Genomic DNA, 53,501 nt, shown 5'->3' with positions numbered 1-53,501 from the left:
GCGCCTATTTATACTCAACAGCAAGAGCAAACTGAAACCAGAGGATTCCACACGAGATATATGGCAGTGTCTAGTTAAGCCAGTTTGAGGAGTGAGCAGGTCGTAGAGTTAGTTTGAAACAATGCTTGTAGACCTGCTCAGCGAGAGCTACGACACAGATTTAGAAGATCCCTGGAAGAACTAGCGGACGGCGACGCCCTCTGTACAACTCTGATCAGTCATCGCAGATGAATTAAGCAACAGCAAGTAGGTGGATAGAAGTACTGGTGATCCCAGATTTCCGATCTGGGGAATCGCCTCGAGTCAAGCCCTAGGGCATTCACCTTGTCAGCCTATAAAGAAGGCAACGGACGGATATCGATAGTCAGCAGTCCAATCTGATTTGGTTCGAACTGAGATGTTTGTCACCCCCAAAGGGGTGAGGGGCGTTCGCTGAATGGAGTGTCCCTCGTCGAAAACAATGACTTCGAGCGACTGCTCAACGGTATCCTTCAATGAGTCGGATACCAGACGGGACGAGATGCACAGTACGATGGAAGCGTGGGCCGCAGACCTTGTCGAGGAGGTTGATGAGGCGGTCTCGAGCGATCAGTTCCAGGAATGGCTCAATGTCCAGACTCACTTCCACGACTACTCCTATCGCAACACACTCCTCATTACTCGCCAGTGTCCCGCGGCAACTCGCGTCGCGGGCTATCGGACGTGGCAGACGGAATTCGACCGGCATGTGAAAGAAGGCGAATCGGCGATCTGGATCTGGGCACCGATCATCGCCAAGCAGTGTCCCGAGTGTGAGAACTCGCCGTCGTACCACGATCGAACTGACTGTAAGTACGATGAGACACCACCGGAAGAATGGTCGAAAGGCTTGGTCGGCTTTCGGCCCGCTCCAGTCTTCGATATTTCCCAGACCGAAGGGGAGCCACTCCCCGAACTCGAGACTGACGCAACTGGCGATGCCGACAATCTGGTACCAGCGCTGCTCGAGGGATCTGTTGCACTGGAGGTCGATGTCGAAATTATCTCGAAACCAGCGTGGAGTCACGGCGACGCGGAGGGGATCTGCCAGTATCGCACTCCTGAAAAGCGGCCACTGATCGAAGTACGGAATCGTGTGAACAACGCAGCACTCGCGACGACGCTCGTTCACGAGTACGCCCATGCACTCTTGCACGGTGACGTTGATAGCGAAACCGAGCGCTCGAAACGCGAACTCGAGGCGGAAGCCGTCGCCTACATCGTCGGGCGATACTGTGGGCTTGATACAAGCGGCTCGGCGTTCTACCTCGCAGCGTGGGAAGGCGACGACCCAGAAGCGATTTTCGATCGTCTCGAGCGGATTAGCGCGACAGCGGCAGAGATTATCGACATCGTCGACGAGGTGCTCATGGATGAGTGAGCGAGAAATCCTCCTCGAAATCGTCGATGCACTCGAGGAACAGGGACTCAGCCGTGACGAGTATCAACTGCACCGGTGGATTGACGGTGAAGCGCTCGAACGACTCGTCGACTCAGCAAACGCCGAGCTCGAGATTCGGTTCTCGGTTGACGAGTTCCGTGTCCTCGTTACGCAGTCCGAGGTGCAGGTGCTCTCGAGTTCGTCGTAGGGGATGGAAGGATTGCTCGAGGACACTGCTATCATTGTGTGAACCGTCTGGGTCAAGTGGTTCGAGACGCGGAGAGTCTCGTTATCACGGAAATCTCCGATTTTCGTACGACCCCGAGGCACTCGGCCTGCCCCGCCTGTAGAGTTTGATCTGTTCGACAGAATTAGTGGACGTAGCCTGAGAAAACGGTTTTTCTTCCGCTATGATTACGCAAAGCGGCTTTGTTGAAATCCTTTGTGACTGATATTGAGCAGGAGGGCTCTCTGATTGGTTTCCGGCCGATCAGCTCGAAAAGCGACTCAAGACAAAACCGCCAGACGTGAAGAGGGTTTCAACAGGGCCCGCAAAGCGTGTGAACCCAGCTGTAGACCGACATGAGTAGTGATTCTTTTGGGTGTTGCACAGAATTGTGTAACCATAGGATGTACGAAGTATGTGGCGAGAAAGAACTCAAGGTACTCCTCGCGCTTGATTCAGGAGACTCCATCTCGGGCGTCGCACGGAAGATCGATGAGAACCGGGAGACAATCCGTCGCGTCGTGAACCGCATCGAAGCGGCGGGTTACGTCGTGTACGATGATGGTCTCCAGATTGTCGATCAGACGCTCCGAGATGCGGGACTCGAGTTTCTGGCCACAGCAGCAACGACTTCACCGCCGTCGATCTCAGAAACGTACGTCCTCCCGCAGTTTGCAGGGATGGATTACGTGTTCACCGCCATCGATGCGGTTTATGTGTGGACTCACGGTGGGTATCAAGTTGCCCGCGATCCAGAGGACTACCCACTGTTCATTGCCGTTCACGAATCTGAATTCGACGCTTGGACGGAATTCTTCGACCGGTTTGGAATCCCGACTGCAGAGGAGCGCCAGCCCGCTGAAGGCCTCGATGGTGTCATACAGGTCGTTCTGGAGCCGCGGTCTCAGATCGAGTCTGAGATGGTTGACGGACGTCCTGTCGTTCCACTCCAGGAAACCGTGGCGTTCGCAAACGAGTATTACGCGACGTTTGAGTCGGCACTCGATATGCTTGGACGAATGTACGACGACGTCGACACCGACGCAACGTACCGCATGGATCCCGCTGGAACATGAGCCAAGAAGACCGAAGCGAGGCACTCATCGAAGTGCTTGAGCAGCTGGAACAGTCAGACATTGGATTCGTCCTTGTGGGCGGGTATGCAGTCAGTCAGTTCGAACCGCGATTCTCGACCGATTTGGATCTCGTCATTACACCGGATGACTATGACGAAGTCGTAGCGTTCCTCGAATCACGCGACTTTGAACGGCAGGCAGGTTTTGAAGTCCCGCCAGAAGAGACAATCTACAATCGGGAAATCGAGCTTTTTGAACGAGCCGATGGATTACCTCACCCGGTCGGTGTAGACATCCTTGTGAATGGTCTTGGTTGTCGGCAAACCGAAGCAGAATGGTCGTTCGACTATCTTTGAACAGCGAAAGAATCCTGCCGTTTCACGGCGGGCGTGAATCGCATCACTCGACTGCGAAATCCACCGTTCGATGCCAAACCGGATATTCAACGTGAGTCCACACTATTAAGTTGGTTTATCTACATAGGCTATACATGGCGATTAAGGTCACACGTACCTACGTTGGTTCGATCCAGAACCAGCAACAGGTCTGCAATGGCCTCGACTCGCTCGGAGATTCCGCCTCGAAAATCTGGAATGTCGCACGCTGGACAGCAGACCGCATCTGGGACGCGACTGGCGAAATCCCAGACGAAGGAACGGTCAAAGCGTACATGAAGAACCAACCGTGCTGGAAGGACCTGAATGCACAATCCAGTCAGAAAGTCATTGAAGAACTTTCCGACGCTTTCCAGTCATGGTTCGAACTGCGACACAAGTTTGACGAGACGAATCCACCCGGCTACCGCAAACACGGCGACACACGCCCCAAGAGTACGGTCACGTTCAAAGCAGACGGCTTCAAACACGACCCCGAAAACAACCGCATCCGCCTCAGCAAAGGCTCGAACCTCAAGGAGTATTGGTCGGACTTTCTGCTCTGCGAGTACCAGACCCGCCCCGACGTTGACCTCTCAGAAGTCAACAAGGTACAAAACGTTCGCGCCGTCTGGAACGGCGACGAGTGGGAACTACACTTCGTCTGCAAAATCGAACTCGAAACCAACGACTCGACAGACGATGAAGTAGCAGGGATCGACCTCGGCATTAAGAACATCGCCACTGTCGCATTCCCCGACGAGTACGTTCTCTACCCCGGCAACTCACTCAAAGAAGACAAACACTACTTCACACAAGCCGAGTACGACACAGAAGGTGAGAACGGCCCCTCAGAGAGGTCAATGTGGGCACGCAGGAAACTCGCTGACCGCGAAACCCAGTTCTACCACGTTCTCACGGACACTATCATCACCGAGTGTGTTGAACGCGGTGTTGGGACGCTCGCGGTGAGTTGGCCTGAAGACGTGCGTGAGTCCGACTGGGGCAAGACGGGGAACAAGAAGTTGCACTCGTGGGCGTTTGACCGTATCTACCAGTACCTCGAATACAAAGGTGAGATACGTGGCGTTGAGGTGCTGAAAGAGAACGAGTGGGACACGTCGAAGACGTGTTCATGGTGTGGTGACAGCACGAAGTCGAACCGTGTTGAGCGTGGGTTGTACGTGTGTTCGTCGTGTGAGTTGGTCGGGAACGCAGATTGCAACGGAGCGGAGAATATGCGTCAGAAGATAACTCCGAGTCCTCACGGCGAGAATAGGAGTAACGGCTGTGTGGCACAGCCATCGGTACACCTGTTCGACCGCGAAAGCGGGATATTCCGCACGAGAGAACAAGTCGTATCGTAGACTGACAAATATCCCACCTGCAGTACGGGAAGCCTCGCCGTTTACGGCGAGGAGGATGTCACCTGCGCAAGCATAGTTCTCCGACGACGATTTCAGGCGGGACTCGCTCTACGACTGCACGAGCAGCTGATGGAGAAGTACTCGTTGCTGCAAAACTCCATAGTGGCCGGAAAACAGACCTCGCTGGTGTTCTCGCCGAAATTCCACCAATCGACCTGGACATGGTCGAGTCACATCTACATCGTGGAGATGCAGATGCTTTCCAAGAACAGCTCAGCGATGCACAGACATTCATTGATGATGGCGGACTGGATCGCCGTTTTAAGAGTATGTTTGGTCAATCGGCAGCATCGGCCGAGGACATTGAGACATTCCTTGAGTTCCTCAAGCGACAACAACACGCACCGTTCGATGTCCGGAAGACACTCCCTATAGGGTACTATCTATATAATGAAGATCGAAAGACGGTTTGATTGTCAGGTGACGGTGTCTGTCATAAAAATATTAGTTATGGTTCGGCACAACTTCCATTCAGCGATATCAATAGTACCATCCTTCGGGGAAGTGAACGAACAGAGGGAAGTTTAATTTTAGAACTGTACGATGGTTTTGAACCTGAAACCTAGTCCGTCTACTCAGTTGTATTCTACATCACCATATGATAAGTACTCTCGCTGAATTTGCTTCATCTATGCACAGTTACGCTTGTGACGGAGGAACTGCTCTTTCCTCTCTTGATTCCATATTTTCTCACGAGGAGGTTTCTATGGATCTCACGATGTGCGGCCTTCTCGTCGAAAAGGCTGCGGAGATGGCTAAGTTGTATGCCTCTCATCGGGACTGGACGACCGTAGAAGAGAAATGGTTTGATGAAAAGCGTGATGGACGTAGCACGCGCGGAAGTTCGCGGAAAGTATATCGAGTCTTGAGTTCGCGATTCAAAACAGCTGGTACTGCGCTCCCTTCTATCTCTGAACTCCCGTCCATCTTCGAGAAATGTGCGACCGACCGAGACAAAGCACAGGTTCTGTATTTCTACCTGATAGAAGATGATCCACTTGTACAATATTCCGTTCATGGATACGTACAGCGACTGCAGCGGATGGGTGTCGAAGGCCTTGACTTCGATCAGGAAACCGTAGAAAACCTCCTGACGGAGTTCCACTATGCAGACGGAAGTGAATTTGAGTATGCCGAGTCAACGACGCGTCGGTGGGGCGAGGGACTACGCACCGTGATGCGAGAAATCGATGTCCTTGAGACTCAGCAGGCGTTACAAGGTCAGATCCCCAATGTTGGTACCGTTCCGTTGCTCGTTGCTTCGGGGTACTCGTGGGAGATCCATAGGAACGATTGGCTCTCTCAGCCCACAGGCTGGCTCTATCTCTTCCAACCGGAGCAGTACTGGGACTCGTTGGCCGAACGCCTCAGCGAGCATCCGAGCTGGGAGGCGAGTGGTATCCACGGTGAACTGCGACTTCAACCAGCCGACGACACGTACAGCTGGGCTGAGTCGATGGAGGATACTGTATGACTGACGAGACCTGGTTCGCCGCCGATGTCGGAAGCGACTTCGAGGAGTCTGTACGAATTGATCGCGAAGATGACGGTCGCGATCACCGGTTAGAATCGATCGACACCTACCACGTGACGGAGGAGTCAGAGGACTTCATCTCGGACTTCTTCTCACGGCTGTTCGGTCGTTCCGAGGATATGCGGTCTGGTGCGAACTACTGGCTCTACGGCTACTACGGGAGCGGAAAGAGCCACCTCCTCAGCGTCCTTCGCGGTCTGATGGATAGTGAGTGGCTTCGACAGCGAAACGATGTCTGGGAACAGCTAACCGAGGGTCGTGACATGGAGACGCTCAAATCCACGTGGTCATCGATCCACGATGAATACGAGGTCATCCCGGTCTCGGTGAACCTCCTGAAGCACCAAGGCCAGAAGAAACTGAGCTTCAGCGAGATTGTCCTACAAAGTGCTCATACATCGGAACGGCTCACCGGCGCCGAGGGAGGGCTCTCATCGCAACTCGACGTCGCCTTCTTCGAGGACTGGTACCGGACGACCGACGCGTGGGACGACCGGACTGCCAACACCCAAACGGCACTACGGAGTACGGTTGACAACGCGGAGAAGTACGACTGGACGGACGTTCAGCAATACAACGCTCTTGCCGACGCCGTTCTCCCCACACTCTTCGAGCAGGAGACCGGCACGGCGGATGGTCTAGACGACCTAATGCCGTCCGATCTTGACCCCCAAGCGATGGTCGAACGCCTCGAACAGTTGCGGAGCGATCGCGAAGAGGAACTCGGTCACCCGGTCAAGCTCGTGCTGTTGCTCGACGAGGTCAGTCTCTTCATCGGGACGGATTTCGACCGACTCACCGAGTTGCAGACGCTCGCAGAGAGCGTTGACGAGACCGGCGACGGCGACATCCAACTGGTGGCAACAGCACAGGCCAAGATCGAGGACGTCCAACCGCAGTTCGCGGCTCGCGGGGCCGACTTCAGTATCGTCAAGGATCGATTCCCGCACCGGTTTGGCCTTCCGAGCCGACACGTCGGCGAAATATCGACGCAACGGCTACTCAAAAAGTCGGAAGCCGGAAGGGAGGACACGGAACGCGTCCTCGAACGAACCAGCAACGAGCCCGAGACACTGCTCGTGTACTCCGGCATCGAACAGAACACCGAACCACCGCTCAACACCATCGATCGCGAGCGTCTCATCGAGTTCTATCCGTTCCTCCCGTATCAGCCACCGCTGTTCCTCGAAATCCTCTCGAACCTCCGGGAGGAAGCTCACGATCCGGCGAAGTCGATTTTCTCGGGAACTGCGCGGGCGATTCTGGCCCTCGTTCACGGACTCCTCCAAGAGTGGATAGAGGCCGGTAACGAGTCCCACGTCATTTCGCTGGTCGACTTCTACGACCTCATCGAACCGGAACTCGATGACATTACGCCACAGGACGTAAGGGTTATCGAGGAGATCGAGGAACAACACGAGGTAGGCGAACTGGAGGAGATCGACGTGGACGTCGCGAAGGCCGTGTTGCTCCTCCAACACATCCCGGACACCATTCCGATGTCCGAGCGGAATCTCGCAGTCGCCGTGTTGAGCGATCTTGACGGCCCAACCCAGTTCCAGATGGAGAACCGCGTCGAGGACTCGCTCCAACGGCTTCGGAAATACATCCGTCCGACGCACGATGAAACCGGGCCGAAGTACGCGTTCACTCATCCGGAAGAGCGCGAGATAATCGAAGCCTCCGAGCAGAACCTCGACGACCCGGACTGGCAGTCCATCATCGAAGCCGTGGACGGGTATCGCTGGGACGACATCGTACGTGACCTCTCACTTCCGACGTCGGCCGAGTACGGAGATACCGGCGAGCAGTATCCCGTTCGCTACGAATTCAGTATTGACGGGATCGAACTCGATACGACGGTCGATACTGAGGAAGCACTCGATGTCCAAGTCGCCGTGAAGGGGATTTCTTCCACTGCAGCAGACATCGATTACGATGGTGACCCGCTCGAATGGACGATCGGACAGGACGGCCTCGACGATCTCCGCGATAGCCTCATCGAGTGGTGGTCGCTCAGAGATGCCGTCGGAGATCACACGCTCCCACAGTCCGTAGAGCGTGATCTTTCCAATCGGGCAGCTCGGGTTCAGAGCAAAGTCGTCGAGGCTCTCAAGAGCGGGACGTTCGATGTCAAGGATCGCGGCGATCAAATCGGGGGAATGGTCTCAGGGGTCGAGGAGTATCTCGACGTCAACTATCCCGACGACTTCCATCCCGTAATGCTGCAGGTCGGTGACGAGCACTTACAGGAACTCCGAGGACTCACCGCACAAGACCCACTACCTTCGTGGGCCCAACAGATCGATGTCGCGACAGAAGACCCGGAAACGCACGGTGGTTCGATCCAGAACAACGTTCGTGCCTTCACCGGCCGGCAGTTGAAGCAACGCGGCGGGAACCTCGCGATGACTACGATCCTCGACGGGATCGTCAAGAAGAAACCGATCTACGAGAACGCTCGCCCCGCGCTGTGTGCGATTATCTGGGGTCTCTGCCGGAAGGGAGACTTCTTGCCCGTCGACGAAACAGGCGACTCCCTCGAACTCGACGCCGTCATCGACCTGAACAAACTGACGACGACGCGTCTCAAGATTGCAGGGAATGGCGGTGTACGAGGCATTCTTCGTGATGGAGAATTCATCGACTCGACGGAGACCATTCCAGACGGAATCGTCAGGCTCCAGTCCGCGAACGAAACGCTCGCAGGTCGGCTCGGTAGTCTCGTGGAAGATGTCAGGCTGGTCGCCGAGAATGATATCCAAACGCGAACCGTTCGCAACCTCCTCGAGTCGTTCGTGGAGGCTCTCGAAGCCGAGCAGCAGAGCGCGATCGACCGAAAAGAGGCCGTTAAATCACGTGACACCGACTGGGAGAAAGTCGTCGAAGCAACCAACGATGCCCAAGAGTGGTACGACGACGCCGAGGAGGTGTGGAGCTTGCGACTTCCCGCGCTCACACGAATCGATGCGCAGCTAACTCTCGTCCAGCAGTCGTACGACTGGCTGACCGAGGAGTGCGAAACGGCCAGCCACACGCTCCGAGAGAGTATCGATGGCTACGAGGGCGAATGGTGGACACACGATGGGTGGGATCGATTCAATGACGCCCAAACCACCTCGCCGGCGCTCGATGATGCAATCGAGACCGCGTGGGACTCGTTCCGAGCGGGAACCGAGGTCGATGCGTTCGTCGACGAATTACAGGAGCATCCGTGGATCCAGCCCGCAAGCGAGTTTGGGTCGAACGTTCGGCCGGCCTTCGAGAGCGAATACATCACACCGCTCCGCCGGGTCGCATCGTGGTACGAGGATATCTCGAAAGCGATCTCGACGGTGACTGGCGGAACAACCAACGCCGAGGCTGATGACTTCATTCGCGCGGCGAACGCACACCTCGACAGCGAACCTCTCGCCGTGGTTGCCGGTAGCGACATCGAGAAATTACGAGAGACGTTCGAGGAGTTACAGACACTCGTCGGTGATCAGTCTCCGACAGACATCACGGCGATTGGGGTCCTCCCGTCGGATCGCGAATCGCTGGACTCCGAACTGGAACGGCTCGTCGAACACCATGACCTCAGTATCGAGCAGACTGAGACGGGGATGATCATCCGATGACGACCAAACGCCCATTCCACGACTTCACGGAACGACTTGCACAGTTCGCAGACGGACGACGCGGAATCCGAAACCCGTTCGTGATCGTTCCCGTCCAGCCGAAGTACGAGCGACGGGTCGCCGAACGTCTTACTGAGTGGGCGACAAACCCTCATCGTACCGAGGGTTTTCCGGATGGCGGAACCGTCCAAGTCCACCGGCTGGACGAGCTGCTCGTCGAAACCGATGTCTTCGAACTCGCGGTTGATCTCGGGGAGAACAGCCAACCAGCGACGATCAACGAAACGATGCAAGACCGATTAGCAGAGGAACTCATCGCGGTTATAGTCGAAAAAATCGAGGCGCCAGCCCAGCAGCGACACGTCGTTCTCCTCACGCACCTCGGGAGTCTCTACCCGTTCACGCGTGCTTCGGAACTCCTCGACGAACTCGATCGCCGCAACGTCCAGTCCACCATCGGTATTCCGTTCCCCGGAGACATCGTCGGTGGGAAACTGAGCTTCTTCGGCGAGGAATCGCGAAACTACTACCCAGCCCATCAGATCGAAGGGCGGGTTGAGGGGGTGCATCTCCAATGAATGACACATACATTCACGACATCTTCCAGCAGTCACCGACTCGCGAACTCGAGGAAGTCCAGAAGGTCAACGCCAGAGCGCAGGCCGAGAACGACGTCCGCGAGTTCTACGAGACCGACAGCGCTCGCGACGTGCTCACCACGCTCGGGAACCTCGTCGACAAGTATCCACACGAGGAACCGCGCTTTCTCTACATCTCCGCGACGTTCGGGTCGGGGAAGACACACCTCCTGAAACTCGTCGGGTTCGCTGCCGACACCGAATCGGAGTTCGACGACCTCGGCGAAGAGCTGGCGAACAGATGGCCGGGCTTCCAGTCGTTCCGACAGAGCGTCGCTAACTCTCACGTCGACCGGCTGAAACCCGTCTTCCTCAACCTCCTCAACCGGGACGCATCACAGGAACCGCCGCTCCCGTACCTCATTTACGAGGCGATCGGCCATGAACTCGGGTATCCGACCGACCCGAACTGGCTGCTCGAGTGGGCGTGGCAGCTCGATATGAACCACGGTAACTGCTGGGAACGACTACAGGAAGTCGAGCACGACGGACAGACGTTCGAGGATGTGTACGACGAGCGGGCTTCACTACGGAGTTGGCTCTACGATATCGTTCCGACACTCGAGGACTCACCATTCGCGTCTCGGCAGGAGGTCAAACAGTCGATCGACAACGCCATCGAAGAGGTCGATCCCGACGAGTTCGATCCCGACGAACTCATCGACCGTATCGAAGCGGCCCAAGAGTCGTTGAGTTCGCCGGAGACGAAGACGGAGTTGCTGATCGGACTCGATGAGGTGGCGCTGTTCATCGGCGATGGACGGCATCGCTACAGGGAGTTTCAAGAGACGATGGAAGCGCTGACGGAGCTGGGCGTCGGGCCTAATCCGCCAGTCATTGGGACTGGACAGTATCCGATCGAGCGTATTCACGGTGAGTTCGAAGATACCGAAGTCACGGATCAGCCGTGGTACGGTGCCCAAGAACCGTTGGAGGGTGCCGACACCGAGATCATCGTCCGGAAACGATGGCTGCAGAAGGATACTGAGGGAGGGCAGGCCGTTGAGTCTGCTCTCCGGGAGATGCCCAACCTGACGCTCGACGCGTATTCCGACATCGCCGGCGCCGATCCGGATGCGATCGAGTCGTACCCGTTTCGCGAGTACGATCTCGGGTTGCTCCGGACGGTGATTCAGCAACTGATGCCGCGGGGACGCGTGACCGAAGAAGAGTACGTGCAGGGTCGAGCGTTGCTCATCCTCGTTCGGTCGCTGTTCACGCGGTTCGAGTGGGGAGACAAGCAGGTCGGGACCCTCGTCACTTGGGACGAGCTGTACGACCTGCTGGTCAAAGAGACCACCTACATTCCGCTATGGGTGCAGGAGATGGTCGAGAACAAACTCATCCCCTCAGCCGGCGGCGATGAGGATTCGTTCTCCGTCCGCGTTGCGAAGGCGCTGTACTTGCTGAATCAGGTTCGTTCCGAGATGCCGTCGACACCGGCGAATCTCGCCCGGTTGATGGTCACGTCGACTGACGAGTCGTTCGAATCCGTCCGGGGCGATGTCGAATCGGCGCTGTCCGCCCTCCTCGAGGATCGAAAGGTGCTGACGGAGACGAACGACCGTGGCGACGAGGAGTACCTGCTGGTGTCCGAGGAACAGGAGGACATCCTGACGCGGGCGAAAACTCGCGCACAGCAGATTCCGTCGCATCGGCTTTCAGCCAAGTTGGAGGACTCCCTTCAGGAAGGAAGCGATCTCCTGCTCTCTGAGAGGAGTCGACACGAAATCGACCTCGAGGGAGAGCGCAGAGTCCCGCTCCGTTTCGGCTACTCCGTCCTCGACCCCATCGAGCGAGCACCGACGCCGGAGTTTGACGCTATTCGTGTCCGGCTGGTCGCAGGCCGCAACGGTACGGTGAGCGATCAGGTCGAGGCGTGGCAGTCGACCAACGAGGGACGGGACGGAGGTGAGCACATCCTCGTCGCCGTCAATCTACAACAATCGACGATCGATCGCCTGCGGGACGTAATGGGTATGCAGGAAGTCCTCTCAGAGGAGACGGAAACGTATCCGGACTTGGAGTCCGACCACCGCGACGAACAGCGGGCGCTCGAGTCGACGATTCGTGAGCAACTCGAGGAAGCGGACGTCTACGTCCGAACAGGTGGGACGAGAGGTCGATACGGGGACGCGTTCGAGCAAGTCGTGAAAAAGCAAGTGCAATCCGTGTTCAGCGAGACGCGATTCGTCCTGACCAACGGAATCACGGAAGTCGACGATGCCAAGCAGATGGCGCGGTTCTTCCGCGGCGTCGACGACTGGCCGCTCTCGAGCGAGGATGCCGTTAGACTCGGTGTGGATACCGCCCGAGCGGAACTCGCCGACGGCCGGTGTCAGGAATTCCTCGACGAGTACGAGCAGAACCAGTCGCTTCGTGCCGAAGACTTGCTTACCCAGACCGTCCAGCGCGGAGGCACGTATCGCGGGACACCACAGGAATCGATTTCGGCACTGCTGATCACGCTTGCAACGGCCAACAAAATCGCGCTGCGGCGAAACGACGACTACATTACCGAACCGGACGAGATCGGGCGAGCGGTTAGAAACAAGACGAACCTGACCGACGTACAAATTCGCTTTGAGTCCCTAGACGGTATCGATCCCGACCAAATTCGGGAGACTGTCGAGACGCTGATCGGCCAGGTGCCGGACGGAACCGATCCCGACGCGTGGCTCTCTGAGTTGGCGGACTGGATAGACGAGAACAGCGTGCTGGTGAAACGTGTCTTGCGAGGCGTCAGCCGAGAGTTCGGCGAAGGCGCTTCACTGGACGAACTGGAAACGGCTCTCGAACCCGCCCTCGAAGGCGAGACTCACGAAACCGACGACTTTGCGTCTGACGAAATCGAGCGGCAAGCCGAGCGCTTCGCTCGAGCCAGAGGGTTGTTCCAGGCGGGCGAGAATGGCAACTCCCTCTGGGAGCGTTTCAGCCAGCGGACGACGGAGATGCAACGGCTCTACGACGGTGCGGACATTACGGGGGAGATGCAAGCGATCGTCGGCGGAGACGAAGTGCCTGATGCCGACCGGCTTCGAGCAACGATCGACGAAGCCGACGCCCACAGACGAACCGTCGTCCGCGAGCAGTACGAACGTATCACGGGGGAGTCGCCGCCGGACGAGGTGCCCGAGAGCGTGGTTTCCAGTCTCGCGACGTGGCTCTACGCTCACGATGGGAGCAGCAAGGAAACTGCCGACCGCGTCGCCGTCGAATTCGACGGTGTAACCATCGACGACCTTTACGATCTCTTTGAGACGGCGTGGAACGGTGGCTCGTTCTCGGAGGAAAACCTCGTCGACCCGACGGTCGTCCAGCAGACCAAACGATACGAACGGGCACGACGGCTCCTCGAAGCATCCGGCAGCGAGGCCTCGCTCTGGTCGCAGCTTCGCGATGCGTCGAGACGCCTTGAGGAGGAATATCCGAACCATCCGGTCACAACCCGTGTGAGCGAGATGCTGAGTCGATCACAGCCGCCGAGCGTGGACGAGGTAGAGCAACTCCTCGATGAGGCAGAGAACCCCTTCGAGGTCAACGAGCGACTCGAGGAACTCGCCAGCGAACTGCAGTCGGAGTATCCTGATCATGATCTCACCGGGGAGGTCGTCGAGGCAGTAGCGGGAACCAGTCCGCCGAGTGAGGAACGCGTGGGTGAATTGATCGAAGATGCCGAGCAGTTGCTCGACGGTGTTGACGAGCAGCTGCGGCGGATTCGGGAAACGATAGATCAACTACCGGATGACTCCGTTGTGATGATCGAGTCACTCGACTGACGGTCTGCTGTTGCAAAACACCGAACTTATTTATATTCACTTCGTAAATACGCAACGTAGTGTTCACTGAGGCAGAGCTTCGGGCGCTGGAAGCCCTTCAGGGTGAGTCGACGGTTTCGGGACTCGCCGAGGAACTAGACCGGAGTCCCAGTTACGGGTCCGAACTCGTTGACCGGATGGAGTCGAAGGGGTTGATTCACACCAGCCGTGAGGGAAAGCAGAAGCAGATCAATCGGTCAGACGCCCGAGCCATCGAACTGTTCGACAGTTTCGTCCAACAGTACACCCACATTCCGTTTCCCGAATTGCTCGGCGGCGCAACGCTACGTATTCTGTACTACCTGCGGTCGCCGGCAACTGCCACCCAACTTGCGGAGCAAGTCGACGTCCATCGGAGCACGGTACATCGGTCGTTATCCCCGCTGGAGAACCGCGGGATGATCTACAAGTCGGACGGGAAGTACACGCTCAACGATGAATTCGAGGAGCTATCTACCGTGGCCCGTGAGTTTGCGCACTTGCGGCACAGACACCGCGTCGAAGACCACGCAGAGTCGTTCACAATCCTTTGGGAATCGCTCGACGAGTTTCTCGTCCAGACCCGCGCCGAGATTGAGGAAGACTCGTTCCACCTGACTGGGCCGGAACTGTTCCAAGCGTACGATCTCCCGTTGATGGCTCGTCAGCGTCGGTACTACCTGTACTCGGAGTCAGTTGATGAGGTATCGCCGGCGGAGCTGTGTTGTCATATGCTCGTGATCGATGACGGAACGCGCTCGCAGTCCTACTGCCTCCTCTTGATCAGCGAGACTGCAATCGACCGCGATGAGTTGCTCGAAGCCGCGCAAAAGTACGAGGTCGACGAACGGGTGTTGAACCTCCTCGAGTACCTCGATACCGAGGCCGAAAACCGGTCGGGACGCCTCCCGCGGTGGGAAGAGTTCCGTGAGCTCGCCGACGAATACGGGGTGGCAGTATGAGGCGGCGGTTCGACAGCGAGTACATCGAGTCTGAACTTCAACGGGTCGGCAGACAGCTCGAAGCTGAACTGACTGTCTATCTGACGAGGACGTAGATGAGGCCATCGAACACCTTGCGGAGAAGGATGCCATCGCGGTCGAAGACGACATTATCGTCCGGAAATCAACCAATCTATGAGAAGAAGCCGGCCTATCGTGTATCAACCACGTTTATCGAGGCTCTCGACATCGATACCGTTTCAGTCACACTCAAGGAAGATCTGTAAGGTAGCGATCGAAGTGGCGTGCGAATTACCTGTACCCCAGATCAGAATCTCGGCTTCGATGCGCTGGAATCAGAGGTTCGGAAGATTCTGGCCGACGACTCCACTTGAGTTTGATCTATAATCGCAAAAAACACATGGCAGAACTGGGGGCTCACTTCTTTTCGGCTGACCGCAGCTCAGAAGTCACATAATCTGGGAGATGGACATCACGGAAGTAGGATTGGAGTCCATCCTCGTATGCCGATCTATCAATTCCACAAGATTCGAATGTCTGTTTTAGAAATCTAGAGCCCCAGATTCGTTCAATTCCACGCCGCTCTGTTTCCTCGAGCAATCGCTTGTCGTTCGAAACGAGAACCGGATCATCGAGAGTCTCTGCGAGGCGGATCAATGTCCAGTCTGCTTCACCTAGTTCGACCGTTTTTGCAGCGAGTTTTGCGGTGTCGACTGTTTCTACGCGTAGCCACTCTGGGTTCGAGAAAGTATGATGCGGACCGAATTCGTGCGACCATATTTGCTCGGACGTGTACAACGCGTATCGCTGCGTCCAAAACGAGATATCGTGGAACCAGCCGCCTGCAGCAAACGCTGAAAGGACGGAATTATCCAGTATTAGTTGGCCTTTACTCATCCATCAGATCAGGGCCAGAGTAGAAGTCTTCGACGGAGTCTGGGCCATACTCCGGACGCATTCCACTACTCTCGAGCAGTTCGACGAACTCGTTTTGGGTCAGTTCAGCTAATTCTGCACCGCGAGCAGTCGAAATATCTAATTCATCGTAAGCTCTAAGCGCGCCACGGTTAATCGCACCGTGGATCCGATCTCGTTTACGCACCGACTCGATTTCGGGATATTCGAATTCGACATCGAGAACCTGTACTGTCGTTCGTTCACCGTAGAGAATGTCGGTAGCCAGCGCAGCAAAATCGGGAGCGCCACCGCGCTGATCGGTCTGTACTTCTCTGTAGATACGAGCGTATAGTGAAAATACGACTGAGCCGAGTCGATATAAGTCTCGATCACTCAGATCGGTCACTGCCTCCGGGTAGACCTCTTGTTCGCTTTCCTCGGACTCTTTTGCGGCTTTGAGTGCTTCTGCAGCGTCCTGTAACACATCGATGGTGGCGAGTAGAACGAGGAGTCCCCTCTTCTGGTTTCGTTCCTCTCGAAGGGCGTTTTCGGCGATTTCGTTGCCCCATTCGTCGAGAAACCGTTGCAGCAGTTCGAAGGCAATCGCCGGTGCGAGTGGGAACTTCGCTTCAAAAACGTCGATACCTCCAAACACCTCCTCGAGACGTTCCTCGACCAGTTTGACTGCCCGTTCGAATCGCTCTTCGGGCGGGAGTTCGAGGACATCCTGTACGAGATTGTCGACGAGGGCCTGTGGATCATCGATCGAAGCCGAGGTAACGGTCTCGAGTTGCTGAAGAAGGAGGAAAAGTGGCTGAGAGGGATCAACTGATTCGCTCCCACTTCCATTTCCTATATTTGGACTCCCGCCGCTCGGCATATAGTAATCCGTTGTCCGCGACAGTAGGAATATCTATCGCACTATTTTCGAGTGGAGGAGTAACAGGGCATCATCGTGATGACCCGATTGTCACGATGATAGATACAATCCAAATAGATTATGGGAGAGATCTCACATCAGTATAGGCATCTTTCAGGGTAAAACTCCACTGAATCTTACCGACGAGACCGTACTCAACGATCGCCTCCTCAGCTTGGATAGCGAAGTCGGCGAGAGATCGGATATTCTCGGTGGAGAACTTCGGATGACTTTGGAGGCCCTGGAGGAAGTCCGGGCTGGATACCACCTGCTGTACCAGAATATATAGTAACAGGGTCTGAGTCCCGGATGTACTTACGGGGACTTCCTGCTCCGTCTCACTGTAGTCCACCTGTAGGTTCTCGAGATGAACGTTGGCCTCGGAAATCACATATGATCCGTCGTAGAGGTACTGCCAGATGGCTGGATTTGCGAGATTCAGGCTCGACTTAATCTGACGAGCAAACTCGTGCCGTGGGTCTATCACCTCTCTTCCGGCCCGGTAGTCTAACTCGAGTACGAGAGAGGAGTGAATAAAGAGCGAGTTGAACACCGTCTCCCAGAGCGAGAGCTCGTCGACGGAGTCCACCTCGTCAGTGAGAAATTCCTTTCTGACGTCCGATTCTTGCTCGATTCGGTCGATTATGCCGTTTACCCTCCGAATGAGTTCGGGGAGTGAATTCATAAGTTCGGATAGTTCCGAGTGACACGTTTCGAAGAGCTTCTTAACGTCGGTGGATGTCGAGTCCAATTCGCCGAGGCAGTCCATCACCAAGCACAGTTCGACGGTCTCCCAGAACGTGTTCAGGTGGTCAACGAATTGCTCAATGGAATCTGGTGTCGGCTGGTCGTCTGCAGTCAGCACACCAACTGTTCGTTCACGTTGGTAAGACAGGTGATTCTCGATGAGCTCCGGAAGAGAGGGAGTTGACGACGAGGAACCTGCGAGCCGTGCCGGCGACCGCTCCGGAAACTGTGGGGCGCCCTTTCCGTCGGATGCTAGCGTCTCGCCCCCACCAGAGCCTTGCTGGGACATCTCTTGAAGCTCAGAGATTGCAATGTTGAATACGCCTGCCGCGCTCGCATCGGGATTTTCCAAGACCGTCCGGAGGAGGGCAGTAGAGCTTTGCGTACCCCCACTCCGAGTTATGTCGCGATACTCTCGATAGTATTCTTGGGACTCTTGGACGACTCGACGGGTATTACTCTGTATCCCGTCGTCAGGGACGGTAACAGTCACAACGGCATCCATCCACTTCTCCCGCTCCTCCCGGTTCAAAAGAATGGATAGTTCCGAGTCATCTTCAAGATCAGTCGTTACGCAATGCTCGTTCCCCTTTTCCGTGGTGATGAGAAAAGAGTGCTCACCGGAGATATTTCCGAGACGGAGGATAAGTTCGCTTTCTCCATCGGGACCAGCTTGCGTCAGTTGTGCATCAAGGAGACGGAAGTCTGAACGGTCACGTGACGCCTTGCTCTCCCACCCCTCGTAGCTCTGACTGCGAAGAGAAAGCGAGTCAAGATCGGCGACCGGATCGGAGAGATCGAACGGGAAGGATACGTTATGGAAGAGCGTTCCATCGAGCGGTTGTGGACGATCTGGTGAGAAGACCTGTAGGATACCGGCCTCAACGTTCCCCCTCGAAGCAGTATCATGGAGCGCGGTGCTGGTCATATTGGGACTCCCGTAGAGACAAGCGGTACCCCAATCCCCCTCCAGCGTCATATATTTCGCGTGAACCCATCGGGTCGAGGAGTGTTCCATCTCACGAACGTCGAAGTCACGCTCAAGCGCGCCTGGCACCCCTTCTACGTCCATCGCAGTGCTCTCGGGTTCGACGACGAACTCAAGCCGATCGACATCGAGCTTCTCCGCTATCTGTCTCAACACGTTCGGCGAACCGTAGAACGGAGCGTACATCTGGACAGTCTCGATGTCGCCGACCCGATCAACGATCTGGTCGAGGATCGACTCCGAGAGGTTCGAGATGAACCAGACGGATCGATCAGTATTGTCCCGGGATGCTTCCTCCTCTTTAAGCCAATCGAGTGTGGTCGTAGCCTCTCTGACGTAATCTCGGGCATCCTGCCCCGTTACGTAGTTATCGGCTTCAAGCAGGTCTTCGAAGAAGTCTCGGATATCACGGGCGATCGAAAATTCCTCGCCAATTTTGTGCTCGTCGTCAGTCAGCCAGTACCGTTGGAATCCGCCACCGTAGCCGATCTGAGCCGCCTTACAGTACTCTTCGAGGCCGAGATTTGCGGAGCTAACGGTGAAATAGACGCTTCGTTCGGACGCGTACAGGTTGACCTTCGGATGAAAGACACCATCCGAGTAGACTGGTTCCAGCAGATAGTCCGTCCCAATTGGAGCTTCCCGCCAGTCACCGGTAGTGATGTTACGCTCGTACCGGTTGGCGTCCACTAGCACCAACGGTAGGTCACAGTTCCGTTTGCGCAACCGGGGGCGGACGTACCCGCTAAAGAACTGTGGGTCGAACGGATACGTGGTCAAGAGTGCCTGCTGGATGCTCCAGCCTTCGCCCTCAAGTTCCTCTAGTAGGTTCATTTACTCTCACCTCCGGAGAGACGCTGAAGCAGATCGGCACCGAACTCCGTCACCGCGAAGTCCTCATCCGGGTCATCCTCCAGAAGACCGCAGTCGCGAAGGAGTGTGTTCGTCTCGCTGAATCGAACGAGCGAGACCCGTGCTCGGAAGGGGCGATCTCCGCGTTCCTTCTGTGTCTCCAGACAGAGGCGTTCGTCCTGATCGAACGAAAGGATGCGTTTGAGGTTGCCGGGGCTAAGACGATCGTAGAAGACACGAAGGTGCGTACCAACGACCTGCTCGCGGAGGAGCAACCGCGCGACCTCGTCGATGGGCGTTTCCGGGTCAAGTTCCCTGATGAATCGGTCGAGAGCAGGTAACGAGGCGAAGGGTGAATCGAGTCGGGAGTACGCGTAGTTGTAGAGCCACTGCCGTTCGTTACGCTGGTGCCGTAGGCGGGCCACCTCGAGAAGGACGAGGACTGTCGAGCGGGCAAGTGCCTGCGACCAGAACGCGAACTGTGCCTCCTCGTCATCGAGAGCTAAATGTAGATCGTTCAGACTTTGTCGGATTGCCTTGGAAAGGAGAACTTCGTTTGCGCCTTCGGCCCCGGGGAGGGCGGGAACAGTCTCCCACCCGTCGGCTGTCCACTCTCCTATAGCGTCCTGAACAGTACCGAGATTGAGTGGAGTCTCCGGAGAATCCGGTGTGATCGAGATCGATGGCTGTGTCCGATCGGCCGTTCCATACAACATCAGGTTTCGAGTGAGCTGTTCCATAGCAGCGTCGTCTGTACCTTCCGAGACCTCGAAGTTCCGCAAGATCCCGTTCACTTCGGCTTGGATTCGATCGGTATCGCTTGCAGAGTTGACGAGGAGGTCGTAGTCGTATCGGGCGGGGATGCGGCTATTGAGAACGGTGGTGACGGCCTCGAGTTGCGCCTCGAGCGCGTAACCGAGGTAGACTTGCTGCCAGTAGATGGACATCAACGACCGGTACTCGTCGAAGACGGCATCCGACTCCGTGAGTGTAATAGGGTCTGTGGAGTCGTCCATCGCGAGCTGACGCGCACGAAGGAGGAAGAGCGAAAACGCACGACGATAGCGGTGGTATCCCCGGTGGTGCTTCTGGTAGAGCTTGCTGGCGTTATGATCTTCGAAATCACCCGTCTCGAGAGTTTCCTGGAGATGGGTAAGGACATCAATCGAGATGGTTTCAGGGATCCCATCTTGGAGGTGTGCCGATCCGGACTGTTTCTCCCCTTGCCACTGGAAAAACCCGAGGAACACCTTCTGGAGGGCCCGACGCTCCTCCTCGAACTCGTCTTTGTAGTAGACAGACTGATTGGCGAAATCGTAGCTGAACGCCTCGAAATCAGCTCGCGTCGCTCGTCCAGCCTTTGCGCACGACAGGATTCGTTCTTGGTTCTCGCCAAGGCGTTCGCCCACAATAGTAGCGAATTCCTGTCCCGCCGCGGTCAGAGTGAACTCACCGCGCTTCAGTAGGAACTTCTGGAGGAGGTTCTCGTAGAATCGCTGGTAGGCGTAGCTGTCGTTTTTCAGGAGTTCTAGGTCGTCCAGTTCGATCTCGTCGAATCCCTCGTCGTCGTAGTTGAACTCCGTGTTTCCGTCCATCCCGGTGACGGCGCTCGGTTGGTCGTGCTGGAGTTCCTGATACCGACTCGAGAGACAGAAGAGCTTCTCGACGTTCTTCATCTGCCGGTACTGTTCCCCCTCGTCATCATCCGACTCGTCGATCTGCTTGATTGCCCAGCAGAAGATAGAGACGTACCGGAACCGGAGCGTAATGGAGGTAATTGCCCCGTGTGAAAACAAATTCACAACCCGGTTTCGCGATCGGTTCGTATCGAGAGGATCGATGGGAGTCCCTTCCTCGTCGATCTTCTCGCTCCAATTCGGGACAGGCGTAGTCATTGGTTCGACTTGACATCAATACCCCTTAGTTGTCTGGGACTCGCCAAAACGATACAACTGATGGACAATATTCAAGACACCGCAATGGCTCTGCTTGAAACATCACTAACTCTCGTATGGACGGACAATCTACCCACCCCCGCAAGGCCCAGCTCGACAAGGAGGAGCGAGAGCATCTCGAGGACGTCGTCACCGAAATGCGCGACCGCGTCGAGGCGAACGTTCGCTACCAACTCGAGGACGAGTACGGCCTCGACGAGAAGCCAGACACGTCTCTGAGCGAAGACCAGGAAGACCTCGTCGAGGCTATCGAACTCGAGGCCGTCGACGGTAACGATTGGGACGACGGCTACGAGCAGTACATCACGGGCGTCGGCTACACGATTGTCAATCGGCTGGCCTCGCTCCGTTGCATGGAGGTTCGGAACTTCATCGACGACGAGGTGACGGCTTTCCGCGACGACGGCCTCACGCCGGCCGCCGACCGGCTGGTCACCGAGGAGTTCATGCTCGAGGAGGAGGCCGTCCTCGAAGCCTACCGGAACGCGTGTGACGACCTCGCCGAGGAAATCGACATTCTCTTCGACCGGTCGACAGCCTACAGCCTGATTGACCCTGATGACGATACGTTTGAAGACCTTTGTGGGATGCTGGACGACGTATCCGACGAGGTCTGGCGAGCCGACGACGTGCTCGGCTGGGTCTACGAGTACTACAACGTCAACCTCCTTGACGATCTCCGGCAGAAGGGTGACCGTGAGGGACTAGAACCCGAAGATGTGCCGGCAGCAAACCAGTTCTACACTCCTCACTGGGTTGTTCGGATGCTGACCGACAACTCCCTCGGTAAACTTTATCTCGAAGATAACGGAACGCTGCAGAAGACGGTCGATGCACAGAACTCGATGACGCCTGACGAGCGCAAGAACCGTCCACTGTCTCCCGACGAATCGTCAGACATCGCGGACTTCTGTACCTATCTTGTCCCCTCCGAAGAAGAAGGCGAACCACCAGAGTTCGACGGCCCCGAGGATATTCGCGTCATCGATCCGGCCTGTGGAAGTGGACACTTCCTGCTGTACGCATTCGACGTGCTGGAGCGAATATATCGGGCCGAAACCGATCTCGACCCCGTTGAGATTCCCCGAGAGATTCTGCGAAACAACCTCTACGGTGTCGATCTCGATATGCGTGCCTGCCAGCTCGCCGCGTTCAATCTTTATCTAAAGGGCCGGACGCGTGCCGAAGCCGAAGGCGCAAACGGCTTCGATATGCCAGAGGTCGGTATCGTCTGTGCTGACGCGAAGGTAGCCGACATCGGGGGAGTTGAGGAGGTGTTCGGCGAAGTCGCCGAAGGTAAGCCGGATGTCGAAAATGCTCTGCGGCGGATTCTCGATGCGTTCGAGGAAGTCCACGGTTTGGGGAGTTTGCTTGACGTACGCGGAACGCTTGGAGACCTCTTCGAGGACGAAATCGATGAAGAGAGTGTCCAGATTACGCTGGATGACGACCCTCGGGAGGATCATACACTCGGCCAGATTCTGCGTAGTCTCCGTGAAGCAGTGAATCAGCATCGGGACGAGGACTCGTTCTTAGCACAGGACTTGCGTAGCTTCATTCGCTTACTGGACGTACTGGCGCAGGATTATGATGTGGCTCTTATGAATCCGCCATACGGCTCTCGGAATCGGATGCCAGAAGTTGTACAGGAGTACGTGAAATCCAACTACCGCTACTCTGCAGAATTCTACATTAATTTCTTTGAAATATGTGATAGTGTGACAAAAAAGAATGGGCGTATTGGGATGCTTGTTCCTAGGTCATTTATGAATAAGCGGCGGTTCACCGACTTCAGAGAGGACTTTATCGGTGATCGTGGTGGCTTTGAGTTTCTTGCTGAATTTGGTATTGGGATACTCGATAATGCAACCGTCAGAACAGTCGGTACAGTCATTCGATCAGAGGCTGAGCAGAGCCCTGATGGTACATTCTATCGGCTTTATGATGTAGAAAAAGCAAAGAAGGAAGAAATCTTTACCCAAACTCTATCTGGACGATCTAATAAAGTAAAACGGATTTTCACGGTGAATCTTTCTGAGTTTGGAAGGATACCGAGAACTCCAATTTGTTATGCTGTCCCTCCAGAAATTAGGACACTCCATAGTACCGAAACTAAATTAGACGCTGACGGAGCCGGTGTGGAAGGTGATTCAGTCTGTACAGCGGCAACTGGAGCAGTTACTGGAAATTACGAGCGGTTTGCGCGGGCTCAGTGGACTGTGTCAGATAAGTCTGTTTTCAAACCATTCTCATATGGTGGTTCCGATGCGTGGATTCTACCCAAAATAACAGAAACTCTCCTATGGGGTGAAAACGGTGAAGAGATGAAACGATCTAGCAGTTCTGTTCGGACACCAAATGAGACTATGTATGGTAAAAAAGGTTTGAATTGGACATATATAAAAGAAACAGGTAGGAGATTTGGATATTCATCTGGTAGTCTTTTCAGCACTGCAAGTTTCATGCTATTCCCAAAAATAGGAATGTCTGAATTTAAATTGATGTCTATTCTCAATTCGACTCTTTATCATATACTATTCTTGTCGCAAACAACAGAACGCCATTGGAACATAGACGTTATTGGGAGTAGCCCTTGGCTTGAAGAGTTAGGAGATGTTGGCGAACTTGAGAGAATAGGCAGAAATCAGTATGAGGTGATGATTAAAAACAGGATATTCGACCCGGTCAGTCCTTATTATATCGGATCTCCTCTTCTCCCAGAAAGCCACCTACCGGACTTTTTCTACAACCATCCATACACCTCAGAGGTTGAAGACATGATAGACCTATCGCAGGAGTTCGGGACTGCAAATAAATCAATAGTTGAGATGGGAAGAGAATTTGAGCAGAGTAAACGTAGGGCAGAGTTGACTTTAGAAGATTTATCTGAAGAAATTGATAAAATAATATTTGAAAAATTAGAAATAGATAGTGAGACAGAAGCTGAGGTGAAGACTGAGATTGCATTACGTAGCTCCAAGAACCCATTTGACCGTGAGATCCCTGACCCCGAATCCGTTCCAAAAGTCCCTGACAACATAGGCGAACAGGTCAAAGACCTCGTCCACCACTTCGCGATGGAGGCCGTCCGCGAGGAACCGGACGGCATCATCCCGCTAGAAGGGATAGACGATCAGTCCGACATTCTCGACCGCATCATCGAACGATTCGAAGACGCCTACGGTGAGCACACCGAGGATCGACTCGTCGAGGTTGACGACCTCCTTGGAGCAGAATCGGCCGCTGATGAGGCGTATCCCAATCTCCGAGCATTCGTCGAGGACGACCTCTTCGCCTACCACGTCGACACGATGGAGAACACGCCCATCGTTTGGAAACTCAGCACGGAGCGGCTCCTCGCCGACGCTAAAGGTGAGGGCTTCGCGTGTTTCGTTGACTACCACCAACTCGACGCCAGTCTATTCGACTGCCTGAGCAACCAGTACCTCGAACCGCGGAAGGCCGAACTCCGCGAGCGTCGGTCGGCAGCCAATCAGCGCCGGAACGACGAGTCACTCTCCACGACCGAACGCGCGCAGGCGACCGACGAGTTCGAGTTCTGTTCGAGCGCCCTCGAACAGATCGCCGAACTGGAAGAGGTGATGCAGGAACTTGGCTCCACCAACGAGCGCGAGTTCGACGACGACAACCGAGAACTCCTCAGTGAACTGGCCCCCAAGGTCGCTGCGTTCCGCGAAGAGACCGCAAAGCGCATCGAGACGCTTGAACGACTCCGCGAGATAAACGGCGACGAGTGGTTCCAAGATACCTTCTCTGACAATTTCTGGAACGCCGTCAACGAGTGGCGCAACGAGTGGGTGGACGCTCTTGAAGAATTTGGACGTGCCTGCGAGGAGTACGCCAAACCCAGCGACGAGCCCGTCGAAGCTCACCTTGCTGACCTCTTCGACTACTTCAACTGGCGGCTCAAAGGCTCGGATCATTACTCCAGCACGGGCATCCTCTTCATGACCTACTACTTCGAGCGTGAGGGGAGCGACCTCCTCAACGACGATGGTGAGCCGTTCGATAACCTCACCGAGGACGAGAAGCTGCTCGCCTCGCTCGCGACGGGCATCGACGATGCATCCGTCCTTGACGAAGGGTACCTCCAACAGATTGCGGACGATGAAAATATCGACGACGTGGACGATTTACCACCGCTAGCGGAGTTCAAGGCGCTCGCTGAAGAGATCGACGACCGCTGTCAGACGGTGGATAAGCAGATTCCTTCGGACTGGTCGGATCGTGCGCTATCGGAGATTACGACAGCGGGCTACCATCCTGTCCACAAGCACGGCGTGGCGATCAACATCACGCCGCTCGTGGAGACGGACATCGTGCCGGAGGTCGTCGAGGACAAGGTGCTCTAACTCTGTAGCGTTCGACGACACCACGAGTTGAGGTCAGTCTCGAACTCGTTGAAGCACTCCTGATGGAACGCTCCGATGTAACAGAGGGGACGCTCCCGCTCGTTTGCGTCGCTATATCTGAGATAATCCCCGGACTCTTCCAGCCCACCCTTTGGAGTGGGCGCATACAGCGTCTCCTGAAACGTGAGTTCGAAATACTGCTCTCCGTTGTGGTCCGTGTCCTGTTCCACCAGTAGACACCGATACTGACTGTGGGTGAACTGATTTCGAAGCCCCCAGAGAAAAACGAGTCGCTTGATGTACTCCGGTGCGCTCGTACTCTGTGTTTCGTCTGGATTAGGGAGGAACTCCGCTTTGTCAATCTCGCCACCAGTGTACTTGCTATCGATGATCGACCGAGCCTGCTCGGTAAACGAGTATACCGATGCGAGGTAGTTGTGAACTCGCTTGAAAACTTCCGTGCGAAGTGTTCGCTCTTCGATCCCGTCTGGGGGGCGTATCATTCCGTCCTGTGCGATGTTGTCCCCAAGCTGATCGATGTCGTAGAAGTTCCTGTGGACTATCCATGCGGATCGTTGTAACCGGTTCAGTTCGTGGTGCTGGACAGGGAGATTGGGACTATTTGCGTTGTGAAGCAACTGATCAACACAGTTCGTCGACCCCTCGTCTTCATCACTGCCCATACAAAATTAGTCGTCCGCAGGCGACGCGTCAGAAGTCTCGTCTCCAGGAACTTCAGCGGCTTTGGCCGTCGCATGGAAATCTCGAGCCACCTGCTCGAAGTCCTGTCCGGTGGCCTCGGCGATCTCCTCCACAGTGGGGGCATCGAAAGTCATCATATGAATGAGTCGCTGCCGAAGCTATTAAAATCTTGGCCAGAGCGTGATAACGTAGCTTCAGTAATTTCTCCAAATCTGACTATCCATTTCATCCATGCAAGCTACCCAAACTCTCCCCGACGCCGCCAAGAAAACTATCCAAAGCGAGTTCGACCGGGCCGAGTCGTCAGACCCGATCGTCCTCTGGTGGGACGACGGAAACTACCTCGAGGACATCATCGAGCAGGCCTGCGACGAACTCGACGTTCACCTCAAGATCGCCGAGAAGACGCCGCTGGAACTCCGGGCTAATCCAGTAGACAGCGAACAGGTCTGGTACGTCCCACACGTCAAAGAGCCCGACGACGCCGAGGGTGACTACGACTGGTTCCGTGACATCGAGCACACAGGTGGCGAGGTGGAGATGAGCATCGAAGAGCTCACCGTCCACGCGTTCGAGCGCGGGCAACTCGATGCATGGGAACTGAAAACCGCAACACAGTCGGACGACCCCGCAAAGCGCCGCGAGATCGCGCGGATTCTCCACGACCAGCTCACCGGCGGCCAGCTCCCGACGCTCGAGCAGCTCCGCACGCAGATCGTCACCGGCGGCTACACCGACCCGGTCGCGTTCGTGCTGGAGAACGGCTGGGGCGACATCGACGACAGCCCCGACACTATCGAGCAGATGCAGGACTTGCTGACCAGCGAGGGCGTCGATGCGGTCGCCAGCGAGGACGAACCGGTTGGGATCGTCACGGCGACGCGTCGGTGGGCCGTCGCCGAGTGGCTAATCCACGCCGGTGCCGACGCCGAACGCTTCCCAAGGGAGTTCCGCGCAGAGACGGCCGGCGATCACGACCTGCCCGAGCTTAAGTCGCTGTTGAACAACACCACCTCGTCCGGCCTCCTCGCTGATCGCTACCTCAGTGAGGCGATCTGGCCCGACGTCGTCGCGGACGTCGATGACCCGTGGAAACTCGCGGACTGTATCGTCGACGGCGCGCTCGAGCGTCGTCTCTGGGAAGCGTGGCACGCGTCCTTCGACGCCGGCGACTACGAGGTGTGTCTCGAGCGTGCCAAGAAGCGGTTCGACGCCCTCCTCGGGAGCGAAGACTTCCGCGGCACCTACCGGGGAGCCTACGGCCCGGACAGCCCGTGGACGCGAACGTGGGAACAGGCCGCGGAGATCGCCCGACTCGCACACCAGCTCGAGACGTGGGACGAGAACACTACCGACGACGTCGTCTCGCTGTACGCCGATCCGGACGACGGTACGTGGCAGATCGACAACGCGGTGCTCAACCTCGTCGTCGCTGGCGAGCCCGAATCCGATCTTCCCGACGGCCACCCTGCCGTCGGCGTGCTCGACGACCTCCGAACGCAGCTCCAGTCGGAATACGTCGGATACCTCGAAGACCTCGGCGACCTCGTCACGGAAACCGTCGAGGCTGGTGCGCCGTTCGTCGACGAGGATCACTCCTACCAGTTCTTTACGAAGGAATCCGGCGGCCTCGAAAGCGGTCAGACAGTCGCCCTGTTCGTCATCGACGCCCTTCGGCTCGACCTCGCCCGCCGCCTCGCGGACGAGTTGCGTGACTACGTGGCGACGCTCCCGTCCGATGCCCCCGAGTTCGCCGTCGATGAAGACGTCTGGCTCGGAACGCTTCCCTCGGAGACCGAGTTCGGGAAGGCTGCGCTCACGCCGGGAGAGATCCAGATGTTCGACGTCTCGCTGGTAGACGGCGAGTTACAGCCCCTCCGAAACAACCGCCGCGTGACGACCAACCGCCGCGAGTCGCTGTTGAACGGCGACGGCTGGACGGTCACTCGCGAGGAGGACGACGGCTGGCAGTCGACGCGTGTCTCCTACTTCAAAAACGACCTCGACAACATCGGCGAGAAGGAACTCAGCGACCTCGAGGCGATGCTGGCCCGACGCGTCGACTCGCTTGCGGAGTTCATCGGAACGAAACTCGAACAGGGCGAGTGGGATCAGGCATACGTGCTGACCGACCACGGCTTCGTCCTGCTTCCAGACACCGCGTCGCCGGAGAAGATTTCGCGCCCGAGCGAAGCGTCGGACTCCGGTCGACGGTGGATCGCCGGGGAAGGGGTGGACGAGGATTCGCCCGGCGTGCTACTCGACGGAAGCGCTCGGCTGGGGTATCTCGACGCCAACGTCAGCGTCCTTGCGAGCCCGCTCAAGCGGTTTAGAAAGCAGGGCCTCGGTGATGCACGGTTCTATCACGGTGGCCTGCTCCCACAAGAGTTCGTACTCGACTTTATCAGCATTACGCAGGGGTAAATTCAACTTATGACTCTCAAGTCCGAAGTTCACGACGACGTCAAGTCCGCTTGTAGAAGCTACATATCATCAATAGAACAAGGGGAAAACGAAGTACCTACCGACACAGTCTACCGGCTGACCGGATCTGGATTGAGATTCAGAAAACCCACGGAAGTAGATCGTCCTTCACTTGCACTAAGACGAAATCCGGGAGAACACTACTCTTCCGAATTTGATTCGGTCTCCCAACATATCGCTGATGAGCTTGAATTTGAGATGGTTCCAGAAGTCGATATTGACGGAGAAGGTGATGCACATGTCGTCAACGGCGAGTTGTCGGGGAGAATAGAGGATAGTCTGAGGGAATTCACCGGACTCGTCATGGATCATTCTGGCAGCTTTGATTTCACTGATGCAGCTTTCGAAGCTGCTTATGACAACCAGTTTGAACCAGATTATGCCGATAGGGAAAAGTATGAGATACTTGTTCCGCTAAAGGGTGTTCAAGCAGGGTCGGACATTTCCCTTGGGACGAGCCTTCGATTCGATAGTCAATTCGATGGCCCATATCACATCTCGGACATAGAAGTAACCGGCATTTCTGATACAGAGTGGACCGGGATTGTGACATTTGACGCACCCTTCGATGCGTCAAACAACGTTCAAACTCCAGAAGTCGTTCAAAACTACTCTTACTCGAAAGTATTGCGAGTAACTATTGAAAGGAGACGCCGGAATATCCGAGAATATATTCTGGAGAATCGAGGTGAGGATCCCAGTGAACTTCGTGCTGAATCCGTCTCGGTGTTAACGGCTGATACCCTCTCATATACGGTTCATAGTCATCTTATGAGAGAACTAGTGGATACGCTCGAAAGAACCTTCCATCATTACAAGCCACGATGCGATCCCGGATTTGGAACTGGGTATATATTGTCTCCGAGTTGGATGTCGTACCGTGGGATTGGTGAGGACATTTTAGATGAATTGTATGTGGAGCGTGATCCGGGTCATGGTGAACTAGTACTCGATGACGGTCAGAATGGTTTCAATACATTTTGGAATAGGTATGCATCCTACTTTACCGATCAGGACTCTCATTACGACAAACCCGTCGTAAGGTTTGAGGAGATGTTCCATAAACGGAGAGACGAAGATGCGATTCTGGATTGTTTAATCGGCTTAGAAGGCACGCTTCTAAGAGATACACAAGGATCATCTTACACATTCCGGCTCGGACTCCGTGGGGGTTTCCTTCTTGACGATTCAAACCAACTGGCATGGAGCCGTGAGAAAACCCGAGAGTTCCTTTCAGGTCTGTATGCCATCCGAGGAGAAATAGTACATCAAGATAAGCCTCTCACGCAAGCAATTGAGGAAGTCAATAACAGTGAAATCAATAGTTATAACGCCTCATCTCTCGCAGAAGAAGCTCGCGTAATTTATGCGAAAATTATACTCAGATACATTGACCATGACATCGATCACGGATTGTCAATTGACGAGGTGACCCAACATATGGATCAGGCCGCACTCGACGCATCTTATTCGCCGGGGCCATGAAACTGGAATACTGCGGTGAGCGTGCTTTTAGACAATCTAAGAATACAGAACCTCTTATAGCAAATAACACTCAAGAGGTCATGTCACAATATAATCGAGGAGTCACTCGATGACTGACTCTATCCAATTCTCTCCGGGACAGCGGGTAATTCTCAACGACACTCCTGCAGAGGTCATACGGACTCAGACTGTCGGTGACATCGAATACCTGCGAGCGTACATCGAGGGAGAGGGCGTCAAAACAGTCTGTCTCGGTGACGTAGAGATACAGCCGTATCAGAGTGGATTGGACGAACTTGTCGACCAGCAACTCGACGCCTTTCATCCTGACCACGATGCGGTCTCGGCGCAGTGGTTCGACCTCCACACGCAAGCGACGAAACTCAAACTCGCTCACGAGCAGGGACAACTCCTGAGCATCTCGAACTCGCTCGTTCGACTCGAGCCCTACCAGCTCGACGCCGTGAACTGGGTGATGCAGAAGCTCCGTCAGCGGGCGCTCATCGGTGACGACGTCGGGCTCGGGAAGACGATCGAAGCGGGGCTCATCCTCAAGGAACTCTCCGCCCGCAATCGTGCTGACCGCGTCCTGTTTGTCGTCCCGGCCCATCTCCAGAAGAAGTGGATCCGAGACATGGATCGGTTCTTCGACGTCGATCTCACCGTCGCAGACCGGGCGTGGGTCGACGGTGAGCGCCGGCGACTCGGCGAGGAGGCCAACATCTGGAACCAGGACCACCAACAACTCGTCACCAGCATGGCGTTCCTGCGACAGGACGAGTTCCGTCCCGCACTTCGGGACGCGTTCTGGGACGTCGTCGTGGTCGACGAGGCACACAAGACCGCAAAGCGGGGAGAATCACCGAGCAAGACGGCAAACATGGTTGATACCGTCACGGGGAACTCCGACTCGCTGTTGCTTCTCAGCGCGACACCGCACGACGGGAAGGGTGAGGCATTCCGTTCACTCGTCGAGTACATCGACCCGTTCCTCGTCGCCGAGAACCGGGAACTCTCACAGGAAATAGTCGATCGCGTGATGATCCGTCGCGGGAAGACCGACATCTACGATAAGGACGGTGAACGGGTCTTCCCAGACCGGGAAGTCGACTCGGTATCGGTCTCGATGACACACAACGAGCGTCAGTTCTACCGGGCAGTCACCGACTACGTCAAAAACGTCTATAACCGCTCCGAGCAGTTGAACGAACCCGCAGTCGGGTTCGCGATGGCGCTCATGCAGAAACGGTTGGTGAGCAGCGTCGGTGCGATTCACGCAACCCTCCGTCGACGATTGGACGACCTCCTTGACGAAGAGGCGGAAACTGATGGCCTTTCCGAGGAAGCGCGAGCCTACCTCGATGGCGAGGATCTAGACGAGGACGACAAGCAACATGCGGAAAACGAGATCGCCGGTCTGACCGTCACCAGCACCGACGAACAGCTCCAAGAGGAGATCGACACACTCCGCGACCTCGTCTCGCTGGCGGAGGATTTACCGGTCGACTCCAAAGCGCAGAAGGTCAGGCGATTCATCTCCCAACTCCTCGAGGAACAACCGGACGAGAAACTCCTGTTGTTCACGGAGTATCGAGACACGCTCGACTACCTCCTCGAGTTCGTGCAGGACGAGCCGTGGGCCGACGAGATTCTCGTGATTCACGGCGACGTGGACAAAGAGGAACGGACACGAATCGAAGACGAGTTCAATCACGGCCAGTCGCGACTCCTGTTCGCGACCGATGCAGCGAGCGAGGGGATCGACCTCCAGCACAGCTGCCACATCATGGCCAACTACGAGCTCCCGTGGAACCCGAACCGGCTCGAGCAGCGGATCGGACGCATCCATCGCTACGGACAGGAAGAGGAAGTCAAGGTCTGGAACTTCCTCTTCGACGACACCCGCGAGAGCGAGATCTTCGAGATGCTCCAAACCAAGGTCGAAGAGATTCGCTCCCAGCTCGGGAACACGGCGGACGTGCTCGGCATCCTCGACGACATCGACGTGGACTCGCTCATCATGGAGTCCATCGAGAACGACGAACCACCGAGTGCGACCAAAGAGGAACTCGAGGAACTGATCGAGGAGCGCCAGCGGACGCTCGAGGAGTGGTACGAGCGCAGCCTCGTCGATACAAGAACCTTTGACGCGGAGAGTCGCCGGCAGATACAGGAGGTCGTCGACGAGTCCGAAGCGGTCTACGGCAGCGCCGGCGACATACGGGAGTTCTTCGAGCAGGCAGTCGAGGCGTTCAGCGGCGAGTTCGAGAAGCGAGGCACCAATCTCTATCAGGCCGAGTTGCCCGAGGACATCCGACCTCCAAATGCGGATGCAACCTTCGGGCCGTTCACGTTCGATCGCGAGTTCGCGATGGAACACGAGGACATCACTTTCGTGGCGCCCGACACAGATGTCCTTCAGCGCCTCATGGCACGCGTGCTAGAAGATGACCGAGGAGAAGTCGGTTTGAAACTCCTCCCGTTCGTCGACACGCCTGGAATCACCTACAATTATCGCGTTGCTTTCGAGGACGGCACGGGAGCGGTAATTCGGGAGGAGACAATTCCTCTCTTTGTTGACGCCCAACAGCGGGATGCCCAACAGGCGCTCGGTGAGCGAGTCGTTGAGGGCAAGACGGTGTCTGCAAAGCCCGACGTGAACGAGCTGCGAACGGTGATGGACGCCGAAGACGACCTTCGACCGGCTGCCGACCGCTATGTCGGTGTTCGAGTGAACGAAATCAAGTCCGATCTCAGTTCCAAACGCCACGACGAGACTGCCCGAGAACTCGAGAACCTCACCGAGTACGCACAGGCCGAGCGCGATCGTATCCAGTCCTTCATCGAGGAATACGAACGGAAGGCAGAGGCCGGTTCCGATATGAGTATCGCGATTCGTGGTCAGCGTGAACGACTCGAGAAACTCGAAGAACGCATCGAAACGCGTCGTCAGGAGTTGAAACGTCGGGAACGGGTCATCTCACTGGCGCCCGAGGTTGAGAACTATTGCGTGACTCTTCCGTTGTAATTGATATCGTGGACTTCGCTTCGAAGGGAGTATAGATACGGGGTCGAGGAACGAGCAGGTGGTGGTGAGAAATATTCATGCAACTCGAGCGAGAGACGAACAGCGTCAGTGCGATTCCCTCCCGACTGAAAGACGAAGCCTCGCCCGGCACAAACGCCCGTACTGGGCGATTACAGGCGACGAAAATGGCTCCGGCGTCCTACAAGTTCACTGCCAGTACGAGGCTGCAGATGAGTAGTACAGGGAGGAGCATCTCGAGGCGCTACGGACCAACGAGATGGCGGAAGTGCGATGACCACGTTCGAGGAACTCGAGTGAGGCCATATTGGCTGGGGAACCGATCCGCTGTCGGACAACGGTCGCCCGCTACTCGTTCTCGAGGCGCTTCGATTCTTGAACCACGGCATGAACTCATCGCAGTCCTGATTCCTGCGAGGGTGTCTCTCGAGGAGTTGAGTACGCCTCGAGACGGCGACTACGAGGGTATCCACTCGGAGTCACGGCCGTCCGTGGTCGCTCGAGATCCTCAACAGTGCTGCAGACGTAGACCGTTATTTGATGACCCCACTCGTCGGCGAACGAACCGAGGATGTGGCAACACAATCGATTAGCTACATCTCCTCCTGAGGGTATATTGCGATCACAAAGGTGATACCAAAGCCACACGGACATGGGCTGAGGATTGCGGGGTGTCGCCAAGGCGACAGCGAAAAAATTACAACGCCCCACCTCGGCTCCGCACAGCGAACTCCAGTTGAAACACATGAAACGAAGGTATCTAGTGCTGTTCCACGTACAATGAAAAAGAACACCTCGATAAGCGTTAGAGATCCAACATAGATAACGACACATTATTTACAATATGACACCAACGGACTATCATGGATAAGGGACAAGCATTAGATCTTATAAATGATTTAAGTGGGAACGAATACAATTGGGTGGATTTCAAGGTTGATTATGAGATTGGTGGAATACCAAGTAAAAAAGCTGAATTTGTCCGAGATGTGTCTTCTATGGCTAACACACTATCTGAACAAGAAAATCATTATATCATAGTTGGTGTTCAGGATGACGGTGAGTTAGTTGGATTAGATGAAGATAGAGAAGAATACCGTGGTGCAGGCCCTCGGCACATATTCAGTTATGACGACAGCAAGATACAACAAAAAATAGACAGTAACTTATCCCCCTCTCCAAGCATATCATGGAGTACATATCAGGAGAATAGTGAAAAATTCGGGATTTTAGAAATAGAACCGCTTGATTCACCACCGTGTGTAACAACAAGACATATTCAGGAGGATGATACTCGTTACCTTCATGAGGGGTTGATTTTTATTAGGAATGGCTCAAGTAAAAAAATAGCAGGAAGAGAGGAAATACAAGAAATGTTTAAGCATCATGTGGAAAAACAAAGGGAAACTATTCTAGAAGGAATCACCAAGGCAATCCAAATAGGACCTGAATGGATTGAAAGGCTTGGTAGCGCATTACCAGATGACAAAGGGGTTCCATTCACAAGTGTGGAGAACTCAGGCGATGCCGATCTTGAAATAAAGCAACGGCTAACTAGATCTCCAGCATCAACCCTTGATGAGGGACTGAATGGAGATATCGCTCAGTGGAAATACAGAGGCGATGATTTTATCGAATCCAAACCGCTTTGGGACTATTACGCGTCACCGAATACCCTTACACTTGATAAAACTGCGCTTTTATTTCTTACACATGCTTCTGTAAAAAATAGCGTCCTAGGCGGATTTTGGTTTGTGGAAGCAGAAGAACAAGATCAGGAGGAGATCCTTCTTAACGGCAAAAAAACCCACCATTGTACAGAAAAGCTTGCCTCATTAACTCTTTTGCTAGATGACGAGGACCTATTTGATGAATTAATAGACTCTTCGAACACAAGTTCAGAGTATGGTTATCTTTCTACTTGTGAAAGAAAATTTGGGAACACAATAGCAGACAGACTCAGTCATATTATGAAAGACACAGAGTATAGATTATCACATGATACTTGGCGGCGAAATTTCAATGTGAGAAATCAGAGTGTAGAGGATATTAAGGAATTAGTTCCAGGTTTGGCAGAGCAGCTAGTTGACATTGAAGAAAGGATGGGGAATGGTCGTGGCTTAAGAGGTAGACGTGAGCGATTCAAAAATGCTCTTTGGGATCTTGAAGCGGTCTACGTTGGAAAGGTTCTGGGTGGATACTAAGAAGATGCAATTCCAATATCATTCCTTCTCCCCAGGGATTGCACGTCGGCAAATCCTGTTTCCCGAATATGCACACGAGATTGAGAACACCGTGTGCATAACTGGAATCCGCTGTAGAGACCCCTATAGTGTTAGTATATCAAATCTTTCACATGGAATGCTGGTCAGATCATCACAAGACAGTACGAGATATAGAGTCTGTGCTCACCAACAGGGTAATTGCCTCCTGAGTACGCACCTCAAACAGAGATCTTATTCAGAATCTTCGGCAGACTCGAGTTTACCCGCGTCGAGTTCCTCGTCAAGGAATGCCGCTCCTTCTTCCGTAATCCTGTAAAGCCCCTGAGCGACACGCTCAACGAGCCCATAGTTGGCCATTTTCGAGAGGCGGTTGCTTGCGTAGTTTGCGACGGTTACATCCAGCTGCTCGAGCGCACTGGGAGTCATATTCCCCTCGTCCCGCATAGTCTCGAGTATTTTTTCGTCGACTGGACGCATCCACTCAGCTCGCTGTCTGACCACACCCGTGGGTGGCACTGTAGAACTCATAGTAGTATCGATGAGTGGTTATAGAAGACGTATTCATATAAAAATACACCTAGAACCTATACTTTTGCTGTGAGTTTCACAGTAAGATATTAGTAGACCACGTGATAACAGGAGTAGTGACCTGCCCTTTCGGGCCGGAAAGGTCCGACGTGATACCAGCACGTCGGGGCGGGTCTTCCCTCTACGGGAATTGAACGACCCATGCGACAAGATAGCCTCCGAGCCCATAATTGTAAGGCTCATGAGTCAGGAGTATCGACTGCTAATCACAATCAACGCGACACCCCGGACACCGACAAGCAGAAAACGCACCCGCGTCACACCGCGAGTGCACGGACGAGAGATCAGATACCCCCTACTCGCCCGTTCATACAGTTCTCCGCAGAGAGACCTAAAGGCCGCGCTACCGACCACGACGAGTTCATCGTCGCCGGCGAGGACGCAGTCATCCTCGAGCCGACGAGAGGTGACCGCTGATGGATCGGGATTGCCACCAGCAGACGTCCTCAAAATACGTCGTCCCAACGGGAAGTGGCTACCTCGGGACGTACACCGTCAGCACTGACCGAACGGTGACAATCTCGACGGCCGCCCTCGGCGACCGCGACTGGCTGACCGACACGGCTCACGCCATCGCCCACGAAGACGGCGTCGCGCTCGTTCCACGCTTCGACACCTCCGAGCCGCTCGCCAAGTACACCCTCTGCAGGCGGTATACCGGAACCCGAATCGCGGTCGGACACGCCGTTATCGACGCGCTCGAACTCACACTCGAAGACGACGTCCGCGTCTACGACCTCGAGGTTACCGACGCTCGAAACGGCCTCCTGCTCGTCGACGCCGACGACGACCCACGGATCGCGACCGACGGCGGACACGACACCACAGCCGAGCACGCTCTCGAACTCACGCTCGAGTATACGACGATCGGCGACCGCCGGCGTCGAATCTCCATCGTCCCGGACACCGGCGGCGAAGCCTGGCGAATCACCTACGAAATCCGCAATGGAGAATGGCGCGAAACTGGCCGAGAGCCGATCTCGGAACTCGCGCTCACGCTCAATTCCAGCGACTACTCGGGATCGCTCACGACCGACCGGCGTCGTCACACCGGCGACGAACTGCTGGACCAGCGTGGTGAGAACCAATGACGGACACAACCCTAACGCGATCGCTCCCCGACTCGCGTCTCGAGGACGATACCCACCCTCCCGCTGGGCCTGACGCTGCGGGCTAGCTGCCCGTTTTGGGTCAGTCTCCTCTGCCCCGCAGTGTCGCCGCCACCTAAGGCCGCTGTCGTCCGGTAGCGCTCGCCAACCAGTCCACCTACGCACCCATCCATAGCGATGTCTCCATCCACCAGCAATTCGACGACCGAACAGCTCCCAGACCACCTCAGCGATCGTTTCGAGGCCCTCGAGAACCGAATCGACACGCTCGAGGCCGAACTCGAGCGCAAAGACGACCGTCTCGGAGATCTCGAACAAGAGTGCGATCGCCTCGAAAACCGGACGACCGCTCTCGAGGAACGTGTCACCGAACTCGAATCCGAAACTACCCGCCTCGAGAACATGGCCGAGGCCGCGCTCAAGAAGGCCACCGCAAACAAAGCGCGCGTGTCCGAACTCCAGTCTCGCGAACTCGAGAAGGGCGCACACCTACTCGAGGAAACGGTCGATATCCACGCCGTCGACGTCGTAGATGGCCGGCTCGAGCGACTGATGAAAGACGACGGGAATGCATACTACCGCGTGCCCAAAAGCGCAGATCCGCTCGATCCCAGCGGGAACGTGTCGCTCGCCTATGGCGACCTCCTGCCGATTCAACAACTCGCCAGGATGGATGAAGAGATGCGTCGATCAGCTGCGAACGCGCTTCCGACGCGCTTGGCTGCGAAACTCTGGAATGCTCGAGTCGACGACAGCGTCGGTGACGATCCCTGGAAGACCGGCTGCAAAGACGTCGCCGAATACGTCAAAGCGAGCGACCTGAAACACTGGATCCGGCGGCAGGAAAGCGGCATCAGCGAGACGTACGCGAAGAAGTTGGTCTCGCGGACGATCGATGCCATGCTGGATCTGTCGAAGAATAGGCTGGCTGTTCACCGACAACAGGAACGCAAGAACGGTCTCGAGTATACTGAACGCCGCATCGTGTTGCCCGTTGATGCTTCGATTCCTGGTGAAAGTCGTTCACGGACCGAACAGGACGGAGGCCCGAAGACAGGTGGTGTCCACGGGTAGGTTTGTCTCCGGTTAACCGAATCCCCCTCGAGAGAGGCTCCCCTCTACAGGAGTGATCCACTTACGACTCGATGGCGGATGGGAGCGTGGGTTCGGTAGCCGTTAGTCTTTCCTCAAGCGGTTATCGGCGGTTATACGCAGAGACCCCGGTGAATGCCGCTTCCAAAGACAACAGCTGTCTACGGCCGGCACGGTCCCAGATACTGCTCACGTTTCGTGACCAGAGAACGCTGGTGTGGTGGGCATCCCATTGATTAGCGAAGCCGTCAGGGTATAGCTATATCCTTCGTATAGGATGATATCGTGAATGAGCGCGTTGAAAGAACTTATGAGCTGTTGTGCGAGTAAAAAGGAGTAGTGGACGATACTATTGAATGGCTAAAGGATCGACCCTACTACGACGGGCAAATCATCTCGCATGAAGTCGAGCAATCCCAGCGTAGCGTCACTGAGCCGATCTCTCTGGACCACCGTGTTGAAGAAGCGCTTCAACAGCAAGGAATTGAGAGTCCCTATCGGCACCAGGCGGAGACAGTAGAGAAAATTCGGACTGGAGAAAACGTTACAGTGGCAACCCCGACGGCCAGCGGGAAGACACTGACGTACACCATCCCAGCATTTGAGCGGGCATTAGCGGGTCAGGGAAAAACACTCTACATCGCCCCAATGAGAGCCCTTATCAATAACCAACTGGATACGCTTTCTACACTCTCGAACGCACTACCAAACGATGAAACGGTAGAGATAGCAAAGTACACTGGTGCGACACCGAATGAAGACCGAGAGAAAATCCGAGAACAGCAACCAGATATTGTCCTGATGACGCCGGACATGATTCACCAAGCACTGTTACCTTGGTCGAAATCAGAGAAACACTGGGAGTGGTTGCTCCAAGACCTGGAAACAGTCGTAATTGATGAAGTCCATCGATTCAGCGGAGTATTTGGGAGTCATGTGTCGCTTATTTTCCGGCGATTGAACCGAATGGCACAATGGGCGGGTTCAGATCCGCAGTACATCTGCTGTTCAGCTACGATCGGAAATCCGGTTGAACACGCAGCTGCAGTAACTGGAAAGCCAGCAACATCATATTCACTAATTGATGAGGATGCGAGCGATCGTGGGGCTCGGCATTGGCTCTTCTGGAACCCTCCGTTGAAAGAGGACGAGGAGCAAGACGGGGAGTCTCTTCCAGCTGGAGAACCGTTCGAAGCTCCACATCATAACGAGTTGATCGGTGCTGAGCGACGGTCACATCACCCGGAAACAGCGCGTATTTTCAGCGATCTTGTTCAGAAAGGCTTCCAGACGCTCGTGTTCACTAAAACACGGCAAGGTGCAGAGCAGTACTCAATGAAGTGTGATTCAATGCTTCGTAAACGGGCTGACCGAGATTTAGCGGAAAACATCACGGCGTACCACGGGCAGTTAGCGGACGAGCGGCGAGCAGAAATCGAGGATGGTCTCAGTGACGGATCGGTCCGAGGAGTGTGGAGTACAGACGCGCTCGAGCTCGGAATCGATATTGGAACGCTCGACGTTGTATTGCTTGATGGGTATCCTGGGACGGCCCGGAGCCTGATGCAGTGTGCTGGTCGAGCTGGTCGGGGAGACGAGGCGTGCCTTGTGGTACTTGTAGCGAGTCCGAATCCGTTAGACCAGTACCATATGCAACAACCGAGTGAACTCTTAACTCACGATCCTGAACAGGCGACATTAAATCCGGAAAACCAAGAAATCCTCCCTGATCACGTGTGCTGTGCAGCGCACGAGCTCTATCTACGGACAGACACTGATGAGCAGCACTTCGGAGACACGTATCCCGATATTGTGACGGAATTAACCGACGAAGGGTGTTTGGATCGATTTGTGGATTCGAATGTGGATATCAGATGGGAATCAACATGTGACTCTCCACAGCAAAGTGCCTCCGTACGGGCTATTAGTGACGAACTCGTTGAGTTGTATGACCCACTTCGGGACGAGAAGCGAGGAAAATTACCACTTCGAGCAGCGCTTCGAGACGCTCATCCTGGCGCAATCTATTATCATCAGAAAGAGGGGTATCGAGCCACCGATATTGACATTGAGGAAGGGAAAATCTTTCTTGAATCCGAGGAGATATCGGGGTATACGCGGCCGATCACTGAGAAAGATGTGAGTATCACGGAGACCACTGAGTCAAAGATGGTGGATTCGTATGGGCTCACAGTATCTCTAACGAATCTAACTGTTGAGGAGAAGGTAGATGGATATATCCAGTATGCTCATATGCAGGATGAAGACGGGGATAAACAGACGATCGACACTGACCTGCCAACTCACACGCTGCAGACGAAAGGACTTCACTTCACGATTCCTGAGCAAGTTCAATTAGAAATTCAACGCGAAGTCGAGGATATAGACCCTGAAGAGGGGTTTGTCTCAGCGTTACATGCGGTAGAACACGCGTTGATCTCACTATTCCCTTTGCATGTACTCTGCTCCCGAGGTGATATTGGTGGACTTTCTACTAATCGGCATGCCGGGACAGGGAAGGGAACGATCTTCATTCACGAAGGGTATCCGGGCGGTGTTGGATTAGTGAAAGAAGCGTACAAGAAAATCGAGGGAATGTTCGATGAAACACTGGAAATGCTTCAGAACTGCCCGTGTGAGTCTGGATGCCCGTCCTGTGTCCATTCACCGCAGTGTGGTAATGTAAATCGAAATCTTGATAAAAATCTCGCTATCCGTCTTCTTAAAATCCTCTCTAACCACCAACCGACTGGGATCAAAACACAGCGGCAATAATCCATATAGTTACGAGAGAGGGGGCCACAGGGTACCAATATTTCCAGTAAAGCACTATCTCCTCCTCCACCGATCCGAACGAATTCTTTTGGTCGTAATCGACGCCCTCGAGGGAACGTCGTTCGGAGAATTCTCTGGTCGGTATTCGACTTCCTCCTACGCACCGCTTTCAACAAGTTGCTAACAAGATCACCGATAAGTCACTATCTCTTTCTACTTCCTAGGATCTATTTTAGTGATCGCTGTGTTCTGGCTTTGGGTATGAGGTTCGAGGTTCAAAATCAACAGATTCGTGTATCTGGATAGGATTTGGATGGACAGTAGTACTGATGGGGCAGAATACTTGTCAAGGCAACCGGAATACGTCTGTGCGTCGACGGAAGACACGTCGGAGATTCCTCCAAGTCGCCAGTGTTGGAAGCGTTGGTATCGCCGGGTGTACCAGCTTCGGCTTTACCAATAAGACGCCAATGACCGAGCTATCAACGCTCATCGCGACGTGGCGGGGACACGACCCAACCAGTTCAGTCACGCTACAATGGCTCGTACCGACAGCGGAACAGTCAGATCCGGTTACCGTCGAAGTTTCGGCCAAAAATAGCGACTCGTCCTCGAGCGAACGGACGACCGTCGCTCCGTTCGGTGATTCGGCGATTTCCCGCCACCGAGCAGTCTTCACCGCCCTCGAGCCGGACACGGAGTACCGGATTTCGGTCGACGATTCTGCGACCGACCTCGCCGTTCGAACTGCCCCCGAGGAGATCGCGGAGACCATGACGTTCGCCGAAGGCGGTGATATCGGAACGTCGTTGAGCGTCCCGCCACTACACGAACAGGCGTCGTCGTGGGATCCGTTGTTCGGGCTCGTTGGCGGCGACTTGGCGTACGCTGATGGAGTTGCTGTCGAAGAATGGGTCACTTTTTTGGAACACTGGCACGACCATATGCGTTCCGGGGACCGTCTTATACCGCTTGTCGCCGCTATGGGAGGTCACGAACTCAAAGGCGATGGCGAGTACTTTGGCACGCCCGACGAAGCCCCATTTTACTACGCACTTTTTGACAACGTTCGTCGCGATCACGCATACTGGGCGCTCGATATCGGGGCTGATCTATCGATACTGCTCCTCGATTCGAATCACACGACCACTGTCGCGGGAGCCCAAACCGAGTGGCTTGAGCGCGCGCTGTCCGAGCGTACCGACCGCGCCCACGTGATGACTGTGAGCCACATTCCCGCCTACCCCTGTGCGAAGCCGATCGAAGACGAAGAGCGAGGCGATATTCGTCAGCACTGGACGCCGCTGTTTGAGTCGTACAACGTCGACGCCGTGTTCGAACACGACGATCACGCGTATAAACGAACGCGTCGGCTCAGAGACGGCGAACCGGATCCCGACAATGGCATCCTCTACCTCGGCGATGGTGCTTGGGGGAAGGAACCGCGTGCTGTCTATTCGTCCGCCGAGCGCCCCTACCTCGAAGTGAGCGAGAGCGAACAGTACGTCCTTCGAACGACCCTCGAGCCCGATGGATCGCGACAGTTTCGAGCAATCAATTCCAACGGTAATACGATCGACCGGTTCGATGGCGATGGGGCTTCGCTGTAGGAATTTCTGTGCGAGTTCATGCAAATCGATCTACGTAGGTAGATTCGGTGGATACTCGAGCGCCTCGAATCTTACTTCACTTCAGTTCAGGGCAACTGGCTCGGCATGGCTGAAATCGAAATCAATGTACTCATTCGGCAGTGTCCTGACTGGCGGATTTCGGATGCACGACACTCCGTCCGGAGGTCGCTACATGGGAGAGTGCTCGCATTAAAAAGAACTTACAGTCGAGTGGCAATTCACCACTGAAGACGCTCGCACCAAACTGTACGACCCTCCCCATCAACTGACGGTTGAGGAACAGTACTAGACGGTGCTACTCGAGTCGAAGACTCGAGAGAGGAGTTTTCGCTCGGCCGCCCGGAGATGCTGTGTAAACGTCGCTCGGGAGACGCCGAACTGCGACGCAATTTCGGTGGTGTTGTGTTCTCGCGGCCGCTCGAAGTACCCGGAGTAGTAGGCGAGTTCGACCGCCTGTAGCTGTCTGTCGGTCATCGACGCAAGGAGGTCTCCCACCGTCGTCGTGTTCGTCGGGTGTCGGTTCGACTGGATCGAACCGACGCTCGCGTCGGGATAGTGCGATTCGAGGGCCGCCGAGAGCGTGTTAACGTCCCAGTCGTCGGGACAGACGACCGTAACGGTCACCCGTCCGTTATCGACGACCGTGTCGAGGACACGGCCCCCGCGTTCGGCCAGAAGACCCTCCGGCGTGGGGGTAGAGACGACCAGTTCGCATCGGTCGGTCTCCTGATCGATCGTCGCCGATGCGACGCCATCGATGTTGTCGGCGGCTACCTGGATCGCTGCTTCGGAACTAGACTCGAGTCCAAGAAGGTAACACAGCCCGTCCTCGCGGTAGATCGCCGTCAACACCTCGAGTGATTCTCCCTCTGGGAGGGTCGCGTTGAACGCGAGTAACGGGTTCCGGTCGTCCGTGAGTTCGAACGTTACGATGACCGGTGTCGCCGATACCAGCGATTGCTTCCACTCGGCTGTGCGGAACGCGTACCCGATTGTTTCGCCGTACTCGCCGAGCACCTCAAGTTCGTGCTCGTCGATTGGGTTGGGTTCGCTCCCGTAGACTGCGAGGACCCCGATGACGCTTCCGTCGTGCTCGACCGGGACTGCCGCTGCGGTCTCGAATCCGTGTGCCGTCGCGACGGCGTGCCACCCCGTTTGCGTCGACGTCGTTCCGTCCTCGCGATTCGATCGGTCGTCCGCGTCGGCAACGTGAATCGACGGAATGACGACTGGCTCGCGTCGCTCGAGGGCGGCCAGTGCGGGCTCGAAATTCCGGTCCGAGCTACCTTCCTGTGCGAACAGTTCGTCAACGTACGCCGCGTCGCCAGCGACGGACTGCGGGGCGAACCCGCGTGCGTGATCGTCGGTGCCGATCCAGGCGCACTCGTATCCGTGTTCGGTCACGAGGTGCTGGCAGAACTCGCGTGCGAGTCCCCTTCGAGTCGTCGTCGCGGTAACGATGTCGAGCATCGCCTCCTTGCTCCGGCGCTCCCGAGCGAGGGCTCGTTCGGCGCGATAGGAGTGGACTGTCGTCTCGATCCGCCGCGCCAGCACGTTGTCCCGTCCGGCGAGCATCCGCTTGGGAAGATAATCGGTGACCTGCCGACTGATTGCGTCGCTGGCGACGGTCTCGTTTCCGGCGCCGGTGACGAGCAAGAACGGCCGGTCGGGATCGATCTCTCGGACCGTCTCCAGTAGCCCCAGGCCGGTCCCGTACTCGAGTTGATAGTCACAGACCACACAATCCGGATCGACAGTTTCGAACGCCTCGCGGGCCGACTCGAGCGTGGTGGCCGTCGTAACGGCGAACGCTTCACGCTGGTGCTCGAGGACCGCTCCGGTGGAGTCGACCCACGTCTCGTCGTCGTCGACGAGCAGGATATCGATGGCGTCCATTCCCACGCTCGAGTTGCCTTCCGGTCGGTGATCAGACCGATCTCCGGCAGTCCGGCTAGTAGAGTGATCTTCGTCGGCCCGGCGATCAGACCCGTCGCCGCCGGTCATGATCGCGGTGTCGCGGCGACGGTCCGCGTGGCTCGCCATTGGGCAATTATCTGACGGACCGTCCACCAGTTACACTCGGTGAATCGTCGGTGGTGGACCATTTCGTTTGACAGTCTCCGCCTCTGACCGTAAAGGAGTACCCATCATACGGTGGTACAGTGTGGGAAACGAAGACGACTGCCCTCAGGACCGGGTACGGCCGCTCCCTGACTGGCTTCCCCGAATAGCGTTTTACAAGCGGACTAGGAGAGTGCCTCGAGGCTGGACTCCGAGGCGATTCACCCGCACTAATCTCGGAATCGTACGACTGGGACACCAAGCGACAATTGTGGCAAAATAGTAAAGTATAGACAACTGGCGTGTAAGAGCAGCGTATGACGTGGCAGTGGACTCTCTTCACCATTCCACTGGCCGTTGCGTTCTGTTTGTTATGTGTCGTGGCCGCGTTTCTGTTCGCTCGCTGGCGACGGGACGACAGCGCTCCCGGCATCGCGTTCGCAACCTGTCTCGTCGCCTCCATCGCGGTGACTCTGGGCTGGTACGTTCTCGAGCTTTCGGCCGTCTCCCTCGAGACAAAACTGTTGTTCAACCAGTTACAGTATCTCGGGCTCGCCCCCGTGACCCCGCTCATACTGGCCTACGTGCTCGTCTACATCGGCCGTGGTGACCTCCTGACGCGTCGGGGGTACCTCCTGTTGTTCTCCCCGGCTGTCATCACCATCGTCGCCGTCTTCACGAATGACTTTCACTGGTTGTTCTGGACCGATGTCTCGCTCGATCACAGTGGATCTACTGTGATGATCGCTAATGACTTCGGCCCGGCCTATGCGCTGTTTTTCGCCTACACGTACGCATACGCGACTACCAGTCTGGCGCTTCTCGGCTGGAAAGCCATCGACGCCCGCGGCGTCCACCGCTGGCAGATCGGGGCGTTGATCGTCGGCACCGTCACGCCGCTGGTCGGCGGGGCCGTCTACGTCCTCGGATTCGTTCCACCGCAGTATCCGACGCCCACCTACGTCGCGTTCGTTGTGACAGCGGTCGCGTTCTCCTGGCCCGTGTTTCGGTTGGACTTGTTCGGGTTGGTTCCGGTCGCCCATCGGACCCTTCTTGAACAGATGGACGGCGGCGTCGTCGCCTGCGACGAGAACGGGATCATCGTCACCGCCAACGACGGTGCAGCCACGCTCCTCGAGTCGACATCCGACGCGTTGGTCGGTGAACGGGTGGCGGACGAACTGGCCCCTCTCGTGGCGGGCGAAAACGACGCTTCCCTCCATTTCGCCGACGGACCCGGCGAGTGGACGACGACGGTCGGGAATCGGGTCGTCGACGTTTCGGTCACGCGCCTCGAACAGTCGAACACCCCCGTCGGTCGGCTGTTCCTCCTCACGGACGTCACCGAGCGCCACGACAGGGAGCGACAGTTGCATCGCCAGAACACGTACCTCGACGAGTTCGCGTCGGTCGTCTCCCACGATATTGCCACGCCGCTTTCCGTCATCGAGAACCAGGCGAAACTGGTCGAGATGACAGGCGACACCGACCACGTCGACGACATCTTCACGTCGACCGAGCGGATCCACAAACTGATGGACGAACTGCTCGAGTTGGCCCGCCAGGGGAAAGCGATCGACGAGACCGAGCCGACCGACCTCGCGACGATCACCCGGACGGTCTGGCGGGACATCGACCGCCGCGGGAACGGGCTCGTCGTCGAGTCCTCAATGCGATTTCTCGCGAGTGAAACTCGACTCGTCCAGCTCCTCGAGAACCTCCTGCAAAACGCGGTGACACACGGCCCGCCAGCTCGAAGGTCGGAGACCGACGCCGGGAGCGATCGTGGGGCCCTCGACGGCGACCTGACGATCCGTGTCGGGGCGCTCTCGGACGGTTTCTACCTCGAGGACGACGGCGTCGGTATCCCGCCGGACGATCGAACGCAAGTGTTCGAACAGGGGTACACCTCGACTACCGACGGAACGGGACTCGGACTGGCCATCGTCGAACGGATCGCAACCGCCCACGGGTGGACGATCGCGGCGACGGAGAGCGACGAGGGCGGCGCGCGGTTCGAGGTGGCGGGCGTCGACATCGTCCCGGCCGAACGTCTCGAGGGTGACACCGATCGGTTGCTGGCGGGCGACCGATCAGCCGACACGGCGAACGGCATCGTTCCCGAGCGCTGACGGCATTCTGTTGACGGTACAACTCGAGTCGATGGGCCTCGAGTAGAGCGCCACCACCATACACTGGTATCTGCTTCAAGTCCCGAGCGTGTCTCTCAGATTACCTGGGGGGAGGTTTCACAGATATGATTCAAGAACTGGAAAGTGCAGCGGTGGGGCGGTCGAACGATACGCAATCAGCGTGGGAACTAATCTCGAGATGGACGATTGAAACGGCAAAAACGGTTGATACACGATGACAGCAGGAAGCCGTCGCGTTGAAACGGTGTCGCTGGCGATCGGTATCGCAGTCGTCCTCCTCATAACGAGTATCGGATTGCTGTCTGCTGGCGTCGCAGCGGACACGACCGGCGGCGCGGCAGAGCCGATCGACGACGCGGCGAAATCGACCACGGTCGCACCGACGTACGAACTCGAGATCGACAACGACGGTAGCGCCGCCGCCATCGGGTTCCCCGGCTCCGTCGACGGTACCGTTGACGACCTCTTCGTCGAGGACACCGACGGCGTTTCCGCCGTCTACCGCTACTCGGCGGCGGACAACGCTTGGAACAACGTCCTCGCGGAAGACGGAGCCGACGACTTCGACGATGTCTCCGCCGACCCGATGGACTCGCTGGTCATCCTTACGACCGGCCAGGACGGCCCCGAGACGATTCCGCTCGAGATCACCCTCGAGACGGAAGCCGGTGAAACGGTTACGCCCGGCGAGCGAGACGTCGAAGCGGGGTGGAACTTCGTCTCCGCGCCACAGCACACCGACGCCGATACCGTCTTCGGTGCCGGCACCGCCAATACCTCGCTTGTTCTCGAGCGCTACGACGGCCCGCGAACCGTCGCCGTCGAGCAGACGCCCGAATTCGGCGAGTACTACCTCGACAGCGGCCAGCCGCCGACGACGGATCCCTTCAGCGGCTATTTCGTGTTCGCACAGGAGGACGGTACCATTCCGATCGTCGCGAGCGGTATCACGGACCGGGACGACGCAGATGCCCAACTGGCTCTCCCGACCATCGACGAGGTGACGGTCCGCGGCGACATCACGTCGGGAGCCGAAGACGGCTCGCTCGCCGACGGGGACCTCACCGTTCGACTCGACGGCGAGGAAATTGACACCACCGACGGCGAGTACGAGGAAACGCTCGCTCCCGGCGAGTACACGGTGACCGTGGAAGCTGACGGCCACCAAACGACCACGCGGGAACTCGACGCCCGTTTCGCCACAACGTACGAGGAGGACGTCGAACTCGAGGGTGCCGTCGTCACTCAGGACGGCGAGAAATCGTACGTCTCTGCGGCCGCGGCTGCGGAAGACGCCGGCGACGGCGCGACGATTTCTCTCGAATCGGGAACGTTCGAGGAGAATATAGAGATCACCGCCGACGGTGTCACCATCGAGGGAGCATCGGGAGTCTCGCTCGTATCGACTGCTTCGAAGACCGGCGAGACGACTGTCGTCGGCGACATCGATATCGATTCCGACGGGGTGACGATCAGAGACCTTTCGGTGCACGACGGAACGGTCTCCGCCGGTAGCTCCGACGACTTGGCGTTGTCCGGCCTCGACATCATCGGGGAGACCGGTACTGCTGATCCTGGAGTGAATTCGGCCGGTATCGAAGTCGAAGGTGGGACGAACCTCTCGATCACGAACGTCGCGATCGAGGCCGACCGAGGTATCTCCGTTAGCGGCGTTCAAAACGCCGATATGCACGGTATCGACGTGGCGACCGACGACGGGATTGGATTCGTCCTCTACGACGCCACGGGCGTCGATCTCGACAGGGTAACCGTCGACGGGGCGGACCAGGCCGTCGGACTCGTCAATGTAGCCGACAGCACCGTCGGGAACATCGCGATCGAAGACAGTACGCTCGGACTCGCCGTCGGGAACGAAAGCGGATCTCAGACGACACCGGGGAATCTTACGCTTATGGATACTCTCGAGCTGGACGCTACCATCCCGTACGCAGAGATAACCGAAGGGGATGCGGAGCCGGTTGAGATCGATCGCCCCGACGGACTGACTCACACGATTCAAACCGAACCGGTTAGCGGAGTGCCGGTCTCGGTGACTGGATTCGCGTACACCGAAGCAAACGCCATCGCGGGTGCGGTCGCGCTCACCGATGCGAGTGGCGGACAGCCGCTCGCCGAAGCTAGTGCGGTTCAACGATTGTCGGACGACGTGTACGTCGTCGCGTCGGAAACGTCACTGCAGGACGCGACCGACATCGCGGACGAAGACGCGATGATCGAAGTCCGCGGCGGAACGCACGAGGAGGGAGCGACGATCGAAACCGACGGTATCACGATAACCGGCGAGGATGCGACGTTCGAGGAGACGATCGTCGTTGACGGCACACAGGGCGTGACCGTCGACGCGGTGACAGTGACCGACGCGACCGATGGCATCGTCGTGCTCGATTCGACCGACACGACGCTTACAGGCGTCGACACGAGCGGGAACAGCAATCTCGGCATGATCGCACTGGGATCCGAAGACGTCGAAATCTCCGGTGCGACGTCCAGCGACAACGAATTCGGGCTGCTCAACGTCCAGGACGATACGTCCGTTTCTGTCGTCAACAGCACCTTCAACGGGAACGAGGAGGGAATTCTCAACGACGGCGACGGAATCGTCACCGTCCGGAACAGTACGATCGTCGGGAACCACGACGGTGCTCTCAATATGGGCGGCGCCACCCTCGACGCCGCCGAAAACTGGTGGGGCGACGCCAGCGGGCCGAGCGGCGACGCCGACGGCACCGGCGACTCGGTGATCGGTAACGTCGACTACGAACCGTGGCTCGACGCACCGCCAGGCGACGAGCCGGGTGGCATAGAGGACGCCGGCGTCGAACTATCGAACTTCGAAACGGACACGACGGCGGCCGACCGCGGCGACACCGTCACCACGAGCGTCGACGTGACCAACGCGGTCGAGAGCGTCGGGTTCTCGACGATGGCGATCGATGACGGCGCGGAACTCGAGGTGGAGTACGTCCTCGTCGATGGCACGGATGAAGAATCGATCGCGACCGAAACGGTGAATGTTGTCACGGGCGAGACGAAAACCGTCGAATTCGCCGAGTCGCTACCCGGAAGCACGACCGCGCACGAGGAGCGGTCCGTCGAACACGAAATCAAGATCGCCGGCGAAGGGGTAGGCGAACGTGCCGACCTCGAGCTGGCGAACCCGATCCAGACCGCGCTCGAGTTCGCAGATTCGGAGGACGCGAACACGGTCGACGTCGAATCGGGTACGTACGACGAGACGGTCGACCTCGCCGTCGACGGGCTGATGGTGACCGGTCCGGCCGACGGAATCGCGACGATCACGAACGACGCCACGCCGATGACCGTCTCCGGAACCGGCACCGCCGTCGAGGGACTGACGATCGAATCGACCGATCTCTATTCTGCCGTCGAAATCGCCGGGTCGGCGACCGACGTGACCGTGGCCGACAACGCGATCGCCGGCGGGATCAACGTGGCCACGAACGACGAGAATCTCGAGGGAGTCACGATCGAGGGCAACGAGATCGATGCTTCGGAGAACAATGGCGTACTCGCATCGGTTAGCGGCGACGGTGCGGTGATCGACGGCCTCGAGATTGTCGACAACGCCTTCGAAGCGTACCATCAGAACGCGATCGAAGTGTACTCCTCCAGTGGCGGCGAATTCACCGCCCCGGTCGAGATCTCCGGGAACGAAATCGTCGCGGAGGATATCTTTGAATCCGACGGGATCTACGTCCACGCATCGATAGAACACGTCTCGATCGAGCACAACGAGATTCGTCACGCGCAGAGTAGCGCGATCAACGTTCAGGGAGCTGCGGACGAGATCACGGTTCGTCAGAATACGATCGCCGACAACGAGAACGGGATCAAACTCTACGGTTCCGGGACGCTTGATGCAACCGAGAACTGGTGGGGCGACGCGAGCGGTCCGAGCGGCGAGGGCGACGGTACCGGCGACGCAATTGAAGTCGGCGATTACGCGTCCGTGGACTACGCGCCGTGGCTCGACGGGCCGATTCCCGACGGCGAACCGGTCGTCGGCGACGCCGCCGGGAGGGTGACCGCCTCCGGCGACACGAGTGAAGCCGATGCCGGAACGAACGCGATTACGGCCATGCAGACGCCCGGAACGAACGAACCGGTCGCGGACGCGACCGTGACGGTCTACCCGTTCGACCCGGACGCTTCGGGCGACGAGACGCTCGAGCCGATCACGGTCGACGCGAACGGAGACTATTCGGTCGAGGACCTTCCGGTCGGAACACACGGGTTCGTGGCCGAGGCGGACGGGTTTGCATCCGAGGTAAAAGAGGTGACGGTCAACGACGACGATACGACCACCACGGACTTCCATCTCGAGTACGCCGGCGGCGGGACCGTCTCGGGAACCGTCTCGCTCGACGAGGTGGATCCAGCCGAAGACGTGACGGTGACTGTCGCCCTCGAGGAGACCGACGACGAAACGACGACTTTCCTCGCGGCCGATACAGACAACGCGGCGTTCATCATCGACGACGTGGCTGTCGACGTCGACGACGGCTACACGGTGACCGCGACGGCGGATTCGGCGAACTACGGAGACGCCGTTCAGGACGCCGTCACGGTCGATGTCGGCGAGACGGTCGACATCGACGACTTGGCCCTCGAGCGAGACACCGGTGGTGCCGAAGGGACGGTGACCGCCTCCGGCGACACCGCCTCGAGTGGTGGGGCCTCGACCAACGCCATGTCGACCATGACTACACCCGGTGCGGGGGAGAACGTCGACGACGCGACGGTTACGGTTCACTACTTCGACACGGATGCGAACGGAGACGGCGACGTGACCGTCGACGTGACCGACGGCTCGTTCAGTGTCGACCAATTGCCGGTCGGGACCCACGGCTTCGCGGTTGAGGGCAGTGGGCTCGAATCCGACACGCGGGACGAAACTATCGAGGATGGTTCAACCACGGAAAACGTCGACTTCGACCTCGATTACGCTGAGGCCGGCACCCTCTCGGGAAGCATCTCGATACCGGAGCTCGCCGATGGGGACTTTCCGGTGGACGTGGCAGTCCTAGACGGGGAAGACGAGGTGGCGAGCGAGGAGGTGACGATTGCTGACGGCGACAGTTCAGCCGCGTACACGTTCGAGAACGTCGACGTGAACGTCGACGATGGCTACACGGTGAGCGCGACGACCGACGCGTTCGAATCCGCTCCGGAACAGGAGAACGTCATCGTCGATGTTGAGGGCGAAACCACTGGTGTCGATATCGCCCTGACCGATCCCGTGGCACAACGGGTCGACGTCGATGCCAGCGACACGACGACGACAGTCGGCGAGTGGGTCGCATTCACCGCGACCGTGACTAATGACGCCGGCACCCCTATCGAGGGCGTCACCGTCGAATCGACTCACGATGGAGAGGACGTCGACTACCGAAACGGGGAATCGAGTCAGACAACGAACGAAGGAGGAGAGGCGAGTTTCGAAGCGACCACGGAGACCGAACAGCAGTTCGATGGTAGGGACAATAGCATTCAGTTCACGTTCACCGAACAGGACAACGAGAACGAAGGTATCGAACACCGCGTGGAGTTCGAAGCCGATGAGATTCACACGTTCAGTGTCGAAGACGACACCCTTGATGGGGCTCCTTACGTGAATATTGAAGTGATTGCGGAAGACCAGTACGGGAACGACGTCAACTTCGATGTCCAGGTAGAGGTCTCCGGCTTCGACGATCTCACGGAGCCGTGTTCGGATTCGTGCACCGAAACTAGCTCGCCCATCAAATTCGAAACCGATGCTCTTCAGGACTCGGGAACGGCCGAGTTCACGGAGACGAATTCCGGGATGACGGATTCACTAGACTTCACCATTGAGCGAGTGTAATGATGGATACATTCACTTCGTTCGAACGACGGACGGTCACGAATCGATCGGAAGACGACGCGCGGTCCGAAGCCCACGGTACGAGACGCACCGTCACTGTGGGACTAGTGGTGCTGCTCGTCTGCACCGTCGCGATCGGCGCGCTCGCAGCGCCAGCACTCGCACAGGACGATCACAGCGACGGGCCGCCGCCGCTGCCGGCCGCCTACCACGGCGACCTCGAGATCAACGGCGAACCGGCCGACGCGGGCGTCGTCATCGAAGCCGAAATCGACGGGGAGGTCCGGGGCTCGAGTACCGTCGGAGAAAGTGGCACCTACGGCGGGCCCGACGCCGAGGACCCGAAGCTCGAGGTCGACGGGACCGACAGCGACGCCGGCGAGAACGTCACGTTCTACGTCGAAGGCGATGACTTCGACCGGACGGCGGTCGACGACGCCGAAACCGTCACGTGGGAACCCGAATCCGTCGAGCGGGTC

28 protein-coding genes and 2 pseudogenes (1 of these 30 running past the window's edge) are annotated in these 53,501 nt (G+C 56.7%); 23 read left to right on the top strand and 7 right to left on the bottom strand.

All coding sequences use genetic code 11. The annotated features are described in order from the left end of the window. Nucleotides 1-460 precede the first annotated feature (460 nt). The 10 genes and pseudogenes from ACZ5C7_RS05050 (at nucleotide 461) to ACZ5C7_RS05005 (ending at nucleotide 15,053) form a co-directional block, all read left to right on the top strand. Nucleotides 461-1,399: an ArdC-like ssDNA-binding domain-containing protein gene (locus ACZ5C7_RS05050; RefSeq protein ID WP_464374999.1), complete on the top strand. Its 939-nt coding sequence runs from the start codon at nucleotides 461-463 to the stop codon at nucleotides 1,397-1,399. Further along, on the top strand, nucleotides 1,392-1,607 hold the full coding sequence (locus tag ACZ5C7_RS05045) for a HalOD1 output domain-containing protein (protein ID WP_464374998.1): 216 nt from the start codon (nucleotides 1,392-1,394) through the stop codon (nucleotides 1,605-1,607). The genes ACZ5C7_RS05050 and ACZ5C7_RS05045 overlap by 8 nt, the downstream gene beginning before the upstream one ends. Before the next feature lie 422 nt (nucleotides 1,608-2,029). Further along, nucleotides 2,030-2,701 (top strand): helix-turn-helix domain-containing protein, encoded by a 672-nt coding sequence (locus ACZ5C7_RS05040; protein ID WP_464374997.1) that lies wholly within the window; start codon nucleotides 2,030-2,032, stop codon nucleotides 2,699-2,701. Further along, nucleotides 2,698-3,054, top strand: a pseudogene (locus ACZ5C7_RS05035) (hypothetical protein); the annotation flags it as partial. The gene ACZ5C7_RS05040 and the pseudogene ACZ5C7_RS05035, both read left to right, overlap by 4 nt. A 137-nt stretch (nucleotides 3,055-3,191) precedes the next feature. Beyond that, nucleotides 3,192-4,442 carry an RNA-guided endonuclease InsQ/TnpB family protein gene (locus ACZ5C7_RS05030; protein WP_464374996.1) on the top strand — a complete coding sequence of 417 codons (1,251 nt, stop codon included), beginning with the start codon at nucleotides 3,192-3,194 and terminating at the stop codon, nucleotides 4,440-4,442. 766 nt (nucleotides 4,443-5,208) lie between these two features. Further along, nucleotides 5,209-5,976, top strand: a complete 768-nt coding sequence (locus tag ACZ5C7_RS05025) for a hypothetical protein (RefSeq protein ID WP_464374995.1) — start codon at nucleotides 5,209-5,211, stop codon at nucleotides 5,974-5,976. Continuing rightward, on the top strand, nucleotides 5,973-9,656 hold the full coding sequence (locus ACZ5C7_RS05020) for a hypothetical protein (RefSeq protein ID WP_464374994.1): 3,684 nt from the start codon (nucleotides 5,973-5,975) through the stop codon (nucleotides 9,654-9,656). Before ACZ5C7_RS05025 ends, ACZ5C7_RS05020 begins: the two co-directional genes overlap by 4 nt. Further along, complete coding sequence (locus tag ACZ5C7_RS05015) at nucleotides 9,653-10,234, top strand: BREX protein BrxB domain-containing protein (RefSeq protein ID WP_464374993.1); 582 nt, start codon at nucleotides 9,653-9,655, stop codon at nucleotides 10,232-10,234. The genes ACZ5C7_RS05020 and ACZ5C7_RS05015 overlap by 4 nt, the downstream gene beginning before the upstream one ends. Further along, nucleotides 10,231-14,073, top strand: a complete 3,843-nt coding sequence (locus ACZ5C7_RS05010; protein WP_464374992.1) for a hypothetical protein — start codon at nucleotides 10,231-10,233, stop codon at nucleotides 14,071-14,073. Before ACZ5C7_RS05015 ends, ACZ5C7_RS05010 begins: the two co-directional genes overlap by 4 nt. Nucleotides 14,074-14,132: 59 nt before the next feature. Continuing rightward, nucleotides 14,133-15,053 carry a helix-turn-helix domain-containing protein gene (locus tag ACZ5C7_RS05005; RefSeq protein WP_464374991.1) on the top strand — a complete coding sequence of 307 codons (921 nt, stop codon included), beginning with the start codon at nucleotides 14,133-14,135 and terminating at the stop codon, nucleotides 15,051-15,053. A gap of 889 nt (nucleotides 15,054-15,942) precedes the next feature. Here the strand turns inward: ACZ5C7_RS05005 and ACZ5C7_RS05000 are convergent. From ACZ5C7_RS05000 to ACZ5C7_RS04990, 3 genes are all read right to left on the bottom strand, one after another. Next, complete coding sequence (locus ACZ5C7_RS05000) at nucleotides 15,943-16,830, bottom strand: hypothetical protein (RefSeq protein ID WP_464374990.1); 888 nt, start codon at nucleotides 16,828-16,830, stop codon at nucleotides 15,943-15,945. A 118-nt stretch (nucleotides 16,831-16,948) separates the two neighbouring features. Further along, nucleotides 16,949-19,438 (bottom strand): phospholipase D-like domain-containing protein, encoded by a 2,490-nt coding sequence (locus tag ACZ5C7_RS04995; RefSeq protein WP_464374989.1) that lies wholly within the window; start codon nucleotides 19,436-19,438, stop codon nucleotides 16,949-16,951. Further along, nucleotides 19,435-21,351: a hypothetical protein gene (locus tag ACZ5C7_RS04990; RefSeq protein WP_464374988.1), complete on the bottom strand. Its 1,917-nt coding sequence runs from the start codon at nucleotides 21,349-21,351 to the stop codon at nucleotides 19,435-19,437. Before ACZ5C7_RS04990 ends, ACZ5C7_RS04995 begins: the two co-directional genes overlap by 4 nt. Nucleotides 21,352-21,467: 116 nt before the next feature. On the opposite strand from ACZ5C7_RS04990, the gene pglX reads away from it, so the two are divergent. After that, a complete protein-coding gene (pglX, locus tag ACZ5C7_RS04985; RefSeq protein WP_464374987.1) occupies nucleotides 21,468-25,784 on the top strand; it encodes a BREX-5 system adenine-specific DNA-methyltransferase PglX in 4,317 nt (1,438 codons plus the stop codon). On the opposite strand, the gene ACZ5C7_RS04980 is transcribed toward pglX, so the two are convergent. After that, the gene (locus ACZ5C7_RS04980; RefSeq protein WP_464374986.1) at nucleotides 25,781-26,467 is read right to left on the bottom strand and encodes a hypothetical protein; all 687 of its coding nucleotides are present in this window, start codon (nucleotides 26,465-26,467) and stop codon (nucleotides 25,781-25,783) included. The two genes, pglX and ACZ5C7_RS04980, sit on opposite strands and share 4 nt — an antisense overlap. A gap of 6 nt (nucleotides 26,468-26,473) precedes the next feature. Then, complete coding sequence (locus ACZ5C7_RS04975) at nucleotides 26,474-26,623, bottom strand: hypothetical protein (protein WP_464374985.1); 150 nt, start codon at nucleotides 26,621-26,623, stop codon at nucleotides 26,474-26,476. Nucleotides 26,624-26,717: 94 nt separating this feature from the next. Here ACZ5C7_RS04975 and pglZ point away from each other — a divergent pair, with 94 nt between their 5' ends. The 5 genes and pseudogenes from pglZ (at nucleotide 26,718) to ACZ5C7_RS04950 (ending at nucleotide 35,705) form a co-directional block, all read left to right on the top strand. Beyond that, nucleotides 26,718-28,910 (top strand): BREX-5 system phosphatase PglZ, encoded by a 2,193-nt coding sequence (gene pglZ, locus ACZ5C7_RS04970; protein ID WP_464374984.1) that lies wholly within the window; start codon nucleotides 26,718-26,720, stop codon nucleotides 28,908-28,910. Between the two features lie 9 nt (nucleotides 28,911-28,919). Then, the gene (locus ACZ5C7_RS04965; protein ID WP_464374983.1) at nucleotides 28,920-30,455 is read left to right on the top strand and encodes a hypothetical protein; all 1,536 of its coding nucleotides are present in this window, start codon (nucleotides 28,920-28,922) and stop codon (nucleotides 30,453-30,455) included. Between the two features lie 109 nt (nucleotides 30,456-30,564). Further along, the gene (locus ACZ5C7_RS04960; protein WP_464374982.1) at nucleotides 30,565-33,483 is read left to right on the top strand and encodes a helicase-related protein; all 2,919 of its coding nucleotides are present in this window, start codon (nucleotides 30,565-30,567) and stop codon (nucleotides 33,481-33,483) included. Nucleotides 33,484-33,807: 324 nt separating this feature from the next. Next, nucleotides 33,808-34,110: pseudogene (locus ACZ5C7_RS04955) on the top strand (PemK-like protein). A 254-nt stretch (nucleotides 34,111-34,364) separates the two neighbouring features. Further along, nucleotides 34,365-35,705 carry an AlbA family DNA-binding domain-containing protein gene (locus ACZ5C7_RS04950; RefSeq protein WP_464374981.1) on the top strand — a complete coding sequence of 447 codons (1,341 nt, stop codon included), beginning with the start codon at nucleotides 34,365-34,367 and terminating at the stop codon, nucleotides 35,703-35,705. 252 nt (nucleotides 35,706-35,957) lie between these two features. Here the strand turns inward: ACZ5C7_RS04950 and ACZ5C7_RS04945 are convergent, their stop codons facing one another. Then, nucleotides 35,958-36,203 (bottom strand): ArsR family transcriptional regulator, encoded by a 246-nt coding sequence (locus tag ACZ5C7_RS04945; protein ID WP_464374980.1) that lies wholly within the window; start codon nucleotides 36,201-36,203, stop codon nucleotides 35,958-35,960. Between the two features lie 527 nt (nucleotides 36,204-36,730). Here ACZ5C7_RS04945 and ACZ5C7_RS04940 point away from each other — a divergent pair. From ACZ5C7_RS04940 to ACZ5C7_RS04925, 4 genes are all read left to right on the top strand, one after another. After that, entirely contained in the window at nucleotides 36,731-37,405 is a 675-nt protein-coding gene (locus ACZ5C7_RS04940; RefSeq protein WP_464374979.1) for a hypothetical protein, read from the top strand. 195 nt (nucleotides 37,406-37,600) lie between these two features. After that, nucleotides 37,601-38,497 carry a DUF8008 family protein gene (locus ACZ5C7_RS04935; protein WP_464374978.1) on the top strand — a complete coding sequence of 299 codons (897 nt, stop codon included), beginning with the start codon at nucleotides 37,601-37,603 and terminating at the stop codon, nucleotides 38,495-38,497. A gap of 357 nt (nucleotides 38,498-38,854) precedes the next feature. After that, nucleotides 38,855-41,290 carry a DEAD/DEAH box helicase gene (locus ACZ5C7_RS04930; RefSeq protein WP_464374977.1) on the top strand — a complete coding sequence of 812 codons (2,436 nt, stop codon included), beginning with the start codon at nucleotides 38,855-38,857 and terminating at the stop codon, nucleotides 41,288-41,290. 470 nt (nucleotides 41,291-41,760) lie between these two features. Further along, nucleotides 41,761-42,900 carry a fibronectin type III domain-containing protein gene (locus ACZ5C7_RS04925; protein ID WP_464374976.1) on the top strand — a complete coding sequence of 380 codons (1,140 nt, stop codon included), beginning with the start codon at nucleotides 41,761-41,763 and terminating at the stop codon, nucleotides 42,898-42,900. A 306-nt stretch (nucleotides 42,901-43,206) separates the two neighbouring features. On the opposite strand, the gene ACZ5C7_RS04920 is transcribed toward ACZ5C7_RS04925, so the two are convergent. After that, nucleotides 43,207-44,964 (bottom strand): helix-turn-helix domain-containing protein, encoded by a 1,758-nt coding sequence (locus ACZ5C7_RS04920; RefSeq protein WP_464374975.1) that lies wholly within the window; start codon nucleotides 44,962-44,964, stop codon nucleotides 43,207-43,209. Between the two features lie 335 nt (nucleotides 44,965-45,299). On the opposite strand from ACZ5C7_RS04920, the gene ACZ5C7_RS04915 reads away from it, so the two are divergent. From ACZ5C7_RS04915 to ACZ5C7_RS04905, 3 genes are all read left to right on the top strand, one after another. Continuing rightward, the gene (locus tag ACZ5C7_RS04915; protein WP_464374974.1) at nucleotides 45,300-47,114 is read left to right on the top strand and encodes a sensor histidine kinase; all 1,815 of its coding nucleotides are present in this window, start codon (nucleotides 45,300-45,302) and stop codon (nucleotides 47,112-47,114) included. A 235-nt stretch (nucleotides 47,115-47,349) separates the two neighbouring features. Further along, nucleotides 47,350-53,022: a right-handed parallel beta-helix repeat-containing protein gene (locus ACZ5C7_RS04910; protein ID WP_464374973.1), complete on the top strand. Its 5,673-nt coding sequence runs from the start codon at nucleotides 47,350-47,352 to the stop codon at nucleotides 53,020-53,022. 2 nt (nucleotides 53,023-53,024) lie between these two features. Continuing rightward, nucleotides 53,025-53,501, top strand: partial view of a carboxypeptidase regulatory-like domain-containing protein gene (locus tag ACZ5C7_RS04905; RefSeq protein WP_464374972.1) — the start only. The gene runs 705 nt beyond the window's last position; the window shows 477 of its 1,182 coding nt (coding positions 1-477); its start codon is at nucleotides 53,025-53,027; its stop codon lies beyond the right edge, outside the window.

It is taken from the genome of Halostagnicola alkaliphila (assembly GCF_055379965.1).
Note: the sequence above shows the minus strand (reverse complement) of the source record. Positions and strands in the feature narration are given on the sequence as shown.

Coding starts and splice junctions, on each gene's coding strand:
- ACZ5C7_RS05050 (WP_464374999.1), top strand. CDS start 461: ATGACTTCGAGCGACTGCTCAACGGTATCCTTCAATGAGTCGGATACC.
- ACZ5C7_RS05045 (WP_464374998.1), top strand. CDS start 1,392: ATGAGTGAGCGAGAAATCCTCCTCGAAATCGTCGATGCACTCGAGGAA.
- ACZ5C7_RS05040 (WP_464374997.1), top strand. CDS start 2,030: ATGTACGAAGTATGTGGCGAGAAAGAACTCAAGGTACTCCTCGCGCTT.
- ACZ5C7_RS05030 (WP_464374996.1), top strand. CDS start 3,192: ATGGCGATTAAGGTCACACGTACCTACGTTGGTTCGATCCAGAACCAG.
- ACZ5C7_RS05025 (WP_464374995.1), top strand. CDS start 5,209: ATGGATCTCACGATGTGCGGCCTTCTCGTCGAAAAGGCTGCGGAGATG.
- ACZ5C7_RS05020 (WP_464374994.1), top strand. CDS start 5,973: ATGACTGACGAGACCTGGTTCGCCGCCGATGTCGGAAGCGACTTCGAG.
- ACZ5C7_RS05015 (WP_464374993.1), top strand. CDS start 9,653: ATGACGACCAAACGCCCATTCCACGACTTCACGGAACGACTTGCACAG.
- ACZ5C7_RS05010 (WP_464374992.1), top strand. CDS start 10,231: ATGAATGACACATACATTCACGACATCTTCCAGCAGTCACCGACTCGC.
- ACZ5C7_RS05000 (WP_464374990.1), bottom strand. CDS start 16,830: ATGCCGAGCGGCGGGAGTCCAAATATAGGAAATGGAAGTGGGAGCGAA.
- ACZ5C7_RS04995 (WP_464374989.1), bottom strand. CDS start 19,438: ATGAACCTACTAGAGGAACTTGAGGGCGAAGGCTGGAGCATCCAGCAG.
- ACZ5C7_RS04990 (WP_464374988.1), bottom strand. CDS start 21,351: ATGACTACGCCTGTCCCGAATTGGAGCGAGAAGATCGACGAGGAAGGG.
- pglX (WP_464374987.1), top strand. CDS start 21,468: ATGGACGGACAATCTACCCACCCCCGCAAGGCCCAGCTCGACAAGGAG.
- ACZ5C7_RS04980 (WP_464374986.1), bottom strand. CDS start 26,467: ATGGGCAGTGATGAAGACGAGGGGTCGACGAACTGTGTTGATCAGTTG.
- ACZ5C7_RS04975 (WP_464374985.1), bottom strand. CDS start 26,623: ATGATGACTTTCGATGCCCCCACTGTGGAGGAGATCGCCGAGGCCACC.
- pglZ (WP_464374984.1), top strand. CDS start 26,718: ATGCAAGCTACCCAAACTCTCCCCGACGCCGCCAAGAAAACTATCCAA.
- ACZ5C7_RS04965 (WP_464374983.1), top strand. CDS start 28,920: ATGACTCTCAAGTCCGAAGTTCACGACGACGTCAAGTCCGCTTGTAGA.
- ACZ5C7_RS04960 (WP_464374982.1), top strand. CDS start 30,565: ATGACTGACTCTATCCAATTCTCTCCGGGACAGCGGGTAATTCTCAAC.
- ACZ5C7_RS04950 (WP_464374981.1), top strand. CDS start 34,365: ATGGATAAGGGACAAGCATTAGATCTTATAAATGATTTAAGTGGGAAC.
- ACZ5C7_RS04945 (WP_464374980.1), bottom strand. CDS start 36,203: ATGCGTCCAGTCGACGAAAAAATACTCGAGACTATGCGGGACGAGGGG.
- ACZ5C7_RS04940 (WP_464374979.1), top strand. CDS start 36,731: ATGGATCGGGATTGCCACCAGCAGACGTCCTCAAAATACGTCGTCCCA.
- ACZ5C7_RS04935 (WP_464374978.1), top strand. CDS start 37,601: ATGTCTCCATCCACCAGCAATTCGACGACCGAACAGCTCCCAGACCAC.
- ACZ5C7_RS04925 (WP_464374976.1), top strand. CDS start 41,761: ATGACCGAGCTATCAACGCTCATCGCGACGTGGCGGGGACACGACCCA.
- ACZ5C7_RS04920 (WP_464374975.1), bottom strand. CDS start 44,964: ATGGCGAGCCACGCGGACCGTCGCCGCGACACCGCGATCATGACCGGC.
- ACZ5C7_RS04915 (WP_464374974.1), top strand. CDS start 45,300: ATGACGTGGCAGTGGACTCTCTTCACCATTCCACTGGCCGTTGCGTTC.
- ACZ5C7_RS04910 (WP_464374973.1), top strand. CDS start 47,350: ATGACAGCAGGAAGCCGTCGCGTTGAAACGGTGTCGCTGGCGATCGGT.